The sequence below is a fragment of the Curtobacterium sp. MCBA15_008 genome (genome assembly GCF_001865065.1).
Taxonomy (GTDB): Bacteria; Actinomycetota; Actinomycetes; order Actinomycetales; family Microbacteriaceae; genus Curtobacterium.
Genome location: NZ_MJGN01000023.1, coordinates 1 through 46,393, shown reverse-complemented (window position 1 = coordinate 46,393; position 46,393 = coordinate 1). Strand labels below are relative to the sequence as shown.

Genomic DNA, 46,393 nt, shown 5'->3' with positions numbered 1-46,393 from the left:
CTCGTCGTCCGGGGGCTCGTGGTCCGGGGGCTCGGCGTCGTCAGGCGACGATGCGTTCGCGGGCCAGGTCGGCGACCAACCGCTCGAGTCGGGGGCCGCGGCCGAGCATCCGCCGCGAGCCCGGAGCAGCGCGCACGAAGAAGGTCGCCACGGCCGCCGAGTCGTCCGGGCGCACGTAGTGCATGGCCACGGCCCACGAACGGCCGTCGCCGTGCACGTCCTCGAGCCCGACGTGCACCATGCGACTCCACCGGACCACGAGCAGGCGAGTGGCCCGACGATCCTCGAGTTCCCACAGGGATGCCTCGGTGGCTCCGAACGCCCACGTCACGCGCTGGCCGAGCAACACCTCGGGTCGGACGGTCGCGATCGAGGCACAGAGTTCTGCGGTCGGCACCGCGGGGACCAGCCACACCGTCGGGTCGATGCGCCGGATCGCCAGGGCGAGTGCCTCGTCCTCACGGCGGCGACGCGACGAGTGCCCCCGGATGACCGCGACGACGATGACCGCGACGCCCAGCCCGATGGCGGCGACCTCGGCGACCCCGAAGTACGTCAGGTCTGCGTCCGGCGACAACGCGACGACGATGATCCGCGCGGTGAGCAGCGCCGCCCAGACGCCGACGATGACCCATCGGAGGGTGGCGAGCCGCCGAGCGGGCGACATCGGTCGGCGCTCCTGCCGTCGGGCACGGCCGGGGCGCGGAACACGATCGGGACGCCTCAGCACACCCCGATCCTCGCACGGCCCACCGCTCATCGGCTGGCGCTGCCCGGTGAACGGCCGTCGAACCGGGTCCGCCGTCCACAGGTTGCCCGGTTGTCAGCCCGCACGCGGCACCGGAGACCTACGCTCAGGCCGTGACCACTGACCAGGAGACCGCCCCGACGACCACGGCGCGTCCGGAGGTCCTGCCGTCGGCGCGGTGGTTCGCCGCCGGCGTCGGACTCGTCGCCGCAGCGGCGTTCTTCGCCGCCGCCGAGCTCGGTGCGCTGCTGCTCGGCGGTGCCGGCAGTCCGCTCGTCGCCGTCGGCTCCGCCGTCATCGACCTGGCGCCGCGCGGCGCGAAGGACCTGATGGTGTCGCTCTTCGGCACCGAGGACAAGGTCGCGCTCTTCGCGCTGATGGGCGTCATCGTCGCCGTCGTCAGTGCCGCCGCCGGCATCCTCGAGCGGGCACGGCCGCCGTTCGGCGCGCTGGTGTTCGCCGTCGGGGGCGTCCTGTCCCTCATCGCCGTCAGCACACGGTCCGGCAGCGGGACGTTCGACGGCGCACCGTCCGTCCTGGGCGTCGCCGCAGCGGTCATCGTCCTCCGGGTGCTGGCGCAGCGCCTCCGTCGGTGGGAGGCCGCGGTCGCCGTCCCCTCCGCGACCCCGCGCCCGGCCTCCACCGAACGGCGTGCGTTCCTGGCCTGGGGCATCACCGCCGCCGCGGTCGCCGTCGTGGTGGGCACCGCATCGCGACTCGGGTCGTCGGCGATGCAGGCCACCGCCGCCGCTCGACGGGCGATCCGGCTGCCGGCTCCGTCGAACGCTGCCCCGTCCGTCCCGAGCGGCGCCTCGCTCGACGTCGCCGGCATCACCCCCTACGTCACGCCGAACGCCGACTTCTACCGGATCGACACCGCACTCCGCGTGCCCTCGGTCGACACCGCCGACTGGCGGCTCCGCATCCACGGCGCCGTCGACCACGAGGTCGAGCTCACCTGGGACGACCTCCTCGCGCTGCCGCTCGAGGAGCACCACGCCACGCTGAGCTGCGTCTCGAACGAGGTCGGTGGCGACCTCATCGGCAACGCGCTCTGGCTCGGCTACCCGATCCGGCTCCTGCTCGAACGGGCCGCGCCGCATGCCGGGGCCGACATGGTGCTGTCCCGCAGCGTCGACGGCTTCTCGGCGGGGACGCCCCTCGACGTGCTGCAGGACCCCGGGACCGCTGCGCTGCTGGCCGTCGGGATGAACGGCGAACCACTGCCGCCCGAGCACGGGTTCCCGGTCCGGATGGTCGTCCCCGGCCTGTTCGGGTACGTGTCGGCGACGAAGTGGGTGACCGAGCTCGAGGTGACGCGGTTCGCCGACGCCGAGGGCTACTGGACGCCCCGCGGCTGGTCCGAACGCGGGCCGGTCAAGCTGGAGTCGCGGATCGACACCCCACGCGCGGGTTCGACGGTGCAGGCCGGGTCCGAGGTCGCCATCGCCGGTGTCGCGTGGCAGCCGCACACCGGGGTCAAGGGCGTGCAGGTCCGGGTCGGGGACGGCTCGTGGCAGGACGCCACGCTCGCCGACTCGGTGTCCGCCGACACCTGGCGGCAGTGGGTGTACCGGTGGACCCCGACGAAGGGATCGCACCGCATCCAGGCGCGTGCCGTGAGCGCCGACGGCGAGGTGCAGACGAGTGTCGAGCGGCCACCCGCGCCGAACGGGGCATCGGGGTGGCACACCGTCGAGGTGCGCGCCTCCTGACCGACGGAGCGCCCACGGTGGTGCAACGACCATCGGCCGCTCGACGTGGTCAGGACGGGCGGGTCGCGACCACGCAGGTGCCGTCGACGTCGTCGTCGGACTCGATCGAGGTCACGAAGCCGGACGACGCGAACGCCGCGGCTGACGCAGCAGCCTGCGCCGCGGACACCTCGATGACGACGGAGCCGCCCGGGCGCAACCACTCCGCCGCACCGGCGGCGATGCGACGGTGGAGGTCCAGCCCGTCCGGGCCGCCGTCGAGCGCGACCCGGTGTTCGTGGTCGCGCGCCTCGGTGGGCATCATGGTGATCGAGGCCGTCGGCACGTACGGCGCGTTCACGGCGACGACGTCGACCACGCCGCGGAACCGGTCCGGGAGCGGCTCGAAGAGGTCCCCCTCGACGACGATGCCGCGGTCACCGATGTTCTCCGCCGCGACGCTCACGGCATCGGGGTCGATGTCGGCCGCCACCAGGTCGAGTGCGCCGATCCGGCCGAGCAGTGCCACCGAGACGGCTCCGGCGCCACAGCAGAGGTCCACCACGCGGTCGTAGCGCTGCAACCGTCTGGCGGCCTGTTCCACCACGACGGTCGTCCGGGCCCGCGGGACGAAGACCCCAGGGGTCACGCGGATGCGGTGCCCGTCGAACGCCGCCCAGCCGAGGACGTACTCGAGGGGTTCGCCGGCCAGGCGTCGCTGCACGAGCGACCGCAGGCGGACCGGGTCGCCGTCGCCGGCGTCGAGCAGGAGGTCCGCTTCGTCCTCGGCGAAGACGCTGCCCGCGGCCCGGAGTCGGGCCGCGAGCGCGTCACGCGCGGGTGAGGTCAAGCCGCGCCGTCGAACATCGACGTGACGGACCCGTCGTCGAAGACCTCGTGGATGGCACGGGCGATGAGCGGGGCGATCGGCAGGACCTCGAGCCGGTCCCAGCGCTTCTCCATCGGCACGGGCAGGGTGTCCGTGACGACGACCCGGTCGATGAACTCGCTCTGCAGCAGCTCGGTCGCGGGGTCGGAGAACACGGCGTGGGTCGCGGCGACGACGACACCGGTCGCGCCGGCGTTCTTCAGCGCCTCGGCGGCCTTGGCGATGGTGCGGCCGGTGTCGATCAGGTCGTCGACGAGCAGGCAGACCCGACCGGAGACGTCACCGACGATCTCGTGGACGCTCACCTGGTTCGGGACGAGCGGGTCGCGACGCTTGTGGATGATGGCCAGCGGTGCGCCGAGCTTCTCGGACCAGATGTCGGCGACGCGCACGCGGCCCATGTCCGGCGAGACGACGGTGAGCGTCGACGGGTCGAGGATCTCCTGGAAGCGCTGCAGCAGCACCGGCATAGCGAACAGGTGGTCGACGGGGCCGTCGAAGAAGCCCTGGATCTGCGCGGCGTGCAGGTCGACGCTCATGATCCGGTGCGCGCCGGCGGCCTTGAACAGGTCGGCGACGAGTCGGGCCGAGATCGGCTCGCGCCCACGGCCCTTCTTGTCCTGTCGGGCGTAGGGGTAGAAGGGCGCGACGACGGTGATGCGCTTCGCCGACGCGCGCTTGAGGGCGTCGACCATGATGAGCTGCTCCATGAGCCACTCGTTGATGGGCGCCGTGTGTGACTGGATGACGAAGGCGTCGCAGCCACGGACCGACTCGTCGAAGCGAGCGTAGAGCTCACCGTTCGCGAAGGTCCGGGCATCGGTCGGGACGAGCTCGACGCCGAGTTCTTCGGCGATCTCCGCCGAGAGCGTCGGGTGTGCTCGCCCTGAGACGAGGACGAGTCGTTTCTGGCCGGTCGTTTTGATTCCGGACAAGTGCGGTGCTCACTCCCTGACCCGTGCGGGGTCGATGTCGACGACGGGTGGTCGCCGTGTTCTATTCGCCGTTCGCGCGCCGAGCAGCTTCGGCCGCCGGCGAACCGGGCCGGTGTTCCTCGACCCATCCGTCGGTGTTGCGCTGTGGGGCGTAGCTGATCGCCAGCGACCCGGCCGGTACGTCCTTGCGGACGGTCGTACCCGCGCCGGTGTACGCCCCGTCACCAATCCTAACCGGGGCGACGAACACGTTGTGCGAGCCTGTACGGACGTTCGACCCAACCTCGGTCCGGTGCTTGTGCACGCCGTCGTAGTTCGCGGTGATCGTGTTGGCACCGATGTTCGAGTCCTCGCCCACCTCGGCATCGCCGATGTAGGACAGGTGCGGGACCTTGCTGCCCCGACCGATCTTCGCGTTCTTCGTCTCGACGAAGGTGCCGATCTTGCCCTGGTCGCCCAGGATCGTGCCGGGTCGCAGGTACGCGAACGGGCCGACGGAGGCCCCGTCGCCGATCACCGCGAGCGTGGCGTCGACTCGGTTGACGACGGCTCCGGCGCCGACCTCGGTGTCGCGGAGGGTGGTGTCCGGGCCCACGACGGCGCCGGACGCGATCGCGGTGGCGCCGATGAGCTGGGTGCCGGGGAGGACCTCGGCGTCGGGCTCGATCGAGACGTCGAGGTCGATCCAGGTGGTCGCGGGGTCCTGCACGGTGACGCCGGCGAGCTGGTGCCGGCGGACGATGCGGCCGTTGAGCTCGCGGGCGGCGTCGGCGAGCTGCGCGCGGTCGTTGATGCCGGCGACGAGCCACGGGTCGGTCAGGGTCACCACGTCGACCAGACCGCCACGGCCGGCGATGAGGCTCGGCGCGTCGGTGATGTACTTCTCACCCTGCGCGTTCGCGGTGGTGAGCGAGGGCAGGACGGCGCGGAGGTGTGCGACGTCGAACGCGTAGATGCCGGCGTTCGTCTCGGTGATGCCGAGCTGCTCGGGGCTGGCGTCCTTGTGCTCGACGACGCCGACGAAGGCCCCGTCGGTGCCGCGCACGATCCGGCCGAGCCCCGTCGGGTCCGGTGCGATGGCGCTGACGAGGGTCACGGCGTGCGATCCGCCGAGGTGTGCGTCCACCAGACGACGCAGCGAGTCGGCGTCGAGGAGCGGGACGTCGCCCGACAGCACCACGACGGCACCGTCGAAGTCGGCGGGCAGCGCCTGGACCGCGACCTCGACCGCGCGACCGGTACCGGGGACGTCGTCCTGGTCGACCACGATCGCGTCGGGGGCGCGCTCGACGACCTCGGCCGCGACGCGCTCGCGCTCGTGCCGAACGACGACGGCGACGTGCTCCGGGCCGAGGGAGGACGCCGTGCGCAGCACGTGGGCGATGAGCGGCAGGCCGGCGAGGCGGTGCAGCACCTTGGGGGTGGACGACTTCATGCGCGTGCCCTGCCCGGCGGCGAGGACGACGACGGCGATCCGCTGGTCGGTCATGGGTCCATCCTGGCGCACGCGCCCTCCCGGTGTCGGGCGACCCACGGCCCTGTGGGCAACCGTGCGCAGAACCGCACCTGTGGAGGGATGCCGAGCCGCGCCTCCAGGCCGAGCGGTGACCGGTTCTTCCCATCGCACGCGGAATGGAAGGCGGAATCGGGCGTAGGAGGTCGAAAGAAACGACCTCCTACGCCCGATTCGACCTGGTACGCGCGAAACGACCCCCTACGCGCGGAACGACCCCGCGCCCGAACCCGACCCCGCGCCCGGCCCCGACCCCCGCGGCACGAACGCCATCAGCACCAGCCCCGCGACGAGCACCACCACCACGCCGATGATCCCGAACCGGGTGGAGCCGCCGATCGTCACCGCGATGCCGAACAGCGCCGGCGCGAGGAACGACGCCGCCCGCCCGGTCGTGGCGTAGAGGCCGAAGAGCTCCCCCTCGCGGCCGGGCGTCGCGAGTCGGCTGAGGTACGCGCGGGACGACGCCTGCACGGGCCCGACGAACACCGCCAGGGTCAGGCCGAGGATCCAGAAGCCCGAGGTCGCCGTGCCGATCAGGAACACCCCGAGCCCGGTCAGGACGAGCCCGACGAGCGACACCGTGATGAGCGCCCGCGAGCCGAACCGGTCGTCGAGCCACCCGGACACGAAGGTCGCGACGCCCGCCACGACGTTGGCCGCGATCGCGAACAGGATCACCTGCGAGGGGCTGAACCCGAACACCGTGGCGGCGATGATCCCGCCGAAGGTGAACACCGCGCCGACGCCGTCGCGGAACACGGCGCTCGCGAGCAGGAACGCCAGGACGTCACGGCGCTCGCGCCAGAGCCGTGCGATGTCGCGGCCGAGGTCGGCGTAGGCGCTGAGGACGCCGCCGCTGCGGGTGCGTCCCGGTGCGGCCTCGGGGATCGTCACGAAGAGCGGGATCGAGCTCACCGCGAGCCACACGGCTGCGATCCCGATGGCCACGCGGACGTCCCACTGCCCGGATGCGACGGTCGCGGGGAGCTGCAGGAGCCCGGCCACCCCGGGGACGCCGAAGTCCTGGATGCAGAGCACCAGCAGCACGACGAGCAGCACGATCCCGCCGAAGTACCCGGCCGCCCACCCGATCGCGGACACCCGCCCCTTCTGCTCCCCCGGTGCGACCTGGCCGAGCATGGCGTTGTAGCCGACGCTCGCGATCTCGTACGCCACGGTCCCGATGCCGAGGAGTGCTGCGCCGAGCAGCAGGAACGGCTGGCTCGGGGCGACGAACACCATCCCGCCGATGGACAGCGCGATGCCGATGGTCGCGATGAGGACGGACCGCCGACGGTGTCCGGACGAGTCCGCGAGTCGGCCGACGGCGGGTGCGACGAGTGCCACGACGATGCCGGCGATGGTCAGCGCGGTCGAGACGACGGCCGCGTTGTGGGCGAGTTCGCGGTCCACGACGGCCCTGCCGGCGGCGGACGTGTCGGCGACGAGGGCCGGGTCCACGAAGGCGCGGCTCGCCAGGTAGGTGCTGAAGACGAAGGTCGTGACGACCGCGTTGAACGCCGCGGACCCCCAGTCCCAGAGCGCCCAGGACACCAGGGCGCGCCGGTCGGTGCGCTGCGGCACTGCAGCCGAGAGTGGAGCCGTCATGCGCGAACCGTAGCGCGTCCGGGTGTCGCGCCGGTGGCCCCGTTCCGGGGCACGCATCCGGGGTGGGCGCGTCCGCGACGCCGGTGGCGGGTGGCGGCGGTGACCGTCCGACGGCCTGGAGGCGCGGTGCGGGCCCGCCACGCGCCTCCAGGCCGTCGTGTGGTCACGAGGCGGACGGGACCCCGCCGGGGTAGACGACCGACTTCAGGGAGGCCGGGTCGGTGTCGCTCTCGAGGGCCTCGCGGACGTCGTCGAGGCCGAAGCGCCCCGTGACGAGCGAGTCCAGGTCGACCTGCCCCGAGGCGACCAGCTCGATCGCCACCGGCCACGTGTTCGTGTACCGGAAGATGCCGGTGACGGTGACCTCGAGGTTCTGGATGTGCTCGACCGGCAGCGTCATCTCGGAGTTCCCGAGCCCGACGAGCACGGCCGCGCCGGCGGGGCCGACCGCCTTGATGCCGTCGGAGACCGCGCGGGGCGCACCGCTGGCGTCGATGAAGGCGTCCACCGGCACGATGTCGGAGGCGACCGACACGAGGGTGGGGTCGACGACCTCGGTCGCCCCGTACTGCAGGGCACGCTCGCGGCGTTCGGCGACGAGGTCGCTCACGACGATCCGGGACGCCCCGAACGCCTTCGCGGCCTGCGCGCAGATGATGCCGATCGGGCCGGCACCGGCGATGAGGACCGAGGAGCCGGGGACGATCCCGGCCTTGCGGACGGCGGCGATGCCGACGGACAGCGGCTCCAGGAGCGCCCCGGCCTCGAACGACACCGCGTCGGGCAGGGTGTGCGCGAACGCGGACTCGATCGTCACGTACTCGGCGAACGCCCCGTCGATCGGCGGGGTCGCGTAGAAGCGCATGTGCGGGCAGAGGTTGTAGCGGCCGGCCAGGCACTGCGCACAGTGGTGGCAGGGCCGCTGCGGCTCCACGGCGACGCGCTCGCCGACCCGGGCCTCGTCGACGCCGTCGCCCACGGCGACGATCGTGCCGGAGAGCTCGTGGCCGAGCACGAGGGGCTCCTCGACGACGAAGTCGCCGATGCGGCCGTGCCGGTAGTAGTGCACGTCGGAGCCGCACACGCCGACGGCCGCGACGCGGACGAGCACGTCGCCCGGGACGACCTCGGGGACGGAGCGGTCCTCGACGGTGAGGTCCTGGGTGCCGAGCAGCACGCTGACGCGCTGGTGCTGGGTGGAGGTCATGCGGGTCTCGCTTCCTCGGCCGCGGCAGGGCGGCCGGACGTGGTGGTGGGGCCGGACGTGGTGGTGGGGAGGGTCGCGGGGACGGCTGCCGCGATCCGGGCCGGGTCGCGCAGCAGGTCGCGGAACGCGATCTCGGCGGCCCCGTGCACCAGGACGTCACGGCCGAGTGCCGCCGGCACGATCCGGAGTCGGTCGGTCATGCCCGTCATGGACTGCGCGCGGACGTCGTCGACGATGCGGTCCCCGACGTGGTCGAGCAGGACGCCGAGGAACCCGCCGAGCACGACGACCTCGGGGTTCACGGTGTGGATCGCGTTGCGCAGGGCGGTGGCGAGCGCGGCGACCTGACGGTCCACGACCCGCTCGACCTCGGGCCGGCACTCGGCGAGCGCCGCGGCCAGCGCCTCGAGGTCGTCGGGCGGGGTCCCCGTCGCGGCGGTCAGGGTGTCGCGGGACGCCTCGGTCTCGAGGCAGCCGACCGCGCCGCAGTGGCAGCGGACGCCGTTCGCCGCGACGAAGGTGTGCCCGAGTTCGCCGGCGTAGCCGTCCGCGCCGCTGAGGGGGCGCCCGCCGGTGATGACGCCGCCACCGATGCCGCTCGCGCCGCCGTTCAGGTAGACCAGGTCGTCGACGCCGCGGCCGCTTCCCCCGAGCCGCTCGGCCCAGGCACCGAGGTTGGCGTCGTTGGCGGCACGCACGGGCAGGCCGGTGCGTGCGGTGAGCGGGCCGGCGAGCGGCTCGTCGTGCCAGCCGAGGTGGGGGGCGTACTGCACGGTGCCGTCCTCGACCCGGACGGTGCCGGGGACGGCGACGCCGATGCCGACGAGCCGGAGCGCGGTGGGAGCGCCGGTCGGGGTGGGTACGGCCGGGTCGTCGCCGGTCGCGGTGGGTACGGCCGGGTCGTCGCCGTCCGCCGGGTGCCGGACGCCGTCGAGCAGTGCCGCGACGGTCTCGACGGCCTCGGACGCGGTCGGTGGACGGTCCTGCGGTGCGACGAGACGCGCCCGGACCGTGCCGTCGAGTCCCACCAGCGCCACGGACACGGCGTCGATCTCGACGGTGACGGCCGCGGCCACGACGTCGGCGGCTGCCCGGACGACCGGACTCGGCCGGCCCACCCCCGCGCCGGGTGACCCGGCCGTCGGGAGCTCCTCGTGCAGCAGGCCCAGGTCGACGAGTTCACCGACGAGGGTCAGCGTGGTCGAACGGTTCAGCCCGGTGCGCCGGGTGACCTCGGCGCGGGTGATCGGCCCCGCCTCGTGCACGAGTCGGAGCACGCGCGCGGCACTGCCCACGGTGGCCGAGACTCGCGGCGAGCGCGCCGAGTCCCGCGCGCCGCCCGCGCCCCGGTCGTCGCTCACCGGGACCGCGAGAACGCCGCGTCGAACGACGCCTCCGGCGGCGCGATGGTGCCGAGCCGTCGGACGAAGGCCAGCGCCTCCGGCCCGCCGACGAGCCGGTCCATCCCGGCGTCCTCCCACTCGACGCTGGTCGGTCCGGTGTACCCGATGTGGTTCAGCACGCGGAACACCCGCTCCCAGGGCACGTCGCCGTGGCCCGCGGTGACGAAGTCCCACCCGCGGCGGGGGTCGCCCCACGGCAGGTGGCTGCCCAGGCGTCCGTTCCGGCCGTCGAGCTGCTTCACCGACTCCTTGCAGTGCACGTGGTAGACGCGGTCGGCGAAGTCGAGCAGGAACGCGGCGGGGTCGAGGTCCTGCCAGACGAAGTGCGACGGGTCGAAGTTGAACCCGAACGCCGGACGGTCCGCGAAGACCTCCAGCGCGCGCTTCGCGGTCCAGTAGTCGTAGGCGATCTCGGACGGGTGCACCTCGAGCGCGAAACGGACCCCCACCTCTTCGAAGACGTCGAGGATCGGGGACCAGCGGTCGTGGAAGTCCTGGTAGCCGGCATCGATCATGCTCGGCGGCACGGGCGGGAAGCCGGCGACGGTCTTCCAGATCGACGACCCGGAGAACCCGGTGACGGTGTCGACCCCGAGCGCGGCGGCGGCGCGGGCTGTCCACTGCAGCTCCTCAGCGGCGCGCTGGCGCACGCCCTCCGGGTCGCCGTCGCCCCACACGTGCGGCGCGAGGATGTCCTCGTGGCGCTGGTCGATCGGGTCGTCGCAGACGGCCTGGCCCGTCAGGTGGTTCGCGATGGTCCAGACGCGCAGGCCGTTGCGCTCGAGGATCGCCTTCCGGTCGGCCACGTAGGCCGCGTCGGTCGCGGCGCGACGGACGTCGAGGTGGTCACCCCAGCAGGCGATCTCCAGCCCGTCGTACCCCCACTCGCCGGCGAGGCGCGCGACCTCCTCGAAGGGCAGGTCGGCCCACTGGCCGGTGAAGAGGGTGACCGGCCTGGAGGCGCGGGTCGTCTCGGTCTCGTCGGTTCCGTCCGTCGTCGTCATCGTCGTCGTCCTTCCTCGCGGTTGTGCACGGTCACCAGGACTCCGGTCGGGCCCCGGCGGGCACGAGCTCGGGTCGGTCGACGCGTGACCGCACGTCGACCACGGTGTGCTCACGGCCGGCGGTCGCGACCGCCTCCATCACCTCGAGCACGTGGAACGCCAGGTCGCCGGAGGCGCGGTGCGGACGGTCCGTCGCGATCGCGTGCGCCATGTCGGCGAGCCCGTAGCCGCGGCCCGCGTCGGCGTATCCGGCGCGCACCGGCAGCTCACGCCACTCGCGGTCGTCGGACGTCGCGATCGACACCGGGTCGGAGAACCGGTTCGGGTCCGGCACGGCGAGGCTGCCCGCGGTGCCGTGCACCTCGAACAGCGGTGCCCGGGTGGCCCACACCTCGAACGAGACGGTGACGGTGGAGACCACGCCGCTCTCGTGCTCGAGCACGGCGACGACGTGGGTGTCGACGTCGACGGGGATGGGCGCGCCGGCGAACGGGCCGGTCGCGATGCTGCGCTCCCGGGTGGACCGGGTGGCGCTGCCGCTGACCCGGGCGACCGGGCCGAAGAACTGCACCAGGCTCGTCAGGTAGTACGGGCCCATGTCGAGCAGCGGGCCGCCGCCGGGCTGGTAGTAGAACGCGGGTGCGGGGTGCCAGAGTTCGTGTCCGGGCGCGCTCCACGACACCGCGGCACCGACCGGGTCGCCGATGCGGCCTTCGTCGAGGACGGCACGGGCGGTCTGGATCCCGGTGCCGAGCACCGTGTCTGGGGCGCTCCCGACCCGCAGGCCCCGCTCCGCGGCGAGCGCCAGCACCGGCGACGCCTCGGCCGTGGCGAGGGCGAGCGGCTTCTCGCCGTAGACGTGCTTGCCGGCGTGCAGCGCCCGGGTGGCGACCTCGGCGTGCGCCGCCGGGATCGTCAGGTTGAGCACGACGTCGACGTCGTCGGCGGCGAGCAGGTCGTCGACGCTCGTGCCCCGGACGCCCTGGGCCGCGCCGACGGCCTGCGCCCGTTCGACGTCGAGGTCGGCGACCGCGGTGAGGGCGAGCCCGGGCAGTGCCGGGAAGTGCTCGAAGTACTGCTGACTGATGTTCCCGACGCCGACGACGCCGACCTTCAGCGGGCTGCCCACAGGAGACCCCTCTCGATGACGGTGCGGAGCGGCTGCGACTCGACGACCTCGAGCCGGTGCCCGGGCGCAGACACGAAGACGCGTCCCTCGCCCCACTGCCGCGTCCAGATCGCGGGCGCGGTGACGGGGCGGTTCCAGGCGTCGAAGTCCCGCGCCTCCTGCGTGGTGGTGGCCAGCACGTCGTTGTACTCGTCGGACAGCACCCAGTACTGCTCGGTGACGAGGTCGAAGTCCTCGATGCCCTGCGTGATGGGGTGCGACCGCCCGAGGTCCGTGATGTGCACGGTGTACGGGATGTAGTTGTCGGACTGCTCGCCGATCCGCTCGGACGGGTGCTTGCCGGCGTGGTGCGCGAACTGCCCACCGATCATGTGGAGGTAGTCGGCGGTGTTCCGGAACGCGTCCGCGATGCCGCCGTGCCACCCGGCGAGCCCGGCGCCGTTCAGGACCGCCCGCTGCAGTCCGGCGAACTCGTCGTCGGCGATGGTGGACATCGTGACGACCTGCACGATCAAGTCGACCTCGGCCATGACGGACTCGTCGGCGTAGACGGCCGTCGAGTCCGACACCCGGACCGCGAACCCGTTGTCGCGCAGGAACGGGACGAACAGGTCGGTGGTCTCGACGGGCTGGTGGCCGTCCCAGCCGCCGCGGACGACCAGTGCCTGGCGTGTGCCGGCGGCGGTCACGAGGTCACCGTCCAGCTGCTGCCGTCGGCGGCGCTGCGTTCGACGGCGTCGAGCACCCGCTGCACGTGCAGGCCGTCCTCGAACGACGGCGACGGGTCGGTGCCGGCGACGATCGCCTCGACGAAGTCCTTCACCTGGTGGCTGAAGGTGTGCTCGTACCCGATGAGGTGTCCGGTGGGCCACCACGCCGCCATGTAGGGGTGCTCGGGTTCGGTGACCAGGATGCGGCGGAAGCCTTGCTCCCCCGCGGGTGCCGACGACTCGTACAACCGCAGTTCGTTCATGGACTCGAGGTCGAACTGGATCGCGCCCTCGGACCCGCTGATCTCGAGGGTCAGGCCGTTCTTCCTGCCGGTGGCGTAGCGCGTGGCCTCGAACGTGCCGATCGCGCCGTCGGCCGCACCGCCGCCCAGTCGGGCGGTGAAGAACGCGGCGTCGTCGACCGTGACCTGCCCGCGCTCGCTCGACGCCGTGCCGGAGAGTCCGACGCCGTCGGCGAGCAGGGGGCGCTCGGTCACGAAGGTCTCGAGCAGACCCGACACCCGGGTGAGCTCGGCGCCGGTGACGTGCTCGACGAGGTCGATCGCGTGCGCGCCGATGTCGCCGAGCGCACCGGAACCGGCGAGCTCCTTGTCGAGGCGCCAGGTCATCGGGCCGTCCTCGTCGGCGAGCCAGTCCTGCAGGTAGAGCGCGCGGACCTGGCGCACGGTGCCGATCCGGCCGTCCTGCACGAGCTGTCGGGCGAAGGCGATGGCCGGCACCCGGCGGTAGCTGAACCCGACCATGGCGCGGACCCCGTGCGCCCGGGCGGCTGCGGCAGCGGCCGTCATCGCCTCGGCCTGTTCGACGGTGTTGGCGAGCGGCTTCTCGCACAGGACGTGCTTGCCGGCCTCGAGCGCGGCGATCGCGATCTCGACGTGCGACGAACCGGGCGACACGATGTCGACGACGTCGATGTCCGGGTCGGCCACGACGGCGCGCCAGTCGGTCGACGCCGCCTGCCAGCCGTACTGCACGCGAGCGGCCTCGGTGCGTTCCGGGTCGCGCCCGACGATCACCGCCATCTCGGGCTCGACCCCGAGGTCGAAGAACCTGGGGGCGGTCCGCCATGCCTGTGAGTGCGCGGCTCCCATGAAGCCGTGCCCCACCATGGCGATCCGCAGTCGTTGCTGCGCCGTCGAAACACTTGCCATCCGCTCGCTCCTTTGCGATCACGTCCTTGCCACAGCCAACACTACCGCTTATGTTGGGCGCGGCAACATTTTGTTTCGACGACGAACGGTGACTAACATGGCAACGACGCCCACCCGTGCAGACAAGTTCTCCTTCGGTCTCTGGACCATCGGCTACAACGGCTCCGACCCCTTCGGCGGACCGACCCGCCCCGCCCTCGACGTGGTCGAGGGCGTCGAGAAGCTCGACGAGCTCGGCGCGTACGGTCTGACCTTCCACGACGACGACCTCTTCGCGTTCGGCTCGACCGACGCCGAGCGCCAGAAGCAGATCGACCGCCTCAAGGGCGCGCTCGAGGCGACCGGGATCGTCGTGCCGATGGTCACGACGAACCTCTTCTCCGCCCCGGTCTTCAAGGACGGCGGCTTCACCTCGAACGACCGGCAGGTCCGCCGGTTCGCGCTCCGCAAGGTGCTCCGCAACATCGACCTCGCCGCCGAGCTCGGCGCGTCGACGTTCGTCATGTGGGGCGGCCGCGAGGGTGCCGAGTACGACAGCGCGAAGGACGTGCAGGCCGCGCTCGAGCGCTACCGCGAGGCCGTCAACCTCCTCGCCCAGTACGTCACCGACAAGGGCTACGGCATCCGGTTCGCCATCGAGCCGAAGCCGAACGAGCCCCGCGGCGACATCCTCCTGCCGACCCTGGGCCACGCCATCGCGTTCACCGAGACCCTCGAGCGCCCGGAGATGTTCGGCATCAACCCCGAGGTCGGCCACGAGCAGATGGCGGGCCTGAACTTCACCGCCGGCATCGCCCAGGCGCTCTACCAGGGCAAGCTCTTCCACATCGACCTCAACGGCCAGCGCGGGATCAAGTACGACCAGGACCTCGTGTTCGGTCACGGCGACCTGCAGAACGCGTTCTCGCTCGTCGACCTGCTCGAGCACGGCGCCCCGCAAGGCGGCCCGGCGTACGACGGCCCCCGCCACTTCGACTACAAGCCGAGCCGCACCGAGGACATCTCGGGCGTCTGGGACTCCGCCGCCGCGAACATGCGCATGTACCTCCTGCTCAAGGAGCGCGCCGAGGCGTTCCGCGCCGACCCCGAGGTGCAGGCCGCGCTCGAGGCCTCGAAGGTCCCCGAGCTCTCCACTCCGACGCTCAACGCCGGCGAGTCGTACGACGACTTCCTCGCCGACCGCTCCGCCTACGAGGACTTCGACGCCGACGCGTACTTCGGCGGCAAGGGCTTCGGCTTCGTGAAGCTCCAGCAGCTCGCCATCGAGCACCTCATGGGCGCTCGTTGAGCCAGCAGCTCGTGGCCGGGGTCGACTCGTCGACCCAGTCCTGCAAGGTCACGATCCGCGACGCGGCGACCGGGGCGGCCGTCCGGGAGGGACGCGCGTCCCACCCGGACGGCACGTCCGTCGACCCCCGCCACTGGTGGGACGCCCTCGGCACCGCGGTCGCGGACGCCGGCGGGCTCGAGGACGTCGCCGCCGTCGCGATCGCCGGGCAGCAGCACGGCATGGTCGCGCTCGACGCCGACGGCCACGTGGTCCGCGACGCCCTGCTGTGGAACGACGTCCGCAGTGCGGACGCAGCCGCGCAGATGGTCGACGAGCTCGGCCGGGAGGCATGGGTCGCCCGGACGGGACTGGTGCCGGTCGCGTCGTTCACCGGTACCAAGCTGCGCTGGCTCCGCGACGCTGAGCCCGAGAACGCGGCCCGCGTCGCGGCCGTGGCGCTCCCACACGACTGGCTGTCGTGGCGGCTCCGCGGCTACGGCCCGGCGGACGAGAGCCCGCTCGGCCCCGACCTCGACGCCCTGGCGACGGACGCGTCCGACGCCAGCGGCACCGCCTACTGGGATCCGGTGCGCCGCGAGTACGACCCGGAGCTGTTCAAGCTCGCGCTCGGACGGCCCATGCGTCCCGCGACGACGGGTGACGACGACGCCGTGGTCGTCCCCCGCGTCGTCGCACCGGACGAGGCGATGGGCACGCTGTCCACCGACGTCGAGCTGCCCGGCGGTGCGGTCGCACGCACCGGGCTCCTGGTCGGCGCGGGACTCGGCGACAACGCCGGGGCAGCGCTCGGCCTCGGACTCGGCCCGGGCGACGTCGCGGTGTCCCTCGGCACGAGCGGCACCGTCTTCGGGGTCAGCGACGCCGAGGTGCGTGACCCGAGCGGGACCGTGGCGGGCTTCGCCGACGGGAGCGGGTCGCGCCTCCCGATCGTCACGACGCTCAACGCGGCCCGCGTGCTCGAGGTGATCGGACGGCTGCTCGGTGTCGACCACGACGCCCTCGGCGAGCTGGCGCTCACGGCGCCGGCCGGCGCCGACGGGCTCGTGCTCGTGCCGTACTTCGTCGGGGAACGGACGCCGAACCGACCGGACGCGACCGCGTCCCTGCTCGGGATGACCCCGGACACGACGGACCGCGCGCACCTGGCGCGGGCCGCCGTCGAGGGGATGCTCTGCGCCCTCGCCGACGGGCTCGCGGCGGTCGAGGCGACCGGTGTCACCGTGTCGCGGCTGCTGCTCATCGGCGGCGCCGCACGCAACGAGGCCGTCCGCGTCGTCGCCGCACAGGTGTTCGGCCGTGACGTCGAGCTGCCCGCTCCCGGCGAGTACGTCGCGGCCGGGGCCGCGCGACAGGCGGCCTGGGTCCTCACCGGGGCACTGCCGCAGTGGGACCTCGACACGACGGTCGTGCCGGCGGACCCGCAGCCCGCGGTCCTCGAGCAGTACCGCGCCGCCGCCCGCTGACGCCCACCACACCACGACACTCCCTGCCCCCGGCGCCGTCCACGACGACACCGGGGGCAGGATCGTCCCCGGAGGAAACCATGCCGTTCACCGACCTGCCCCTCGACGCGCTCCGCACCCACCGTGCGGACGTCCGTCGCCCCGCCGACTTCGACGCCTTCTGGGCCGACACGATCGCGTCCGCCCGCGCCGCCGGAGCGGACACCGCGCCGAGCGTGGTGCCAGCGGACACCCCGGTGACCGGGCTCGTCATCGAGGACCTCACCTTCCCGGGCTTCGCCGGCGACCCCGTGCGCGCCTGGGTGTCCCGCCCCGTCGGTGCCACCGCTGACCTACCGGTCGTGGTCGAGTTCCTCGGGTACAACGGCGGCCGCGGGCTGCCGGGCGAGCGGGTCTCGTGGGCCCTCGCCGGGTACGTGCACGTCGTGATGGACACCCGCGGCCAGGGCAGCGGATGGGGCACCGGCGGCGACACCCCGGACCCGCACGGCTCCGCTCCGCGCGTCGGAGGCTGGATGACCAGCGGCATCACCGACCCCGCCGACCACTACTACCGCCGCGTCTTCACCGACGCCGTCCGCCTGGTCGACGCCGTCCGCACCCTGCCCGGCGTCGACCCAGACCGCATCGCCCTGACCGGCGGGAGCCAGGGCGGCGGGATCGCGATCGCCGCCGCCGCGCTCGTCGAGGCGCACGTCGGCCCGATCACCGCCGTGCTGCCCGACGTCGCGTTCCTCTGCGCCTGGGAGTCCGGCACCGCGGTGGCGGTCGGCGGGCCGTACCTCGAGCTCGCGACCTACCTGTCGGTGCACCGCGACGCCGCCGAGACCGTGTGGGAGACCGCGGCGTACTTCGACGGCGTGAACCACGCCGCCGGCATCACCGCGCCGGCACTCTTCTCGGTCGCGCTCATGGACGACGTCGTGCCGCCGCGGACGACCTTCGCGGCCTACAACGCCCTCGGCTCGGCGGACAAGGCGATCGAGGTCTACCCGTACAACGGGCACGAGGGCGGGGCGTTCCGGCACTGGGAGCGCCAGGTCGCGTTCCTCCGCGAGCGCGGCTGACGCCCTCGGTCTCCGCGCGGTCGGGATCGAGTTGCGCGAGATCGCAGGTCGGGCGCGTAGAGAGGGCGCACGGGCTCGTCGGTGAGCCCACCGTGGCCGAAGGAGCGTCCGATGCAGGTGCGACCGTTCCACACGGATGCGACGCCGGGCGTGCACCACGTGTTCGACGACTGCACCGACCTGCCGGAGGGGTGCAAGCGCGTGCGCGGCACCCACGGCTGGCCGATGTGCGTGCAGTGTCTCCAGCGGCTGGAGTCCTGACGAGCGGGCCGATTCCGGAGGGCCCCCGCGTCACCAGGGGATCGTGGTGTCCCGGTGGTCGAGAAACTGCAGGCCCGGTTCGCCGGCGTGCCGGATGAGCGCGTCCACCACGCCGGGAGCGCTCTCGTCCACGGTGAGCGGTGCCCCCTCGCCGCCGAGCTCGGTCTGCACCCAGCCCGGGTCCATCAGGAACAGTGACACCGGGTCCTCGGCGCGGCGGGCGGCGTAGCTCCGCATCGACTGGTTCAGCGCCGACTTGCTCGCGCGGTACACCTCGTGCCCGCCGTTCGTGTTCCGCGAGATGCTGCCCTGCGTCGAGGACATCACCCCGATCGAGCCCCCGTCGCGGACCAGGGGTGCGAAGGTCTCGACGACGCGCATCGGGCTGAGGACGTTCGTCACCATGACCTCGACGAAGACGTCGGTCGGCACCTCGGCGATCGGCAGGTCCTCGTCCGCGATGGCCGCGTTCACGAAGACCGTGTCGAGCAGCCGGTCTGCCAGACGGTCACGGACCGCCGACACCTCGTCCGGGCGGGTGATGTCCACCACCTCGACGGCGAGCCGACCGGACGAGCCGTCCGCCAGGTCGTGGAGCGGGGTCCGTCGGTCACCGCGCACCGTCCCGATCACGTCCCAGCCACGGCGGAGGTACTCCCCGGCGATCGCCAGACCGAGCGTCCGGGACGCCCCGACGACGAGTGCGGTGCGGTGTTCCATGCGCTTTCCCTCTCTCCGGCCGGTCAGGAGGACCGCCCGTCCGCCATACTGCCCTGAGGGGACGATCCGGGCCCCACGACGTCAGGGGATCGTCTTGCGCGTGCAACCGAAGGTGTGGATCGGCGTCGTCGTCGCGTGCGGCTCCGGGCTGGTGGCCGCCGACCAGGCGGCCACGCGGGCCGACTCCACGGCGTCGGGAAGCCGCGCATGAGCGTCCACGACGGGCTCGACCGACCCCGCGTCCCCCGCACGACCTGGGTCGGTCTGGCGGCGGCCGCCGTCTACCTCGTCTTCGCGGCCGTCCTCGGGAACGTGTTCGGTGCCCTCGCCGGTGACGACGAGAGCGCCGAGTTCGTGCTGTCCCACTACATCCCGCTGCCGATCGCGATCGTGCTCGGGCTGGTGTTCCTCCGGTACGCGCGGTGGGGCTGTGGCGTGTGGGCGGAGGCACCGACGCCGACGCTCCGACCCCGACGGTGGTGGCTGGTCAGCATCCCCGTCCTCATGGTCCTGCTCCCGCTGGTGCAGCTCCCGGCCACGCCGTGGGGTGCCAGGCCGTTCGGCACCGTGCTCGTCGTCGTGATCGGCACGATCCTGGTCGGTGTGGGCGAGGAGCTGTTCTTCCGGGGGATCCTGCTCGACGCCGTCCGGGCGCGCCACGGGGAGCTCGTCACGCTGCTCGTGACCGCGATCGCCTTCGGGCTCGCCCACGTCGTCGGCAGCATCTGGGCGGGCGTGCCCGCCGCCGCCATCCTCTTCCAGGTGACGTTCCTCGCGATGAACGGCAGCCTCTACTACTGGGTCCGACGGGTCAGCGGTCGCCTCTGGGTGGCCATGGCCGTGCACGCGATGACCGACTGCGTCCTCTACCTGGCCGCCGGACCGTCCCGAGCGACCGACGCCCTGACCGACCAGCAGGACGACCGGAGCGCCGACCCGCTCCTCGCGACCCTGCAGATCCTCCTGATCATCGCCGCGGTCGTCGGCCTCGTCAGCGCTGCCCGCGAGGACCGGCGCACCCGCAGACTGCGGCGGGAGCAGACCGCCGACACCACGACCGGAACGGCCACGACCGGAACGCCCGCGACCGGAACGAGCACGACGGGCCGTCCGTAGGGTCGAGGGATGACCTCGGCGATCCCGGCAGTACTCGCACTTATCGCTGGTTCGGCGATCGCGATCGCCGGCCTGGTGCCGTGGGCGGCGCTGCAGTACCGACGACGCGGGACCCTCGGCATCGGCAACGCGGTCCTCGCCTTCCTCGCGGTGGTCTACAGCCTCGCCCTGGTGACCTACACGCTGCTGCCACTGCCCGACACCAGTGAAGTGGCCGCGCTCTGCCGGTCGGCGTCGGGTCCGCAGCTCACGCCGTTCGCCTTCGTCGGGGACATCGCGAAGGAGGGCGGGCTGAGCGGCCCACGGTCGCTGCTCGGCAACCCGGCCGCGGCCCAGGTGGTCTTCAACGTCGTCCTGTTCGTGCCCCTCGGGATGCTCGTCCGGCACGTCTTCCTGCACGGACGGTTCGTCGCCGGCGTGGTGGTCGGGACGGTCGCCGGCTTCGCGGTCTCCCTGCTCATCGAGTGCACGCAGCTCACCGGCGACTGGTTCCTCTACCCCTGCGCCTACCGGTTGTTCGACGTCGACGACCTCTTCGCGAACACGCTCGGCGCCCTGGTCGGCACCCTCGTCTCGCCGGTGCTGTGGATCCTGACCCGGCACCGCGGGGACTCGACGGCGGGCAGGCCCCGGCCGGTGACGGTGTGGCGTCGGGGCTTCGGCATGTTCTGCGACCTGCTCGCGGTCACGCTGACCTCCGGCGCGCTGGTCTCCGTCACGAGTCTCGGCTTCGCCCTGGCCGGGCACGACCAGGATGCGACGCTCCCGAGGGTCGTGCTCGCGACGCTGCCGTTCGTCGCGCCGGCCCTCCAGCTGGTCCTCGTGCTGACGACCGGACGCACCCTCGGCGAAGCCGTCGTCCGGCTGCGCCCGGAACCGCATCCGTCCGGGTGGCAGCGTCTGGTGCGGTGGGCGGCCGGCTCCGGCGGGTGGGCCACGCTCTCCGCCGCCGCCTTCCCCCTGTCCGGTCTGCTCGCCTTCGCACTCGCCGTCGCGGCGCTCATCGGCCTGGTCGCGACCCGTGACCGCCGTGGGTTCGCGAACGCGGTGGCGCGCTTGGGTGTGCAGGACGAGCGCGCGTCGGACGAGGCGGCGCGGCGCGAGGGCGCGGCCGACGTGACCAGCTGACGGCCTGGAGGCGCGGTGCGGGCCCGCCACGCGCCTCCAGGCCCGCGGGCGGTGCGGACCAGGTCACCGGCCACGTCCGCCGGGGCTCCGCGCGCGCGGCGTCCCTCACCGGGCTCCGGTGACCGCCGCCCACCGATCGGCGACGATGTGGATGCCGGTGTCCCGCCACCACGGCAGCGAGACGTGCCCGGACGACATGCCGCCGTGCGCGAACCGTTCGACGAACACGCTGTCGCGGGCCCGGTCGTCGATCGATGCACCGGTCTCGTCCTGCACGGCGTCGCGGACGAGCTGGCGCAGCGTGAACAGGTCGGCCGGCAGGGGCGTCTGCGCGAGTCGCTCGCGCAGCGCCGCCCACAACCAGGGATCGCCACGGAACCCGAACTGCGTCGGTGGTCGTTCGAAGAGGTCGCCGACGGTCGTCGGTGTCGTGTCCGCACCCATGCGACCATCATCGGGGCGGTCAGCGGTCGACCGGCGGTGTCCAGACCGGGGTGTCGCTGACGGCCTCGGCGATGCGCCGGCTGACGACACCGAGCTGGCGGGCCTGCGCCGCGGAGAGCGACTCGAACACCAGGCTCCGGACGAGGGCCTGGTGTGCCGGGGTCGAGCGCGCGACCTGCTCGTGGCCGGCGTCGGTGAGCACGGCCAGGGTGAAGCGCCCGTCACCCGGGTCGACGAGGCGCCGCACCCAGCCCTTCGCCTCGAGCCGGGTGACCGCCCGGGACAGCCGCGAGAGGGTGCAGCTGGCGTACCCGGCGAGGACGCTCATCCGCAGGGTCCGCTCCGGCGCCCGGTCGAGGGCGAAGAGCACCCCGTGTTCGAAGTGGGTCACACCGCTGTCCCGCTGGAGCTGCGCGTCGAGGGCGGTCGGCAGCCGCTCCAACAGGGTGGCGAGCGCGGCCCAGACCTCGAGCTGCTCGTCGGTGAGTCCGTCGGTGTCCGTCACGCTCCGAGGGTACCAGCATGACTTGCCTGGGTAAGTGACCACGACTACTGTCACTTGCCTGAGCAAGTCACGACGACGAGGATCACGACGACGAGGAGCAGACGTGGAACTGGGACTGCAGGGCAGGACGGCGTTCATCAGTGGGTCGACGCAGGGGATCGGGTACGCGGTCGCCGCGTCCCTCGCCGCCGAGGGCGTCCGGGTGGTGCTGAACGGGCGGGACCCGGCGCGGGTCGGTGCAGCGGTCGACCGACTCCGGCAGGAGCGTCCGGACGCGGACGTCTCGGGGATCGCGGCGGACTTCGGCGCACCGGACGAGGTCGAGCGGCTCCTCACCCGCCTCGACGACGACGGGGTCGAGGTCGACGTCCTGGTGAACAACGTCGGGCTGTTCGGCCTCGCCGACTTCGAGTCCGTCACCGACGCCGAGTGGGCGCGGTACCTCGACGTCAACCTGATGAGCGGGGTCCGGCTGTCGCGACACCTCCTCGCCCCGATGCTCGAGCGCGGGTGGGGGCGCATCGTGTTCGTCAGCAGCGAGTCCGGCGTGAACGTGCCGGCGGACATGGTGCACTACGGCGTGACGAAGGCCGCACAGCTCGCGCTCGCGAACGGCCTCGCGAAGCGCACCCGCGGTACAGCGGTCACGGTCAACACCGTCCTCGGCGGCCCGACCTACTCGGACGGGGTCGCAGCGACGATCGAGTCGATCGCCGCGGCGCAGTCGGTCCCCGCGACCGCCGTGCGCGACGCCGTCATCGGGCAGAACCGCACCACGTTGCTCGAGCGGTTCATCGAGCCGTCCGAGATCGCCGACCTGGTCACCTGGCTGGCGAGCCCGCGGTCGTCGGCGACGAACGGCGCGGCACTCCGGGCGGACGGCGGGGTCCTGACGGGCATGCTCTAGAGCCGGAGGTCGGCGCCGCGTCGGACGATGTCCTCGGCGACCTCCCGGATCCCCCGTCCGGCGCCCTGGCCGGCACGCCGGATCAGCTGGAACGCCTCGTCGATCCGCACCCCGCGTCGGTGGGCGAGCGCCCCCTTCGCCTGCTCGACCGTCACGCGCGCCTCGATCGCATCCTCCACCTGCTCGTCGAGGGTGCGCAGGGACCCGGTGCCGCGCTGCCGTGCGAGTGCCGCCGACGCGGCGTCGGCGAGGAGCTGGAGGAGCACCACGTCGCGGTCGTCGTGCCCTCGGCCGTGGTCGGCGAAGACGCAGAGCGACCCGATCGTGGCGGCACGCAACCGGATCGGCTCCGCGAAGGTCCCGACGAGGCCGCGCTCCCGCATCGTCCGCACGAACGTCGGCCACACGGCCTCGTGCGACGTGGCGTCCGGCACGTCGACGGTCGTGCCGCTCCGGTGGCAGTCGATGCCGGAGCCCTGGCCGGCGCCGAGCTGCGCCTCCTCGACGTCGCTGCTCCGCTCGCTCGTCGACGCGATCACGTGCAGGGTGCCGTCGGCGTCCGCCAGGACGATCCCCGCCTCCGTCGCCGACGTGAACCGGACGACCGCGTCGACCACGCGGTCCATCGCGTCGATGACGTCGAGCGACGGGTCGAGGACGGCACCGAGCGCCCGGGTCAGGTGGTCGAAACGGTCATCGCCGTCGTCTGCCTCGTTCGTCCCCATGCGCTCGACGGTACGACGGCGGCCCGAGCGCTGTCCGAGGACCGCATCCTGCACCGCCCGCAGCAGTGCGTCCACGTCGAACCGGGATCGGTGCACCGACCGCGGAGACCGCGGCGCACCGATCCCGATCACCCGGTCAGACGCGCTCCCACGTGACGACGCGTCGGTCGGTGGGTGCGACCTCGCGGACCGGGCCGGTGACCCGGAGCACCGCGCGGTCCGTGGCGGAGCCGGGGACGGGCTCTGGACCGGAGGCCGTGCCGTGCGCGACGATGCCGCCGGAGTCCACCGCGCCTCCAGGCCGTGACGCCGCCGCGTGGGACGCGACCCACACCTCGACGTCACCGGGCTCGACGACGCGACGCAGGTCGCGACCGCTGAACGCGAAGCGCTGGACCGGCACGTCGAACCGCACGCGGGTCGACTCCCCCGCCCCGAGCGCGACGCGCGCGTAGCCGAGGAGCTGCACGAGGGGCCTGGTGACCGAACCGTGCACGTCGTGGCCGTAGAGCTGGACGACGTCCTCGCCCGGGCGCTCCCCGGTGTTCGTGACGGTGACGCTCGCGGTGAACGCGCCCTCCGTGCCGATCGTCTCGTCGACCTCGAGGTCGGTGTACGCGAACGACGTGTACCCGAGTCCGAACCCGAACGGACGGACCGGCGTCGAGTCGGCGGCGGTGACGTCGGACGGACCGCCGAGCCGCGGGTGCAGGTACGTGTACGGCTGTGCCCCGGCCGCACGCGGCAGGGAGACGGGCAGGCGACCGGACGGCGCCGCGGCGCCGGTGAGGAGGTCGGCGATGGCCAGGCCACCGCCCTCGCCGGGGAAGAACGCCTGCACGACGGCGGCAGGGCGCCGGCGGGCGACGTCTCCGGAGCCGACTGGGGCGTCGTCCAGCGCCCACCCGATCGCGTACGGTCGGCCGGTCAGCAGCACCATGACGGTCGGGGTACCGGTGGCGACGACCGCCTCGACGAGCTCCCGCTGCACGCCGGGCAGGTCGAGCGACGCGGTGTCGTTGCCCTCGCCGACGGTCCCCCGGCCGAACAGTCCGGCCTGGTCGCCGACGACGACCACCGCGACGTCCGACGTGCGCGCCACGGCGACGGCCGCGTCGATGTCCGACCGGTCGGTCCCGCTGACGGTGCAGCCGACGGCGAACCGGACGGCTGCGGCACCGAGGGACTGCTCGAGGGCCTCACGGACGGTGGGGATCGCGAAGCCGAGGGGCAGGTCGGGGTGCGAGGCGAGGACGTGGTTCGCGAACGAGTAGCAGCCCTGCAGGGCCTCGGCGCGGTCGGCGTTCGGGCCGATCAGCGCGATGGACGTGCCCGGAGCGAGGGGCAGGACGGGCGCCGGCGCCCCCGCCGTGGCGGACTGCGCGTCCCCGTCGACCACGGGTGCGGTGGGCGTCTCGTTCGACAGCAGCACGAGCGACCGTGCCGCGAGCCGCTGGGCGAGCTCGCGGTGCCGGGGGGTGTCGAGGTCGATCCCGGTGGGGGCGTCGTCGGCGAAGGCGTCCGGGTCGAGCAGCCCGAGGCGCTCCTTCTGCCGGAGCACCCGGAGCACGGCGCGGTCCACGAGCGCCTCGTCGACCAGTCCCGCACGGACCCGTTCGATCAGCGGCGCGAGGTACGCGTCGCCGGTCGGGAGTTCGACGTCCACCCCCGCCGACAGTGCCAGCGCCGCGGCTTCGCCACGGTCGGCGGCGACGCCGTGCATGACCTCGAGGAACGCGACCGAGAAGTAGTCGGCGACGACCGTCCCCTCGAACCCGAGCTGGTCCCGGAGCAGGTCGGTCAGAAGCGAACCGTCCGCGGCGACGGGCACCCCGTCGATCTCCGCGTAGGAGTTCATCACGCTGCGCGCACCCCCGTCGCGGATCGCCATCTCGAACGGCGGCAGGAAGGTGTCGGCGACCTCGCGGGGTCCGGCGTGCACGGGGGCGTGGTTCCGCCCCGCCTGCGACGCCGAGTACCCGAGGAAGTGCTTCAGCGTCGCGTCGACCCCGGCGCTCTGCAGGCCCCGGACGTACGCGGTGCCGACGGTGCCGACCAGGTACGGGTCCTCGCCGATGCACTCGTCGACCCGGCCCCAGCGCGGGTCGCGGATGACGTCGAGGACGGGCGCGAGGCCCTGGTGCACGCCGAGCTGCCGCATCGAGGAACCGATGGCGGCGCCGACCTGCTCCACCAGCTCGGGGTCGAAGGCGGCTCCCCACGCGAGCGGCGTCGGGAAGGTCGCGGCCTTCCACGCGGCGAGCCCGGTGAGGCACTCCTCGTGGACGAGCGCGGGGATCCCCAGCCGGGTCTCGCGCTGCAGACGGCGCTGCTCCGCCCACAGCCAGGCGGCGCGTTCGTCGGGTTCGACGGGACGGGTGCCGTACACGCGGGTGAACTGGCCGATGCCGTGGCGGGTGATGTCGGCGAGGGTGCCGCCGTCCTGCGCGGCGGCCATCTCGCCCTGCATCGGGGCGACGACGCCGTTCTGGTCGAGCCAGTAGCCGACGAGCTGCGCCGTCTTCTCCTCGAGCGTCATGGCGGCGAGCAGGTTGGACGCACGGTCCGTCGCGTCGTGGTCGGGGACGCGCCCGGTGGCGGACTGGAGGCGCGGTGCGGGGCCGCCACGCGCCTCCAGTCCGACCGTCGTGGCGTCGACCGTCGGCGCGGGCGCCGACGCGAGGCGCGCCTGCGGCCCGTCAAGCGCCGTCATCCCTTGACCGCCCCGGTCAGGCCGCCGACGATGCGCTTCTGGAAGATCGCGAAGAACACCAGGGCCGGGATCATCGAGAGCGACGTGAACGCGAGCACCCGCGCGGTGTCGACCGAGTACTGCGACGCGAACGCCTGGACACCGAGCGGCAGCGTGTAGGTCGACGCGTCGTTGAGGATGAACAGCGGCAGGAGGTAGCTGTTCCAGCTGCCGATGAACGCGAGGATGCCGACCGTGACGACGCCGGGCAGCGACAGCGGGACGACCATCCGGAAGAAGAAACCGAGCTTGCTCGCGCCGTCGATGGCCGCAGCCTCCTCGAGCTCGTCCGGGATCGCTCGGAGGAACGGCACCAGGATGATGACCGTCGTCGGCAGGGCGAACGCGATCTGCGGCAGGATCACGCCGGCGAGGTTGTTCGTCAGCCCGAGGTCCTTCACGAGGATGTACAGCGGCGTGATCGCCACGGTGATCGGGAACATCAGGCCGGCGGCGAACAGCGAGTAGAGCGCGCCACTCCCCCGGAACCGGTACCGGGCGAGGACGAAGCTCACCATCAGGCCGAGCACGACGACGCCGAGCGTGGTGGTGACACCGGCGATCACCGAGTTGCCGAGCTGCTGCCAGAACACCCCGCTCGTCAGGACCGACACGTAGTTGCTGACCTGCCACGGGCTCGGCAGTCCGGCCGGGCTCGCGGTGATCTGCGAGTTGGTGCGGAAGCCGCCGAGCACGATGTAGGCGACGGGACCGATGCACACCGCGATGAAGAGCAGCGCGATGAAGTACGTGCCGAGGTTCCGTTCGCGACGGACGGGGCCGTCGTTCGGGCGCTTCCCGCCGCGGCGGCGCGGGGCGACGATCGATGCGGTGGCGGTCATCGGGTGGCCTTCTCGGTGAGGGCGCCGGCGGTGTCGCGGCGCAGGACGTACCGCTGGTAGACGAGGGCGACGACCAGCGAGATGAGGAAGATCACCACGGCGACGGCGTTGCCGTACCCGTAGTTGCCGGACAGCCGACCGTTGCCGACCATGTAGGTCGCCATCGTCGAGGTGCCCGCGGTGGAGGCGATGTACTGCCCCCAGATGATGTAGACGAGGTCGAACAGCTGGAGGGACCCGATGATCGACAGGAACGCCCAGATGCGCAGGGTCGGGCCGAGGAGTGGCAGCGTGATGCGGCGCTGGATCTGCCAGTAGCTCGCGCCGTCCAGTTGCGCGGCCTCGAACAGTTCCTCGGGGATGCTCTGCAGGCCGGCGAGGAAGAGGATCACCGCGAAGCCGATGTACTTCCACGAGATGATCCCGAGCAGGGTCCACAGGGCGATGTCGGGGTTCGAGAGCCAGTCGTTCCGGAGGGCACCGAGGCCGAGGGACTGCAGCAGGTCGTTCAGGGCCCCGCTCGACTGGAGCATGAGGCTCCACCCGGTGCCGACGATGACCTCGGAGATGACGTAGGGCAGGAAGATCAGGACGCGGATGAGCCCGCGGCCCCGGATGCGCTGGTTGAGCAGCAGCGCGAGGATGATCGCGATCGGACCCTGCACGAGGAGCGACCCGATGACGATGAAGAGGTTGTGCCAGAGCACGGCTCGGAAGTCCGGGTCGGTGAAGATCACCGTGTAGTTCTGCAGGCCGACGAAGTCGACGGGGGCGCCGTAGCCCTGCCACTTGTAGAAGCCGTAGTAGGCGGCGAGCGCGACGGGCAGGATGACGAACCCGACGAACATGATGACCGCCGGCCCGGCGAGGACGGCGATCTCGACCCGGGTGCGGACGTCGGTGCCCGTGCGGGCCCGGCGGGCCGGGGCCGACGGCGAACCGTCGGCCCCGCCCGTGCGACGCCCCGTCCCGGACCGTCCCGCCTCACGCTGTGCCGAGGAGGGGCTGGTGACGGAGGTGGTCATGGGTGACTCAGCCCTTCGCTGCGGCCTGGTTGACCGTCGACACGATGTCCGAGACGGACCCCTTGCCGGCGAGCAGGTTGACGACACTGGTGTTGAGCGCGTTGCCGACGTTCTGGCCGTAGAGCGTGTCGAGGTAGTTCGAGACGAACGGGGCGTCGTTGTACGCCTTGAGCACGGTGGTCAGGTACGGCTCGGTGACGACCGACTGCGCGGACTTGTTCGCGGGGATCGAGTTGAACGCCTTGTAGTAGTTCTCCTGCACGTCCTTCGTGGTGACGAAGTTGAGGAAGTCGGTGCACTCCTTCTTCGGGGCCTTCGCTGAGCAGGAGAGCCCGCCGACGGCGCCCATCATCGAACCGGGTGCACCCTTGCCGCCGGAGACCTCCGGGAACGGGAAGAAGCCGAGGTCGGACAGCGGCTTGGCGTCCGGGGTGAGCGACGAGATCACGCCCGGGTCCCACGCGCCCATGAGTTCCATCGCTGCCTTGTGGTTCGCGATGAGACCGGCCGAACTGCCCGCACCCTGCTGGGCGGAGGTGGTGAGGAAGCCGTCGTTGAAGGGCTCGGTGTCGAAGAACGACTTGGTGTCCTCGCCCGCGGCCTTCCAGCAGGAGTTCGTGAACTTGAGGTCCTGCGCGGTCTTGTTGAGCGTGTCCGCCGAGCAGGCCCGCAGGGCGAAGTTGTAGTACCAGTGCGCGGCCGGCCAGGCGTCCTTCGCCCCCACGGCCACCGGCTGGATGCCCGCGGCCTTGAGCTTGGCGATGTCGGCGTTCAGCTCGTCCATCGTCGTGGGCGTGCCCTCGATGCCAGCCTTCTTGAACAGGTCCTGGCTGTACCAGATGCCCTCGGGGTCGACGTTCGTGGGCATCGCCCAGGTCTTGCCGTTCAGGTCGAAGGCCTTGAACGATCCTTCGCTGATCCCGCTCTTCGCGCCCGAGCCGATCGAGTCGGAGATGTCCAGCAGCTGGCCGGCGTTGACCATCGCGGCCATCTTGCCGCCGCCGCGCTGCGAGAAGACGTCCGGAGCGGAGTTCGAGTTGAGCGCGGTCTGGAGCTTGCCGTCCAGGTCCTCGTTCTGGATCGCCTGGATCTTGATGGTCACATTCGGGTTCTTCGCCTCGAACGCCTTGACCGTGTCCTGCCAGAACGCCTTGCCCGGGCCGGTGGTCGAGTTGTTCCAGAAGGTCATCGAGACCTTCCCGTCGCTGCCACCGCTGGAGGCGTTGCCCCCTGCGGAACAGCCGGTGGCCAGCAGTGCTGTCGCCCCGATCAGCGCGATGGCTGCCGTGGCACGGATCTTCCTCGTCATCGTGGAACTCCTGGTTGTCGTCGTTGACATCTGGCGACATCGGGTGCCGCTGCGGAGAGCGTGCCAGGTGGTCGATAGGCGTGTCAATCGATATCGATAACGTTTTCTTTACCAATCGTGTCGCGGACGGAGCGGTACGGTGTGCGGATGGACACGGCCATCGGCGCGCGCCCCGGAGCCGGCCGGGTGACGATCGCGGACGTCGCACGCGCCGCCGGCGTCTCGATCCCGACGGTGTCGAAGGTCATCAACCAGCGGGACGGGGTCGCCCCCGCGACAATGCTCCGCGTGCAGCACGTCGTCGAGGAGCTCGGCTACGAGACCTCGCTCGTCGCACGGAGCCTCCGGAGCTCGCGCACCGGCGTCGTCGGCATCCTCGTGACCGAGTTCGAACCGTTCTCCACGGAGTTGTTGCGCGGGGTGTCCGGCGCGACGACGGGCACCGGGTACGAGCTGCTGGCCTACGCCGGCCTCGTCACCGGCGCCGAGCAGAAGGGCTGGGAACGCCGGTCGCTCTCGCGGCTCTCCGGCACGCTCATCGACGGTGCGATCGTCGTCACGCCGAGCACCGCGCTGTCGAGCTCGTCGATCCCGGTCGTCGCGATCGACCCGCACACGGGTCCGGAGGGGCACGCCACCGTCGACTCCGACAACGAGGGCGGGGCCGTCCAGGCGGTCGAGCACCTCGTGGCGCTCGGGCACACCCGGATCGCACACCTCCGCGGCCGCCCCGACCTGGCCTCGGCACAGCTCCGCGAAGCGGGCTACCGCCGTGCACTCGTCGCCGCCGGACTGACCGTGGACGAGGACCTCGTGCGCGACGGCGGCTACCAGGAGGACCGGTCCGCCGAGGTCGCCCTCGATCTGCTGTCCGGCCCCGACCGCCCGACCGCCGTGTTCGCCGCCAACGACTCCTCGGCCGTCGGTGTCCTGCGATCCGCGGCGGCCCTCGGCCTGCGCGTCCCGGAGGACCTCTCCGTCGTCGGCTTCGACGACGTCCCCCAGGCCGCGACCACCACACCACCGCTGACGACCGTCGCGCAGCCGCTCGTCGAGCTCGGCCGGCACGCGGTCGAGATGCTGCTCACGATGCTGCGCGGCGAACCCGCCTCGGCGCACGTGCGCCTGCCGACGACCCTGCGGGTGCGGCAGAGCACGGGCCCGGCGCCCACGACCACCGCCTGACGCAGCGCCCGCGACACCGCCGGCACCGGCCACGGTCAGCGCCGCAGCGTCTGCTTCGGGTACTCGCCGAACCGCTCGGCGTACGAGGCCGAGAACCGCCCGAGGTGCGCGAAGCCCCACCGCCGAGCGACGTCCCCGACGGCGCCGAGCTGCGGGTCGAGCTCGAGGAGCTCCGCGCGCACGCGGTCGAGCCGGACGTGCCGCAGGTAGGTCAGGGGTGACACGTCGAACACGCGCCGGAAGGACTCCTGGACCGACCGGACGCTCAGGCCGGACGCCTCGGACAGCTCCGCCACGGTCACGGGTTCGGCGGCGTGGTCGTGGATGTACTGCACGGCGGCGCGGAGCCGGCCGTTCCGCGGGTGGCCGAGCACGGCCGGCAGGTCGTCCGGGCGCGGCGGGAAGGCGTCGAGGAAGACCTCGGCCGCCAGTGTCTTCGCGCTGTGCCAGGCGGTCGACTCCGGCCCACCGACCCGCAGCGACCGAGCGAGCGCGGTGAGGACCCCCTGCCAGCGCCGAGCGGCGTCGGCGTCGGGGACACGGCGGTCGTCGAACCGCAGGGGCTGCTCGACGGCGTCGAGCCGGGCCGCGGCGACCCGTCCGACGAACCCGCGGTCGAGGTGCACGAGCCGGTGGTCGTGGTCGGCCGTCCAGAACGTGTACGCGTGGTCGGGCGGCAGGAGCAGGGGCGTCTCGAGCGGCAGCGGGTACCGCTCCCCCAGGCGCTCGACCTCGGCCGAGCCGGCACCGATCCAGGCGACGACGTAGTCGCCACCGGGCGGGACGGTCCCGTGCAGCGATCCGTGGAACTGCGCGCGTCGGATCGTCACCTCGGTGTCACCGAGCGCCGTGTAGCGGTAGTCGAAGGCCCCGTCGGTCGGCCGGGCCACCCAGTCGTCCCCGCCGTACAGGCCGTTGAGGTCCCGCACGGCGTCGTCGGGACGGCTGCCGGAGACCTCGAACCGAACCGTCGCCGGTGCGCCGGACGCGTCGGTGTCGTCGATCAGCGGATCCACCACGGGGACCTCCGATCGGTCCCGGATGTCCGGATCACGACATTCCCCTCGTTATCTGGATACGCTGGCGGGGTGAGCGCGGCGTATCGTTGCGCGGAACCGATCCGCACCGAGGGGGCGACCACGTGAGCGAGATCGACCTGACGGCTGCCATTACCCGCCTGGAGGCGGCGATGGGGGCGCTGCGGGGTCGGCTGCGCGAGCGACTCGGCGTGTCCGGCACGGACCTGACGGTCCTGCAGTTCGTGGCGCGTGCCGAGGCGGCCCAGCGGAAGGTCCGGGTGAAGGACCTGGCGTCGCACCTGGGGCTGAGCGGACCGGCGGTGACGGGGACGGTCGACCGACTGGAACGGGCGGGCCACCTGTGCCGCGTCCCGAACCCGGACGACGGACGGAGCCGGTTCATCGAGCTGACGCCGGAGACCCAGCGCGCGTACGCCTCGGCGATGGACAGCACGAACGAACACCTGCACGAGCTCCTGTCCTCCTTCTCTGATCGCGAGACCGCCAAGTACGTCAAGGTGATCGACCGCGTCGTGACAGCGCTCGAGCACGGCGCCCCGACTCCCTGACGGCAGGCTACGGGCGGCTCGGACGCATTCCGGACCGTTTGTCCAACAAGCGCAGTTAGGTAACTTCCCTATCTATCTTGCCGGACGCACCGCACACTCGTCCGTACGTTCTCCTCCGGAGGCCCCCGATCGGGGGCACCAGGACGACGAGGAGGAATCATGGGCAACTACGAATCCCAGCAGGGCGTCGACCCGGTCCGCATCGAGACGTTCCGCCGGATGCGCAAGCGCTGGAAGTTCGGCGAGCTGCAGGACGGTGCCGGCCTGTACGAGGACTTCTTCACGGACACGGACCGCGACCCGCGTCGACGGTGAGCTGACGGCCTGGAGGCCCGGCTCGCGACCGTCAGGTCCGCTGCGGCACCAGGGACACCGAGTTCGGCCCCACGGTCGCCGTGGCGAGGTCGACCCGGGCCAGGCCACCGGGTACCAGCCCGTCGGCGATCGTCAGGCGGAGCGCGGTCTCGGTGTACCGGCCCGTCGACGCACGAGCGTCGGCCGCCCCTGCCGGAGCGGTGTCCTCCTGCACGTTCACGCGCAGGGACAGCACGCCCGGCAGGCCGCGCAGGACCGTCGCGAGGGCGGTCACGAGCGGACGTCCCATGGTCGTCGTGATCGTGGTGCCGAGTGATCCGACCACCGCGAACAACCGCGTCGTCAGGGTCCCCACCACGGCCTGCGTCAGCGGATTGACGAGTGACGTCGCGAGCCCCGTGACGACCCCGAGCAGCCCGCCGAGCGGCAGCCCGAGCAGGTCGACCCCGACGGACAGCTTCGTCCGTCCCGCCACGAGGGCGGCTAGGCCGGTGTCGACCGCGACCGAGAGCTTCGCGATCGTGACGCGTGCGCCGAGGAGCGGGGCGCTGAGGTCGGCAGCCAGGGCGATCCGAAGCTGGATCGTGCCGAGCGCGGTCGTCAGTGCGGTGGTGACCTTGGACGCCCACGCGTCGACCACCTGACCGAGGCGGTCCGCGATGGCGTTCAGGGTGACGGCGTCGAGGACGACCTCGTGGTTCGCCGGCAGGTCGTTGAGCCCGTGCTCGTCGTCCCCGAGCAGGTGGGCGAGGTCCACGCGGATGCCGGCGGAGAGGTCGAGGGCGAGCGTCCCGCCGGGGTCCTGCAGCGGTTCCGTCAGCAGTGCTGACACCGCTCGGCCGAGGTCCGGTCCGGTGAGGACGACGGTGCCGCCGACGGTGCCGAGCCCGAGGCTGCCGGTGAGTCCGCCGAGCACGCCGAGGATCCCCTGGTTGATCGTCCGCGCGAGCACGCCGTCGCTCCCGCCGAGGGCGGCCACCGTCGCGTCGAGCTGGGCCACGGTGTCGTCGACCGCGGTGACGAGCGCACCGACCAGTGGGCTGCCGACGCGCAGGTCGAGGCTCGCGATCCCGTAGTCGCGCTCGACGCCCGTGGTCCCGGCGTCGGCGGCCTGCTGCACCGCGGCCCGCAGGTTCGTCCGGAGCGTCTGCTGCACGATGCCGCCCCACACGTCCTCCTGCAGGGCGTCGCACCCGGCCAGCCGCGCGTTCGCACCGACGGCACCGACGTCGAGCCCGACGTCGGTGACGTCCGCGATGCCCGGCAGCGCCCGACCGAGGGTGATGGACGCCGGGTCCGGCAGGTTGCTCGTCGGGGTCGTGTCGGTGACGAGCACCCCGCCGGAGTCGGCGACGAGCCCCGATGCTGCGACCGCGTCGCCGGTCCCCGCGACCGTCGCGACCTGGTTGACGGCGCCCGCGGAGCCCGCCGGCAGTCCGACGCCGAGGCCCGTCAGGTCGATGCCGACCAGGTCCCCGAGCAGCCCGACGTCGAGCGGGTTGCCGAACGCCTGCGCGTACGGCTGGACGGTGCCGAGCTCCGGCGCCCCGGCCGGCTCGACCGCGGCGGGCGCCGAACCGGTCTTGGCGACGTCGACGCCGCGCACGGTGGCGAGCGCGTCGAGGTCGACACCGGCCAGGCTGCCGCCGAGGAACCGGCTCGACGCCGTCGCGGTGTACCCGGCGTCGGTCCCGCAGTCGAAGGACGACGTCCCGAGGTCCCCCGCGACGTACTCGCGGTCGGTCCAGGACGCGGTGCTCGGGACGGTGGAGGGCGCGACGAGCACCGCGGCGAGGACGACGCCCGTCGCGACGGCGAACCGTGACCGGGGCGTCACGCGCGGCCCTCCCGGTCGTTCCGGCGCAGGCGCAGCGCGGTGCCCGCGAGGACGGCGGCGACCGCGACGAGCACGGGCCCGGCGAACCCGCCGCCGGTGAACGCGAGCACGGCGGGCAGCGCCGACGCCTCTGCCGGGGCGGATGCGACATCGTGGCTCCGCGCCGTGACGCCGATGCCGAGCCGACCGTCGCGGGCGACGGCTCCGGGCGGGACGGCGGGCGCGGGCTCGGAGCGGGACGACCGGACGAGCAGGTACACGGTGCCGTCGCCGTCCGCATCCGGGATCCGCACCACGGGGCTCGACGCCGACCAGTCGTCCGCCGGGGTCGACGACACCAGGGCGACGGCGCCGACCGGACACGAGGGACCACCGGTCGTGGTCGTCCACTCGCGGTCGCAGGACGACACCGCGACGCGGAGCCCACCGGGTGCGCGGGCGAGGGCACCGTCCTTCCGGACCTCCAGGTCGAGCGTGACCGGTTCCGGGCGCCCGTCCTCCGCGGTCTCGACGTCTGTCCGGACCTGCCACACCGTCTCGGTGACGTCGGCGGCCCCGGGCAGGGAGAGCGGCTCCGGACCGGTGTGCAGCACGAGGCGACCCGGAGCGCCGGTCTCGGGCACGGGCCTCCAGTCGGTCGCCGCCACCGCCACCGCGGTCGTGCCGAGACCGGCGCACCCGGCGACCAGCGCGGCCAGACCGGCGAGGGCTGCGAGGCGGCGGCTCACGACGCGTCCTGCCGACGGCGCTCCGGCCAGAACGCCCAAACGACCAAGCCGCCGACGACGGCCACGCCGAGGCCGCGCGCGACGGGGCTCGTCGTCGCCACGAGCACCGAGCCGAGCCCGGGTGCGTGTGCGAGGACGAGGCCGGCGGTCCGGACGACGTACGGGTCGCGGTCGTCCGTCGCGTTGTCGTCCCCGCGGAGGGTGAGCGAGCGCGCGTCGGTGGCGCCGGGGACCCGCGCGACGGCGACCACACGGTGGGTGACCGGCAACGACGATCCCGGTCGGGGCACCGTGACGACGTCACCCTCGCGGAGGTCGGCCGCGGGGACCTCGTGGGTGATCGCGAGTCCGCCCGCTGGGATCGTCGGCGCCATCGAACCGGTCGTGACCACGACGAACGACAGCCCGGTGAGCGCGATCGCCACCCACCCGAGCAGGCACGCGAGCCCGATCGAGCCAGCGACGGTCACGACGACCGTGCGGACCCGGTCGACGAGACGGCGGGGCGGCGCCGCGTCCGTGGGGCCGGACGGCGACGCGGTGGTGCCGTGCACCGCGCCGTCAGTCGGACTCGGCGGCGAACTGCCACGCCGGCGCGGCGGTGCGCCCCTGCAGGGCGTCGACCGAGGTCCCCGCCGGCAGGGTCGGCGCCTCCGGCAGCGACACCTCGAAGCAGTACCGCTGCGTCGACGCCCCGTCGGCCGCCAACCGCTGCGTGGCGGTCGCGGCGGTGGTGCCCAGCGGCCCGTCGGCGATCACGTCGGCCGGAGTGGCGAACGCGCTCGCGTCGCACGCCGCCGTCGTGCCGGTCACGGTGGCGACCCGCACCCGGAGCGCGTCCCAGAGCGTGTCGTCGGCATCGGTCACGCTGACGCCGTCCGCGGGCACGGCAGCGCGGAGGGCCACGTCGCCCGCGATCGAGTCGGCCGCGGTGCGCAGGGCGACGGGGGCGTAGGTCGCGGTGCCGGGCGAGAGGGCGAGGGCGTCGACCGTGAACCGGAGCGCCTGACCCGGGTTCGTCTCGTCCGAGGTGAACCCGGCGGCGGCGAACGGGGCGGTGACGTTCTGCTCGACCTCGAAGCCCGAGGTGCCGACGCCTCCCTCGCCGGAGCCGTCGCCGCCGAACACCCACTCGGTGTCCGTCCACGATGCGAGCGTGTAGCCGAGGCCGCCCACGACGAGAGCACCTCCGGCTGCGAGTGCGAATGCCTTCGTGCGCCGCCGGGCGCGCACGACTGTCCTGGTGTCGGCCATCGACGAGTCTCCTGATCCGTGCCGCCGCCTGGTGGGCGGACGGTCCGGGGTGGTTGGTCCCGGACCGTCCGCGTGCGACGTTCCCCCGATCCTGGCCGATCAGTCCTGAGGGGTCAACAAGGGAGTCACCCCTTGACGGCGCCGGAGGTGAGGCCCGACACGATCGACCGGCGGAAGACCAGCACCAGGATCACGATCGGCACCGTCGCGGCCACGCTCGCGGCGAAGATCTGCGCGAAGGGCACGGTGAACTGCGTGCCGAACAGCGCGATGCCGACCGGGATCGTCCGGAACGAGTTCTCACTGTTGAACGTCAGCGCCATCAGGAACTCGCTCCACGACGCCGTGAACGTGAACACCCCGACCGTGAAGAGCCCGGGCTTCGCCATCGGCAGGATCACGCTGAGCACGGTGCGCCAGGCTCCCGCGCCGTCGATCTCGGACGCCTCCTCGATGGTCGACGGGATCCCGACCAGGTAGTTCCGCATGATCCAGATGGCGAACGGCAGGTTGAACGCCACGTACGGCACGATCAGACCCGGGTACGAGTTGAGCAGCCCCAGGTTGCGCTCGAGCAGGTACAGCGGCGTCAGGACCGCGATCGCCGGGAACACCGACAGCATCAGCAGCGAGGTCATGATCGCCGTGCGCCCCCGGATGAACCGGCCGGCCAGCGCGTACCCGGCGAGGAACGCCAGCGCGAGCACAATCACCGTCGTGGACACCGACACGATGACGCTGTTCACCATGTACTGCCCGAGCGCGTTGTCGCGGAAGGCCACCACGAAGTTGTCGAGGGTGAACGCCTGCGGGAACGCGGTGGGCGGCGACTGCCCGATCTCGGACGCCGGCTTGAGCGACGTCGACACCAGCCAGTACAGCGGCAGCGCGGTGAGCACGGCGATGACGACACCGCTGACGTTGACGGTGTTGACCCACCTGCGCCAGCCCTTGCGCACACGTTGACGGGGCATCAGGCATCCCCTCCCTTCGCCTGGTTCCGGAAGGCCCGGAGGAACAGCAGACACCCGGCCGCCACGATGACCGCGGTGGAGGTCGCGATCGCCGCACCCGGACCGATGTTGATGTCCTGGAAGAGCACCTTGTAGCCCATGATCGCGAGCGACTGGGTCGCGGTGCCCGGACCGCCGTTCGTCAGCACGAACGGCAGGTCGAACACGCCGAACGCCTGCAGGATGCGGAACAGCACCGCGATCGTCAGGGTCGGGGTGAGCTGCGGCAGCACCACGCGCCAGAAGGTCTGCCAGGTGCTGGCGCCGTCGAGCTCGGCGGCCTCGTAGTGATCCTCGGAGATCTGCACGAGCCCGGCGAGCAGGATGATCGCGACGAACGGCGTGGTCTTCCAGATGTCCGCGACCATCAGCCCGGTGATCGCGGGGACCGGTTCGCCGAGGATCACCGGGGCGTCCCCGAACAGGCCGAAGAACCACGTCGCGACGCCGTAGGTGCTGTCGTAGATGTACTTCCACAGCTGCGCGTTCACGATGGTGACGAGCGACCACGGGATGAGCATGAGCGCGAGCATCCAGCCGCGGGTGGCCCCGAGCCGCTCGAGCACCAGGGCGACGAGCATGCCGAGCACCAGCTCGACCGAGACCGTCACCACCGTGTAGAGCACCGTGAAGCCGAGCGCCCGGTACCAGTCGGCGCTCTGCAGCAGGGCGGCGTAGTTGTCGAGCCCGAACGACTGGATGGTGAAGCCCTCGTAGCCGACCTCGACGTCCGCGAAGCTCAGGACGATCGAGTACACCACCGGGAAGATCGTGACCGCCGCCACGACCAGGAGCGCCGGGGCCGCGAAGCCCCACGCGCCCCGTGCGCGGATGCGGTCGAGACGCGACCGCCCGGTCAGGCGAGGCGGCGGATCGACCCGACCCGCGCCTCCAGGCCTGGTCTGCTGCCGCGTCGCGGTGTCGGCGCTCACAGCGCTTCGCCCTTCAGGGCCAGCGAGATGGCGGAGGCCATCGTGCTGGTGCCGCCGTCCACCGAGGCCTGGCCACCGAGGATGCTGTTCCCGTTCTGGTAGACGCCCTGCGACACCTTCGGGTAGTACGCCGTCGAGGTCGGGCGGGGCACGAGCGTGATACCGGCGGCCGTGTCGTACGTCGGGCGCTTCTGGGACTTCGCGTCCGCGCTGACGAGGCTCGCGGACCGGGCCGGCAGGACCCCGCCCTCGCGGGTGAGGAACTGCTGCGCGGTCTCGCTCGACATCCAGCTCGCGAAGGTCAGCGCCGCCGCCGGCTCCTGCGTGTGCGGGTTGATGTAGTTCCCCCACCCGCCGATCGTCGAGTGGTGCTCGTCCATGCCGTCGAACGTCGGTCGCGCGGCGAGCCCGACCTTGCCGGCGACCCGGCTGTCCGGTCCGTTCGCGATCCCCCAGGCGTAGGACCAGTTCCGGAGGAACGCGGCGCGGCCGCCGGAGAAGGCGTCGTTCGTGTCCTGCTCCTGGTACGTCAGGGTCGCCCGCGGGCTCGCCCCGTCGGTGATGAGGGAGCGCATGAAGTCGAACGCGCGCTTCGTCTCCGAGCTCGTGGTCTCGGGCTTCGTCAGGTCGTCGTTGAGGAGCGAGCCACCGGCGTCCGCGACGAACTCCGTCACGTTGCAGGTGAGGCCCTCGTAGACGTCGCCCTGGAACGCGAACCCGTACGACACGTCTCCGGTGTCCACGAGCTTCGCGGCGGTCTCGCGTACTTCCTCCCACGACTTCGGCACCTGCAGGGAGTGCTTCGCGAGCAGGTCCTTGCGGTACAGGAAGAACGACTCGTCGATGTAGAGCGGGAACATGTAGTACGTCCCGTCGACACTCGCCGCCTGCCGGAGGCCCTCCGGGAACTGCTCGAAGAAGTCCTCGCCGACGAGCTGGTTCACCGGCGTCGCGAGCTTGTTCTTCGCGAACTGCCCGGGCCAGGCGACGTCGCCGAGGTACACGTCCGGCGTGCTGCTGCCGGCGGCGATCTGCGTCGTCAGGCTCGTGCGGTTCGTGTCGGTGTCGCTCGGGGCGCTGACGATCCGCACCCGGATGTTCGGGTGCTCCTTCTGGAACTCGGCGATGAGCTTCCGCCGCAGGTCCCCGCCGTCCTTCGAGGCGACCTGGCCGGCCCACCAGCTGATGGTGACCTCGCCCTCTGGCGGGTCCGTGGGCCAGTTCTCCACGGTGGTGCGTTCCGGGCGCGTGGAGCAGCCGGCGAGCAGCAGCACCCCCGCGCCTCCGAGCAGGAAGAGCCTGCGGTCGATTGCCATCCGTCCTCCTCGACGTGTGGTGCTGCGATCCTGTGCATCCACACAACCAAACGGAGGCTGAGTGCCTGGTGGGCGCGCAGCGCGGCGATCTTCGCGCTGAGCGACAGTTCACGGGTTCGCGGGCCCGTGAACTGTCGCCCAGCCCGAAACGGGGCGGACGGGAGGCGCGGGGCGGGGCCGCCACGCGCCTCCCGGCCGTCAGGGGGTCGGGGCGGGACCCGTCGACTCGGCCGTCCGGAGCGTGCAGGGCAGGAGGAAGTGCGGCAGGTCGTCGGACGTGCCGTCGAGCTGCTCGATGAGCGCGTCCGCCGCCCGCGTGCCGAGCTCCGGCCCGGGGGCGACCATCGTCGACAGCCGCGGGGAGTGCTGGTCGGCGTTCGCCTCGGACGACGCGATGCTGAGCACGGAGACGTCCTCCGGCACCCGGCGACCGGCAGCGTGCAGGCCGACGAGCAGCCCGGCCGCGGAGTCGTCCTTCATGACGAGCACCGCGCTGACGGCCGGGTCCGCGTCGAGCAGGTCGCTCGCCGCGTTCCGGCCGCCGTCGCTACCCGGCCCCGCGGTGACGATCGTCCCGGTGGTGCCGCGGTCGAGCATCGCCTGCCGGAAGGTGTCGTGGACGCGGAGGTGCGGCGCGTAGCCCGCCATCGGGGTGCCCTCGAGGTCCTCGAGGACCAGGCCGAACCGACGGTGCCCGAGCCCTTCCAGGTGGTCGAGGCTGTCCTCGATCGTGGTCTCGAAGTCGATGTCGACGTAGGGCAGCCCACTGCTGTCGCGGGTGCGCCCGATCAGGGTGAAGGGGACGCCGAGGTCGGTCAGGACGGCGACGCGGGGATCGTCCATCCGCACCTCCATCAGGATGACGCCGTCGACGAGGCCGCCCGAGACGAGGTCGTCGAGGTCGTCGCCGGCCGGGTCGACGGGCCAGAGCACGAGGTGGTACCCGCGCTCCGACGCACGCTTGGCCGCGCTCATGAAGAACTGCGAGGTGGTCGGGCTGAAGCGGTTGCCGGTGGTCGGGAAGAGCAGCGCGATGATCCGGGTCCGGCGACTCGCCAGCGCCCGCGCGACGACGTTGCCACGGAACTTGAGCTCGCGCATGGCGGCGGTCACCCTGGCCGTGGTCGCGGGGGTGACGTACTTCGTGCCGTTCACGACGAAGGACACCGTGGCGATCGAGACGCCCGCTCGGTCGGCGACCTGCTGCATCGTGGCCATGCCGGTCAGCCTAGCTTCCAGCGGGCGTCCAGCGTGTGAGAAAAGCGCTTTACAGGTGAAGCGCTTTTCTGTTAGCTTCTCGCCCCAAGAGCACAGCGACGATGACGTCAGCGGCCTCGTCGATGCGTGCCTGTCCCAGCATCCGTCAAGAGAAGAGCTCTGCAATGAAGCACAAGTTCACTTCCCCGTCGCGTCGGACGCGTGCACTCGTCGGCGCCGTCGCCGTCGTCGCCACGATCCCCCTGGTCCTGTCCGGCTGCTCCGGCTCCGGATCGGCCTCGACCGACTCGAAGACCCTCACGATCGAGGACTACTACGACGCGAACTACAACCCGGTCTACAAGCAGTGCGCCGCCACCATCGGCGCGAAGCTTGACATCAACCACGTCGCCGGCGCCGGCCTGATCGCGAAGGTGCTGCAGCAGGCATCGTCGAAGACGCTGCCCGACGTGCTCATGCTCGACAATCCCGACGTCCAGCAGATCGCCTCGTCCGGCGCCCTGTCCGACCTGTCGGCGTACGGCCTGGACGCCGACGGCGACGTCCCCGGCGTGAAGGCGGCGAGCACCTACAAGGGCAAGCTCTACGGCCTGCAGTCGAACACGAACTCCATCGCGCTCTACTACAACAAGAAGCTGCTGGCGGACGCCGGCGTCCAGCCGCCCAAGACGTGGGACGAGCTCAAGACCGCCGCGAAGACGCTGACCAAGGGCTCGACCTACGGCTTCGCGATGAGCAACATCAACACCTACGAGGGCACCTGGCAGTTCCTGCCGTTCTTCTGGTCGAACGGCGGTGACGAGAAGAACATCGCCACGGCGGACGCCACCCAGGCGCTGCAGCTCGTCGAGGACCTGCAGGACGACGGCTCGATGTCGAAGAGCTCGATCAACTGGGCCCAGGCGGACGTCAACAACCAGTTCCTGGCCGGCAAGGCCGCGATGATGATCAACGGTCCCTGGCAGCTGCCGGCGCTCAACGAGAAGAAGGGCCTCGAGTTCGACAGCGTGCCGATCCCGACGCGCACCGGCGAGGCCACGGTCGCACCGCTCGGCGGCGAGGCGTTCACCGTCCCGCAGACCGGCGACAAGGACAAGATGCAGCTCGCCGGCAAGTTCGTCGGCTGCCTCCACACGCAGAAGATGCAGAAGGTCCTGTCCGAGGTGAGCGGCAACGTGCCGACGAACCTCGAGGCCGGCGCGGCGTGGGCGAAGGACCACCCGCAGGTCGCGTCCTTCGTCACCACGGTGCAGACCGCCCGCGCCCGTACCGGTGAGCTCGGACCGGAATGGCCCAAGGCCGCCACGAAGATCTACACCGCCGTCCAGCTCGCCCTCACCGGCAAGGCCAGCCCCGAGGCAGCGCTCAAGCAGGCGCAGTCGCAGGAGCAGTAGTCATTCGCACGAGCAGTGGGGAGCCGGCCGACCGGTCGGCTCCCACCCGCGTGGAGGAAAGGACCCCGGCGTGAGCGCCTCGACACAGACACGACCACGGACGACCCTGCCCGTGACGACACCCCGACCCGGGCAGCGACGCGCCCGGTTCCGATCCGGCATGACCCGATGGCTCTTCGTGGTGCCGGCCGCGATCTTCGTCGCCGTCTTCTTCGGCTACCCCGTCGTCAAGAACGTCATCATGTCCTTCCAGGACTACACGACCGCGACGTTCTTCACCGGCGAGGCTCCCTGGGTGGGCCTCGGCAACTACATCTCGGTGTTCCAGAGCTCGGTCTTCACGACGAGCCTCGTGAACACGGCGCTGTTCACGGCGGGCTCGATCGTCCTGCAGTTCGTCATCGGGCTGAGCCTCGCGCTGTTCTTCCGGCGGCACTTCCCGCTGTCCGGCTTCCTGCGCGGGTTGCTCCTGCTGCCGTGGCTGCTGCCGCTCATCGCCTCGAGCGCGGTGTGGAAGTGGCTGCTCGACCAGGACAGCGGAGCCCTGAACCAGCTGCTCGGGCTCGTCGGCATCGCCCCGGTGCCGTGGCTCGTCAGCCCGAGCCTGGCGCTGATCGCGGTGATCGGCGTCAACGTGTGGCTCGGCATCCCGTTCAACACGACGATCCTCTACAGCGGGCTGCAGTCCGTGCCGCCGGAGCTGTACGAGGCCGGCGCGCTCGACGGCGCCACCGGGTTCAAGGCGTTCTGGTACATCACCTGGCCGAGCATCCGGTCGGTGGTCAGCGTCGTGATCGTGCTCGGGGTCGTCTACACGCTGAAGGTCGTGGACATCATCCTCGGCCTGACCGGCGGCGGCCCGGCGAACTCGACGCAGACGCTCGCCACGAACGCGTACCACCAGTCGTTCGTCAACTTCCAGTTCGGCATCGGAGCCGCGGTGAGCAACGTGCTCATCGTCGTCTCGTTCGTCTTCGCGATGGTCTACATCGCGATCTCCCGGAAGGCGGTCGACGAATGAGCGTCGGAATCGCGAACCAGACCGTGACCGCCACCCGCGCGATCACGACCGACCGGGCCGCACGGCCACGGCGACCCCGCGGCAACGTGAAGGGCATCCCCCTCACGATCCTCGGCATCGTCTTCCTGGCGATCATGGTGTTCCCCGTCTACTGGATGGTGAACACGAGCCTGCAGGCCACGTCCGGTGCCGCCACCGCGACCTGGTTCCCGTGGAGCCCGACCTTCGCCGGGTACCAGGCGGCGTTCCAGCAGCAGGGGCAGAACTTCGTCTCGAGCATGGTCATCGGGCTCGGGACGGTCGTGCTCACGCTCGCCGTCGCGACGCCGGCTGCCTACGGCCTCGCCCGGTTCCGGATGCGCGGCACGAAGGTGTTCCTGCTCGTCCTGCTCATCACCCAGATGATCCCGGCGATCGTGATCGCGAACGCGCTGTACACCCTGTTCAACAACGTCGGGCTGCTGAACAGCTACGTCGGGCTGATCCTGGCCGACAGCGCGGTGCAGGTGCCCTTCGCCATCCTGCTGATGCGGGCCTTCATGGAGTCGATCCCGCCGAGCCTGGTCGAGGCGGCCCTGGTCGACGGCGCCAGCGACTTCCGGGCCTTCGTGTCGATCGTCGTCCCGATCAGCCGGAACGCGATCGTCACCGCGGCGCTCTTCACGTTCCTCGGCGCCTGGGGCGACTTCCTCATCGCGCTGACCCTGACGTCGACCCCGGCCGTCCGACCGATCACGCTCGGCATCTACAACTACATCGGCACGAACGTCACCGACTGGGGGCCCGTCATGGCGACCTCGGTGCTGGCGTCCATGCCCGCTGCCGTCCTGCTGATCTTCGCGCAGAAGTACATCTCCGCTGGTGCCCTCGGCGGTGCCGTCAAGTGACGGCCCCGGACCGACGCCACCGCACACCACCGTCTGAAAGGCACACCATGACCACCACCCCGCTCCGCATCACCGTCTGGGGCGAGAACGTCCACGAGCAGGTCGAGCAGCACGTCGCGGAACGGTACCCCGACGGCATGCACGGCGCGATCGCGGACGGCATCCGCGAGAACCTGCCGGACGCCGTCGTCCGCACGGCCACCATGCAGGAACCCGAGCACGGCCTGACCGACGAGGTCCTCGCCGAGACGGATGTCCTGACCTGGTGGGGGCACGCCGCCCACCAGGACGTCGACGACGCCGTCGTGGACCGGGTGCACAAGCACGTGCTGTCCGGCATGGGGCTCGTCGTCCTGCACTCCGGCCACTGGTCGAAGATCTTCGGCAAGCTGATGGGCACCACCTGCACGCTCCGCTGGCGCAGCGAGCACGACCAGGAACTCGTCTGGACCGTGAACCCGCAGCACCCGATCACCCGCGGCGTGCCGAACCCGATCGTCATCCCCGAGCAGGAGATGTACGGCGAGTACTTCGACGTCCCCACTCCCGACGAGCTCGTCTTCATCTCGGGCTTCACCGGCGGCGAGGTGTTCCGGAGCGGCATGACGTACCGGCGCGGCCTCGGGAAGATCTTCTACTTCTCCCCCGGCGACCAGGACTTCCCCGTGTACCACCACAAGGACGTCCGCCGGGTGATCGCGAACGCCACCGAGTGGGCGCGGCCGGAGCGCGAGCGGGAGATCCCGACGCTCCGCCGCTACGACCTCGGCGAGTACTTCGAGGGGCAGCACTACCGCGGCCCGTTCGACGACGCTCCGGTGGCCGAGGGGGCGCAGGCGTGACGGCCTTGCGCGTCGTCCAGGTCGGCGCCGGCGGGATGGGCCGAGCCTGGCTCGCCACCGTCGCCGCCGACCCGGACGTCGAGCTCGTCGGCATCGTCGACCTCGACCTCGACGCCGCCCGGGCCGGGGCCGCCGTCGCGGGCGACCCCTCGATCCCCGTCGGCACCGACCTGTCAGCGCTCATCGCCGACACCGGCGCCGAGGCCGTCCTCGACATCACGGTGCCGGTCGCCCACCACCCGGTGACGCTCGAGGCCCTCCGTGCCGGACTGCCCGTCCTCGGCGAGAAGCCCGCGGCGCAGACCGTCGCCGAGGCGCTGTCGCTGGCGGCCGCCGCCGAGGCCACCGGCAAGCTGTTCATGGTGTCGCAGTCGCGCCGCTACAACGACCAGCTCGTGGCGTTCCGGCAGCACGTCCGCGACCTCGGGGCGATCGGCGGCTTGAGCACGCGCTTCGCGAAGGCACCGCACTTCGGCGGCTTCCGCGAGGAGATGGACGACGTCCTGCTGCTCGACATGGCGATCCACGCGTTCGACTCCGCCCGGTACGTGCTCGAACGCGACCCGGTCTCGGTCTACTGCGAGTCGTGGAACCCGTCGTGGTCCTGGTACCGCGGCGACGCTGCGGCTGCGGCGGTGTTCGCGTTCGAGGACGACGTCCGGTACGTCTACGACGGCTCGTGGTGCGCGCCCGGCGCGGAGACGTCCTGGAACGGCGACTGGCGGGCGTCCGGCGCGGGCGGCACCGCGCTGTGGGACGGCGACCACGACCCGTGGAGCGACCTCGACGGCACGCCGGGCACCCCCGCGGCGGCGCCGAGCGTCGGGAACGAGATCGCCGGGTCGCTCGCCTCGTTCGTGCACGCGGTCCGCTCCGGTGAAACCCCGGACGGCGAGGTGCACGGCAACGTGATGAGCCTGACGATGGTGGACGCGGCGATCGCCTCGGCCAGGTCGGGGCGACGCATCGTGATCGACGAGGTGCTCGAGCAGGCACACGCCGCGGCCATCGCGCACGAGCAGGACCCGGCGGTCCGCGAGCGGCTCACGTCGTGGGGTTCCGTCCGCGGCGCGTTGGCGGCCGGTTCGACGGACGCGGCCACGGTCGGCTGACGTTCCGCGCGGCGAAGGTCGTTCCGCGCATGGGGAGACATTTCGCGCATGGGGAGACGTTTCGCGCGTAGGGAGCAGGAAGTTCTTGCCTCCTTCGCGCGATTCGGCTTTCCAGGACGCGTGCGATGGGCAGGAACGTCACGACGCGACCGGAGGACGGGCGGGAGGCGCGGTGCCAGCT

The 46,393-nt window shown here is 72.0% G+C and carries 44 protein-coding genes; 16 read left to right on the top strand and 28 right to left on the bottom strand.

Annotation, left to right across the window (positions count from 1 at the left end; all coding sequences use genetic code 11):
* Nucleotides 1–40 precede the first annotated feature (40 nt).
* A complete protein-coding gene (locus BIU96_RS10800; protein WP_071292616.1) occupies nucleotides 41–667 on the bottom strand; it encodes a hypothetical protein in 627 nt (208 codons plus the stop codon).
* 194 nt (nucleotides 668–861) lie between these two features.
* On the opposite strand from BIU96_RS10800, the gene BIU96_RS10795 reads away from it, so the two are divergent.
* Nucleotides 862–2,463 (top strand): molybdopterin-dependent oxidoreductase, encoded by a 1,602-nt coding sequence (locus BIU96_RS10795; protein ID WP_071292615.1) that lies wholly within the window; start codon nucleotides 862–864, stop codon nucleotides 2,461–2,463.
* Nucleotides 2,464–2,512: 49 nt separating this feature from the next.
* Here the strand turns inward: BIU96_RS10795 and BIU96_RS10790 are convergent, their stop codons facing one another.
* The 10 genes from BIU96_RS10790 to BIU96_RS10745 form a co-directional block, all read right to left on the bottom strand.
* Entirely contained in the window at nucleotides 2,513–3,292 is a 780-nt protein-coding gene (locus BIU96_RS10790; protein ID WP_071292614.1) for a putative protein N(5)-glutamine methyltransferase, read from the bottom strand.
* Complete coding sequence (locus tag BIU96_RS10785; protein WP_071292613.1) at nucleotides 3,289–4,266, bottom strand: ribose-phosphate diphosphokinase; 978 nt, start codon at nucleotides 4,264–4,266, stop codon at nucleotides 3,289–3,291. The genes BIU96_RS10790 and BIU96_RS10785 overlap by 4 nt, the downstream gene beginning before the upstream one ends.
* Nucleotides 4,267–4,327: 61 nt before the next feature.
* Nucleotides 4,328–5,755 carry a bifunctional UDP-N-acetylglucosamine diphosphorylase/glucosamine-1-phosphate N-acetyltransferase GlmU gene (glmU, locus tag BIU96_RS10780; protein WP_071292612.1) on the bottom strand — a complete coding sequence of 476 codons (1,428 nt, stop codon included), beginning with the start codon at nucleotides 5,753–5,755 and terminating at the stop codon, nucleotides 4,328–4,330.
* Nucleotides 5,756–5,980: 225 nt separating this feature from the next.
* Entirely contained in the window at nucleotides 5,981–7,390 is a 1,410-nt protein-coding gene (locus BIU96_RS10775) for an MFS transporter (RefSeq protein ID WP_071292611.1), read from the bottom strand.
* Between the two features lie 163 nt (nucleotides 7,391–7,553).
* Nucleotides 7,554–8,597: an NAD(P)-dependent alcohol dehydrogenase gene (locus BIU96_RS10770; RefSeq protein ID WP_071292610.1), complete on the bottom strand. Its 1,044-nt coding sequence runs from the start codon at nucleotides 8,595–8,597 to the stop codon at nucleotides 7,554–7,556.
* The gene (locus BIU96_RS10765) at nucleotides 8,594–9,892 is read right to left on the bottom strand and encodes an ROK family transcriptional regulator (protein WP_083402838.1); all 1,299 of its coding nucleotides are present in this window, start codon (nucleotides 9,890–9,892) and stop codon (nucleotides 8,594–8,596) included. The genes BIU96_RS10770 and BIU96_RS10765 overlap by 4 nt, the downstream gene beginning before the upstream one ends.
* Before the next feature lie 62 nt (nucleotides 9,893–9,954).
* The gene (locus BIU96_RS10760) at nucleotides 9,955–11,004 is read right to left on the bottom strand and encodes a sugar phosphate isomerase/epimerase (RefSeq protein WP_071292608.1); all 1,050 of its coding nucleotides are present in this window, start codon (nucleotides 11,002–11,004) and stop codon (nucleotides 9,955–9,957) included.
* 31 nt (nucleotides 11,005–11,035) lie between these two features.
* Nucleotides 11,036–12,133 carry a Gfo/Idh/MocA family protein gene (locus tag BIU96_RS10755; protein WP_071292607.1) on the bottom strand — a complete coding sequence of 366 codons (1,098 nt, stop codon included), beginning with the start codon at nucleotides 12,131–12,133 and terminating at the stop codon, nucleotides 11,036–11,038.
* Entirely contained in the window at nucleotides 12,118–12,822 is a 705-nt protein-coding gene (locus tag BIU96_RS10750) for a ThuA domain-containing protein (RefSeq protein ID WP_071292606.1), read from the bottom strand. The genes BIU96_RS10755 and BIU96_RS10750 overlap by 16 nt, the downstream gene beginning before the upstream one ends.
* Nucleotides 12,819–14,015 carry a Gfo/Idh/MocA family protein gene (locus BIU96_RS10745; RefSeq protein WP_254786089.1) on the bottom strand — a complete coding sequence of 399 codons (1,197 nt, stop codon included), beginning with the start codon at nucleotides 14,013–14,015 and terminating at the stop codon, nucleotides 12,819–12,821. The genes BIU96_RS10750 and BIU96_RS10745 overlap by 4 nt, the downstream gene beginning before the upstream one ends.
* 97 nt (nucleotides 14,016–14,112) lie before the next feature.
* Here BIU96_RS10745 and xylA point away from each other — a divergent pair, with 97 nt between their 5' ends.
* The 4 genes from xylA to BIU96_RS19845 all read left to right on the top strand — a co-directional run bounded on the left by xylA (nucleotide 14,113) and on the right by BIU96_RS19845 (nucleotide 18,097).
* Nucleotides 14,113–15,303, top strand: coding sequence for a xylose isomerase (gene xylA / locus BIU96_RS10740; protein WP_071292604.1), 1,191 nt, complete (start codon nucleotides 14,113–14,115; stop codon nucleotides 15,301–15,303).
* Entirely contained in the window at nucleotides 15,300–16,769 is a 1,470-nt protein-coding gene (locus BIU96_RS10735; RefSeq protein WP_071292603.1) for an FGGY family carbohydrate kinase, read from the top strand. Before xylA ends, BIU96_RS10735 begins: the two co-directional genes overlap by 4 nt.
* Before the next feature lie 80 nt (nucleotides 16,770–16,849).
* Nucleotides 16,850–17,836, top strand: a complete 987-nt coding sequence (locus BIU96_RS10730; RefSeq protein WP_071292602.1) for an acetylxylan esterase — start codon at nucleotides 16,850–16,852, stop codon at nucleotides 17,834–17,836.
* A 111-nt stretch (nucleotides 17,837–17,947) separates the two neighbouring features.
* Complete coding sequence (locus BIU96_RS19845; RefSeq protein ID WP_175477519.1) at nucleotides 17,948–18,097, top strand: hypothetical protein; 150 nt, start codon at nucleotides 17,948–17,950, stop codon at nucleotides 18,095–18,097.
* Nucleotides 18,098–18,127: 30 nt separating this feature from the next.
* On the opposite strand, the gene BIU96_RS10725 is transcribed toward BIU96_RS19845, so the two are convergent.
* A complete protein-coding gene (locus tag BIU96_RS10725) occupies nucleotides 18,128–18,817 on the bottom strand; it encodes an SDR family oxidoreductase (protein ID WP_071292601.1) in 690 nt (229 codons plus the stop codon).
* A 207-nt stretch (nucleotides 18,818–19,024) separates the two neighbouring features.
* On the opposite strand from BIU96_RS10725, the gene BIU96_RS10720 reads away from it, so the two are divergent.
* Together BIU96_RS10720 and BIU96_RS10715 are read left to right on the top strand one after the other, a co-directional pair.
* A complete protein-coding gene (locus tag BIU96_RS10720) occupies nucleotides 19,025–19,933 on the top strand; it encodes a CPBP family intramembrane glutamic endopeptidase (RefSeq protein ID WP_071292600.1) in 909 nt (302 codons plus the stop codon).
* A gap of 9 nt (nucleotides 19,934–19,942) precedes the next feature.
* On the top strand, nucleotides 19,943–21,061 hold the full coding sequence (locus BIU96_RS10715) for a VanZ family protein (RefSeq protein ID WP_071292599.1): 1,119 nt from the start codon (nucleotides 19,943–19,945) through the stop codon (nucleotides 21,059–21,061).
* A gap of 105 nt (nucleotides 21,062–21,166) precedes the next feature.
* Here BIU96_RS10715 and BIU96_RS10710 read toward each other — a convergent pair whose 3' ends face one another.
* A complete protein-coding gene (locus tag BIU96_RS10710) occupies nucleotides 21,167–21,505 on the bottom strand; it encodes a hypothetical protein (protein ID WP_071292598.1) in 339 nt (112 codons plus the stop codon).
* Nucleotides 21,506–21,524: 19 nt separating this feature from the next.
* Nucleotides 21,525–22,010 (bottom strand): MarR family winged helix-turn-helix transcriptional regulator, encoded by a 486-nt coding sequence (locus BIU96_RS10705; protein WP_071292597.1) that lies wholly within the window; start codon nucleotides 22,008–22,010, stop codon nucleotides 21,525–21,527.
* Between the two features lie 103 nt (nucleotides 22,011–22,113).
* Here BIU96_RS10705 and BIU96_RS10700 point away from each other — a divergent pair, with 103 nt between their 5' ends.
* A complete protein-coding gene (locus BIU96_RS10700; RefSeq protein ID WP_071292596.1) occupies nucleotides 22,114–22,917 on the top strand; it encodes an SDR family NAD(P)-dependent oxidoreductase in 804 nt (267 codons plus the stop codon).
* On the opposite strand, the gene BIU96_RS10695 is transcribed toward BIU96_RS10700, so the two are convergent.
* The 5 genes from BIU96_RS10695 to BIU96_RS10675 form a co-directional block, all read right to left on the bottom strand.
* Nucleotides 22,914–23,642, bottom strand: a complete 729-nt coding sequence (locus tag BIU96_RS10695; RefSeq protein WP_139199963.1) for an ANTAR domain-containing protein — start codon at nucleotides 23,640–23,642, stop codon at nucleotides 22,914–22,916. The two genes, BIU96_RS10700 and BIU96_RS10695, sit on opposite strands and share 4 nt — an antisense overlap.
* A gap of 136 nt (nucleotides 23,643–23,778) precedes the next feature.
* Entirely contained in the window at nucleotides 23,779–26,181 is a 2,403-nt protein-coding gene (locus BIU96_RS10690; RefSeq protein WP_083402836.1) for a glycoside hydrolase family 3 N-terminal domain-containing protein, read from the bottom strand.
* Between the two features lie 170 nt (nucleotides 26,182–26,351).
* On the bottom strand, nucleotides 26,352–27,236 hold the full coding sequence (locus BIU96_RS10685) for a carbohydrate ABC transporter permease (protein ID WP_071292594.1): 885 nt from the start codon (nucleotides 27,234–27,236) through the stop codon (nucleotides 26,352–26,354).
* Nucleotides 27,233–28,261 carry a carbohydrate ABC transporter permease gene (locus tag BIU96_RS10680; protein WP_071292593.1) on the bottom strand — a complete coding sequence of 343 codons (1,029 nt, stop codon included), beginning with the start codon at nucleotides 28,259–28,261 and terminating at the stop codon, nucleotides 27,233–27,235. The genes BIU96_RS10685 and BIU96_RS10680 overlap by 4 nt, the downstream gene beginning before the upstream one ends.
* Nucleotides 28,262–28,268: 7 nt before the next feature.
* Nucleotides 28,269–29,570: an ABC transporter substrate-binding protein gene (locus BIU96_RS10675; RefSeq protein WP_071292592.1), complete on the bottom strand. Its 1,302-nt coding sequence runs from the start codon at nucleotides 29,568–29,570 to the stop codon at nucleotides 28,269–28,271.
* Nucleotides 29,571–29,717: 147 nt separating this feature from the next.
* Between BIU96_RS10675 and BIU96_RS10670 the strand changes: the two genes are divergently transcribed.
* A complete protein-coding gene (locus BIU96_RS10670) occupies nucleotides 29,718–30,755 on the top strand; it encodes a LacI family DNA-binding transcriptional regulator (RefSeq protein WP_071292746.1) in 1,038 nt (345 codons plus the stop codon).
* A gap of 35 nt (nucleotides 30,756–30,790) precedes the next feature.
* Here BIU96_RS10670 and BIU96_RS10665 read toward each other — a convergent pair whose 3' ends face one another.
* Nucleotides 30,791–31,774, bottom strand: a complete 984-nt coding sequence (locus BIU96_RS10665) for an AraC family transcriptional regulator (protein ID WP_071292591.1) — start codon at nucleotides 31,772–31,774, stop codon at nucleotides 30,791–30,793.
* A 122-nt stretch (nucleotides 31,775–31,896) separates the two neighbouring features.
* On the opposite strand from BIU96_RS10665, the gene BIU96_RS10660 reads away from it, so the two are divergent.
* The gene (locus tag BIU96_RS10660) at nucleotides 31,897–32,343 is read left to right on the top strand and encodes a MarR family winged helix-turn-helix transcriptional regulator (protein WP_139199962.1); all 447 of its coding nucleotides are present in this window, start codon (nucleotides 31,897–31,899) and stop codon (nucleotides 32,341–32,343) included.
* Nucleotides 32,344–32,502: 159 nt separating this feature from the next.
* Nucleotides 32,503–32,658 carry a hypothetical protein gene (locus tag BIU96_RS19840; protein ID WP_175477517.1) on the top strand — a complete coding sequence of 52 codons (156 nt, stop codon included), beginning with the start codon at nucleotides 32,503–32,505 and terminating at the stop codon, nucleotides 32,656–32,658.
* Nucleotides 32,659–32,689: 31 nt separating this feature from the next.
* Here BIU96_RS19840 and BIU96_RS10655 read toward each other — a convergent pair whose 3' ends face one another.
* The 8 genes from BIU96_RS10655 to BIU96_RS10620 form a co-directional block, all read right to left on the bottom strand.
* Complete coding sequence (locus tag BIU96_RS10655; protein ID WP_071292589.1) at nucleotides 32,690–34,495, bottom strand: choice-of-anchor G family protein; 1,806 nt, start codon at nucleotides 34,493–34,495, stop codon at nucleotides 32,690–32,692.
* Entirely contained in the window at nucleotides 34,492–35,223 is a 732-nt protein-coding gene (locus tag BIU96_RS19835) for a hypothetical protein (protein ID WP_071292588.1), read from the bottom strand. Before BIU96_RS19835 ends, BIU96_RS10655 begins: the two co-directional genes overlap by 4 nt.
* A complete protein-coding gene (locus BIU96_RS10645) occupies nucleotides 35,220–35,777 on the bottom strand; it encodes a signal peptidase I (protein WP_083402819.1) in 558 nt (185 codons plus the stop codon). The genes BIU96_RS19835 and BIU96_RS10645 overlap by 4 nt, the downstream gene beginning before the upstream one ends.
* A 7-nt stretch (nucleotides 35,778–35,784) precedes the next feature.
* Nucleotides 35,785–36,477 carry an acyl-CoA dehydrogenase gene (locus BIU96_RS10640; protein ID WP_071292587.1) on the bottom strand — a complete coding sequence of 231 codons (693 nt, stop codon included), beginning with the start codon at nucleotides 36,475–36,477 and terminating at the stop codon, nucleotides 35,785–35,787.
* 125 nt (nucleotides 36,478–36,602) lie between these two features.
* Nucleotides 36,603–37,451 carry a carbohydrate ABC transporter permease gene (locus BIU96_RS10635; protein WP_254786087.1) on the bottom strand — a complete coding sequence of 283 codons (849 nt, stop codon included), beginning with the start codon at nucleotides 37,449–37,451 and terminating at the stop codon, nucleotides 36,603–36,605.
* Nucleotides 37,451–38,422 (bottom strand): carbohydrate ABC transporter permease, encoded by a 972-nt coding sequence (locus BIU96_RS10630; RefSeq protein ID WP_175477516.1) that lies wholly within the window; start codon nucleotides 38,420–38,422, stop codon nucleotides 37,451–37,453. Before BIU96_RS10630 ends, BIU96_RS10635 begins: the two co-directional genes overlap by 1 nt.
* Complete coding sequence (locus BIU96_RS10625) at nucleotides 38,419–39,738, bottom strand: ABC transporter substrate-binding protein (protein WP_071292585.1); 1,320 nt, start codon at nucleotides 39,736–39,738, stop codon at nucleotides 38,419–38,421. The genes BIU96_RS10630 and BIU96_RS10625 overlap by 4 nt, the downstream gene beginning before the upstream one ends.
* Nucleotides 39,739–39,936: 198 nt before the next feature.
* Nucleotides 39,937–40,956, bottom strand: coding sequence for a LacI family DNA-binding transcriptional regulator (locus BIU96_RS10620; RefSeq protein WP_175477515.1), 1,020 nt, complete (start codon nucleotides 40,954–40,956; stop codon nucleotides 39,937–39,939).
* Between the two features lie 164 nt (nucleotides 40,957–41,120).
* Between BIU96_RS10620 and BIU96_RS10615 the strand changes: the two genes are divergently transcribed.
* The 5 genes from BIU96_RS10615 (at nucleotide 41,121) to BIU96_RS10595 (ending at nucleotide 46,212) form a co-directional block, all read left to right on the top strand.
* Nucleotides 41,121–42,350: a sugar ABC transporter substrate-binding protein gene (locus BIU96_RS10615; RefSeq protein WP_071292584.1), complete on the top strand. Its 1,230-nt coding sequence runs from the start codon at nucleotides 41,121–41,123 to the stop codon at nucleotides 42,348–42,350.
* A gap of 160 nt (nucleotides 42,351–42,510) precedes the next feature.
* Nucleotides 42,511–43,371 carry a carbohydrate ABC transporter permease gene (locus BIU96_RS10610; RefSeq protein ID WP_071292583.1) on the top strand — a complete coding sequence of 287 codons (861 nt, stop codon included), beginning with the start codon at nucleotides 42,511–42,513 and terminating at the stop codon, nucleotides 43,369–43,371.
* On the top strand, nucleotides 43,368–44,258 hold the full coding sequence (locus BIU96_RS10605) for a carbohydrate ABC transporter permease (protein WP_071292582.1): 891 nt from the start codon (nucleotides 43,368–43,370) through the stop codon (nucleotides 44,256–44,258). The genes BIU96_RS10610 and BIU96_RS10605 overlap by 4 nt, the downstream gene beginning before the upstream one ends.
* Before the next feature lie 47 nt (nucleotides 44,259–44,305).
* Complete coding sequence (locus BIU96_RS10600; RefSeq protein WP_071292581.1) at nucleotides 44,306–45,100, top strand: ThuA domain-containing protein; 795 nt, start codon at nucleotides 44,306–44,308, stop codon at nucleotides 45,098–45,100.
* 5 nt (nucleotides 45,101–45,105) lie between these two features.
* Nucleotides 45,106–46,212 (top strand): Gfo/Idh/MocA family protein, encoded by a 1,107-nt coding sequence (locus tag BIU96_RS10595; RefSeq protein WP_071292742.1) that lies wholly within the window; start codon nucleotides 45,106–45,108, stop codon nucleotides 46,210–46,212.
* Nucleotides 46,213–46,393: the final 181 nt, after the last annotated feature.

Coding starts and splice junctions, on each gene's coding strand:
- BIU96_RS10800 (WP_071292616.1), bottom strand. CDS start 667: ATGTCGCCCGCTCGGCGGCTCGCCACCCTCCGATGGGTCATCGTCGGC.
- glmU (WP_071292612.1), bottom strand. CDS start 5,755: ATGACCGACCAGCGGATCGCCGTCGTCGTCCTCGCCGCCGGGCAGGGC.
- BIU96_RS10775 (WP_071292611.1), bottom strand. CDS start 7,390: ATGACGGCTCCACTCTCGGCTGCAGTGCCGCAGCGCACCGACCGGCGC.
- BIU96_RS10770 (WP_071292610.1), bottom strand. CDS start 8,597: ATGACCTCCACCCAGCACCAGCGCGTCAGCGTGCTGCTCGGCACCCAG.
- BIU96_RS10760 (WP_071292608.1), bottom strand. CDS start 11,004: ATGACGACGACGGACGGAACCGACGAGACCGAGACGACCCGCGCCTCC.
- BIU96_RS10745 (WP_254786089.1), bottom strand. CDS start 14,015: ATGGCAAGTGTTTCGACGGCGCAGCAACGACTGCGGATCGCCATGGTG.
- xylA (WP_071292604.1), top strand. CDS start 14,113: ATGGCAACGACGCCCACCCGTGCAGACAAGTTCTCCTTCGGTCTCTGG.
- BIU96_RS10730 (WP_071292602.1), top strand. CDS start 16,850: ATGCCGTTCACCGACCTGCCCCTCGACGCGCTCCGCACCCACCGTGCG.
- BIU96_RS19845 (WP_175477519.1), top strand. CDS start 17,948: ATGCAGGTGCGACCGTTCCACACGGATGCGACGCCGGGCGTGCACCAC.
- BIU96_RS10725 (WP_071292601.1), bottom strand. CDS start 18,817: ATGGAACACCGCACCGCACTCGTCGTCGGGGCGTCCCGGACGCTCGGT.
- BIU96_RS10720 (WP_071292600.1), top strand. CDS start 19,025: ATGAGCGTCCACGACGGGCTCGACCGACCCCGCGTCCCCCGCACGACC.
- BIU96_RS10715 (WP_071292599.1), top strand. CDS start 19,943: ATGACCTCGGCGATCCCGGCAGTACTCGCACTTATCGCTGGTTCGGCG.
- BIU96_RS10710 (WP_071292598.1), bottom strand. CDS start 21,505: ATGGGTGCGGACACGACACCGACGACCGTCGGCGACCTCTTCGAACGA.
- BIU96_RS10695 (WP_139199963.1), bottom strand. CDS start 23,642: ATGGGGACGAACGAGGCAGACGACGGCGATGACCGTTTCGACCACCTG.
- BIU96_RS10690 (WP_083402836.1), bottom strand. CDS start 26,181: ATGACGCTCGAGGAGAAGACGGCGCAGCTCGTCGGCTACTGGCTCGAC.
- BIU96_RS10685 (WP_071292594.1), bottom strand. CDS start 27,236: ATGACCGCCACCGCATCGATCGTCGCCCCGCGCCGCCGCGGCGGGAAG.
- BIU96_RS10680 (WP_071292593.1), bottom strand. CDS start 28,261: ATGACCACCTCCGTCACCAGCCCCTCCTCGGCACAGCGTGAGGCGGGA.
- BIU96_RS10675 (WP_071292592.1), bottom strand. CDS start 29,570: ATGACGAGGAAGATCCGTGCCACGGCAGCCATCGCGCTGATCGGGGCG.
- BIU96_RS10670 (WP_071292746.1), top strand. CDS start 29,718: ATGGACACGGCCATCGGCGCGCGCCCCGGAGCCGGCCGGGTGACGATC.
- BIU96_RS19840 (WP_175477517.1), top strand. CDS start 32,503: ATGGGCAACTACGAATCCCAGCAGGGCGTCGACCCGGTCCGCATCGAG.
- BIU96_RS10640 (WP_071292587.1), bottom strand. CDS start 36,477: ATGGCCGACACCAGGACAGTCGTGCGCGCCCGGCGGCGCACGAAGGCA.
- BIU96_RS10635 (WP_254786087.1), bottom strand. CDS start 37,451: ATGCCCCGTCAACGTGTGCGCAAGGGCTGGCGCAGGTGGGTCAACACC.
- BIU96_RS10625 (WP_071292585.1), bottom strand. CDS start 39,738: ATGGCAATCGACCGCAGGCTCTTCCTGCTCGGAGGCGCGGGGGTGCTG.
- BIU96_RS10620 (WP_175477515.1), bottom strand. CDS start 40,956: ATGGCCACGATGCAGCAGGTCGCCGACCGAGCGGGCGTCTCGATCGCC.
- BIU96_RS10615 (WP_071292584.1), top strand. CDS start 41,121: ATGAAGCACAAGTTCACTTCCCCGTCGCGTCGGACGCGTGCACTCGTC.
- BIU96_RS10610 (WP_071292583.1), top strand. CDS start 42,511: ATGACCCGATGGCTCTTCGTGGTGCCGGCCGCGATCTTCGTCGCCGTC.
- BIU96_RS10605 (WP_071292582.1), top strand. CDS start 43,368: ATGAGCGTCGGAATCGCGAACCAGACCGTGACCGCCACCCGCGCGATC.
- BIU96_RS10600 (WP_071292581.1), top strand. CDS start 44,306: ATGACCACCACCCCGCTCCGCATCACCGTCTGGGGCGAGAACGTCCAC.